General features: G+C 54.1%; 50 protein-coding genes, 2 tRNA genes and 1 pseudogene. 24 read left to right on the top strand and 29 right to left on the bottom strand.

Annotated elements, in window-relative coordinates; all coding sequences use genetic code 11:
- Nucleotides 1-110: 110 nt before the first annotated feature.
- From DWV16_RS08100 to DWV16_RS08075, 6 genes are read right to left on the bottom strand one after another with little or no spacing between them, the layout of a single operon-like run.
- Nucleotides 111-305: a hypothetical protein gene (locus tag DWV16_RS08100; protein ID WP_118478633.1), complete on the bottom strand. Its 195-nt coding sequence runs from the start codon at nt 303-305 to the stop codon at nt 111-113.
- A 13-nt stretch (nt 306-318) separates the two neighbouring features.
- Nucleotides 319-2100 (bottom strand): bifunctional DNA primase/helicase, encoded by a 1782-nt coding sequence (locus tag DWV16_RS08095; RefSeq protein WP_118478631.1) that lies wholly within the window; start codon nt 2098-2100, stop codon nt 319-321.
- Between the two features lie 12 nt (nt 2101-2112).
- Nucleotides 2113-2862 (bottom strand): DUF4373 domain-containing protein, encoded by a 750-nt coding sequence (locus DWV16_RS08090; protein ID WP_118478629.1) that lies wholly within the window; start codon nt 2860-2862, stop codon nt 2113-2115.
- A 5-nt stretch (nt 2863-2867) separates the two neighbouring features.
- A complete protein-coding gene (locus DWV16_RS08085; protein ID WP_118478627.1) occupies nt 2868-3155 on the bottom strand; it encodes a hypothetical protein in 288 nt (95 codons plus the stop codon).
- Nucleotides 3152-3385 (bottom strand): helix-turn-helix domain-containing protein, encoded by a 234-nt coding sequence (locus tag DWV16_RS08080; RefSeq protein ID WP_118478625.1) that lies wholly within the window; start codon nt 3383-3385, stop codon nt 3152-3154. The genes DWV16_RS08085 and DWV16_RS08080 overlap by 4 nt, the downstream gene beginning before the upstream one ends.
- The gene (locus DWV16_RS08075; protein WP_118478623.1) at nt 3378-3563 is read right to left on the bottom strand and encodes a hypothetical protein; all 186 of its coding nucleotides are present in this window, start codon (nt 3561-3563) and stop codon (nt 3378-3380) included. Before DWV16_RS08075 ends, DWV16_RS08080 begins: the two co-directional genes overlap by 8 nt.
- A gap of 130 nt (nt 3564-3693) precedes the next feature.
- On the opposite strand from DWV16_RS08075, the gene DWV16_RS08070 reads away from it, so the two are divergent.
- Both DWV16_RS08070 and xerC read left to right on the top strand, forming a co-directional pair.
- Nucleotides 3694-4302 (top strand): helix-turn-helix domain-containing protein, encoded by a 609-nt coding sequence (locus tag DWV16_RS08070; protein ID WP_118478621.1) that lies wholly within the window; start codon nt 3694-3696, stop codon nt 4300-4302.
- On the top strand, nt 4280-5470 hold the full coding sequence (gene xerC / locus DWV16_RS08065) for a tyrosine recombinase XerC (RefSeq protein WP_118478619.1): 1191 nt from the start codon (nt 4280-4282) through the stop codon (nt 5468-5470). Before DWV16_RS08070 ends, xerC begins: the two co-directional genes overlap by 23 nt.
- Nucleotides 5471-5557: 87 nt before the next feature.
- Here xerC and DWV16_RS08060 read toward each other — a convergent pair.
- The 15 genes from DWV16_RS08060 to rpmH form a co-directional block, all read right to left on the bottom strand.
- Nucleotides 5558-5632, bottom strand: a tRNA-Glu gene (locus DWV16_RS08060).
- Nucleotides 5633-5670: 38 nt separating this feature from the next.
- Nucleotides 5671-5747, bottom strand: a tRNA-Met gene (locus DWV16_RS08055).
- Between the two features lie 105 nt (nt 5748-5852).
- Nucleotides 5853-6584: an acyl-[acyl-carrier-protein] thioesterase gene (locus tag DWV16_RS08050; RefSeq protein ID WP_118478618.1), complete on the bottom strand. Its 732-nt coding sequence runs from the start codon at nt 6582-6584 to the stop codon at nt 5853-5855.
- Nucleotides 6585-6702: 118 nt separating this feature from the next.
- Complete coding sequence (serS, locus tag DWV16_RS08045; protein ID WP_118478616.1) at nt 6703-7986, bottom strand: serine--tRNA ligase; 1284 nt, start codon at nt 7984-7986, stop codon at nt 6703-6705.
- Between the two features lie 27 nt (nt 7987-8013).
- Entirely contained in the window at nt 8014-8880 is an 867-nt protein-coding gene (locus DWV16_RS08040) for a ParB/RepB/Spo0J family partition protein (protein ID WP_066455725.1), read from the bottom strand.
- 1 nt (nt 8881) lies between these two features.
- The gene (locus DWV16_RS08035; RefSeq protein WP_066455727.1) at nt 8882-9658 is read right to left on the bottom strand and encodes a ParA family protein; all 777 of its coding nucleotides are present in this window, start codon (nt 9656-9658) and stop codon (nt 8882-8884) included.
- A 307-nt stretch (nt 9659-9965) separates the two neighbouring features.
- On the bottom strand, nt 9966-10799 hold the full coding sequence (locus DWV16_RS08030) for a ParB/RepB/Spo0J family partition protein (RefSeq protein ID WP_066455729.1): 834 nt from the start codon (nt 10797-10799) through the stop codon (nt 9966-9968).
- 102 nt (nt 10800-10901) lie between these two features.
- Nucleotides 10902-11615: a 16S rRNA (guanine(527)-N(7))-methyltransferase RsmG gene (gene rsmG / locus DWV16_RS08025; protein WP_118478614.1), complete on the bottom strand. Its 714-nt coding sequence runs from the start codon at nt 11613-11615 to the stop codon at nt 10902-10904.
- Nucleotides 11612-13507, bottom strand: coding sequence for a tRNA uridine-5-carboxymethylaminomethyl(34) synthesis enzyme MnmG (gene mnmG / locus DWV16_RS08020; RefSeq protein ID WP_066455742.1), 1896 nt, complete (start codon nt 13505-13507; stop codon nt 11612-11614). The genes rsmG and mnmG overlap by 4 nt, the downstream gene beginning before the upstream one ends.
- Before the next feature lie 138 nt (nt 13508-13645).
- The gene (gene mnmE / locus DWV16_RS08015; RefSeq protein WP_066455745.1) at nt 13646-15016 is read right to left on the bottom strand and encodes a tRNA uridine-5-carboxymethylaminomethyl(34) synthesis GTPase MnmE; all 1371 of its coding nucleotides are present in this window, start codon (nt 15014-15016) and stop codon (nt 13646-13648) included.
- A 76-nt stretch (nt 15017-15092) separates the two neighbouring features.
- Nucleotides 15093-16301: an RNA-binding cell elongation regulator Jag/EloR gene (gene jag, locus DWV16_RS08010; protein WP_066455748.1), complete on the bottom strand. Its 1209-nt coding sequence runs from the start codon at nt 16299-16301 to the stop codon at nt 15093-15095.
- Between the two features lie 10 nt (nt 16302-16311).
- Nucleotides 16312-17412, bottom strand: coding sequence for a membrane protein insertase YidC (gene yidC / locus DWV16_RS08005; protein ID WP_118478612.1), 1101 nt, complete (start codon nt 17410-17412; stop codon nt 16312-16314).
- The gene (gene yidD / locus DWV16_RS08000) at nt 17413-17670 is read right to left on the bottom strand and encodes a membrane protein insertion efficiency factor YidD (RefSeq protein WP_118478610.1); all 258 of its coding nucleotides are present in this window, start codon (nt 17668-17670) and stop codon (nt 17413-17415) included. It abuts the gene before it with no gap.
- On the bottom strand, nt 17667-18002 hold the full coding sequence (gene rnpA / locus DWV16_RS07995) for a ribonuclease P protein component (RefSeq protein ID WP_066455757.1): 336 nt from the start codon (nt 18000-18002) through the stop codon (nt 17667-17669). The genes yidD and rnpA overlap by 4 nt, the downstream gene beginning before the upstream one ends.
- A gap of 67 nt (nt 18003-18069) precedes the next feature.
- Nucleotides 18070-18204, bottom strand: coding sequence for a 50S ribosomal protein L34 (gene rpmH / locus DWV16_RS07990; RefSeq protein ID WP_066455760.1), 135 nt, complete (start codon nt 18202-18204; stop codon nt 18070-18072).
- Nucleotides 18205-18546: 342 nt separating this feature from the next.
- Between rpmH and dnaA the strand changes: the two genes are divergently transcribed.
- The 10 genes from dnaA to DWV16_RS07940 all read left to right on the top strand — a co-directional run bounded on the left by dnaA (nt 18547) and on the right by DWV16_RS07940 (nt 30999).
- Nucleotides 18547-19869: a chromosomal replication initiator protein DnaA gene (gene dnaA, locus DWV16_RS07985; protein WP_118478608.1), complete on the top strand. Its 1323-nt coding sequence runs from the start codon at nt 18547-18549 to the stop codon at nt 19867-19869.
- Nucleotides 19870-20230: 361 nt separating this feature from the next.
- Entirely contained in the window at nt 20231-21334 is a 1104-nt protein-coding gene (gene dnaN, locus DWV16_RS07980) for a DNA polymerase III subunit beta (RefSeq protein WP_066455766.1), read from the top strand.
- A gap of 51 nt (nt 21335-21385) precedes the next feature.
- The gene (locus DWV16_RS07975; protein ID WP_066460258.1) at nt 21386-21604 is read left to right on the top strand and encodes an RNA-binding S4 domain-containing protein; all 219 of its coding nucleotides are present in this window, start codon (nt 21386-21388) and stop codon (nt 21602-21604) included.
- Complete coding sequence (gene recF, locus DWV16_RS07970; RefSeq protein WP_066455769.1) at nt 21601-22710, top strand: DNA replication/repair protein RecF; 1110 nt, start codon at nt 21601-21603, stop codon at nt 22708-22710. The genes DWV16_RS07975 and recF overlap by 4 nt, the downstream gene beginning before the upstream one ends.
- Before the next feature lie 14 nt (nt 22711-22724).
- On the top strand, nt 22725-23003 hold the full coding sequence (gene remB, locus DWV16_RS07965) for an extracellular matrix regulator RemB (protein WP_066455772.1): 279 nt from the start codon (nt 22725-22727) through the stop codon (nt 23001-23003).
- Between the two features lie 82 nt (nt 23004-23085).
- Nucleotides 23086-25017: a DNA topoisomerase (ATP-hydrolyzing) subunit B gene (gene gyrB / locus DWV16_RS07960; protein WP_202614986.1), complete on the top strand. Its 1932-nt coding sequence runs from the start codon at nt 23086-23088 to the stop codon at nt 25015-25017.
- A gap of 24 nt (nt 25018-25041) precedes the next feature.
- On the top strand, nt 25042-25743 hold the full coding sequence (locus DWV16_RS07955) for a YcxB family protein (RefSeq protein ID WP_118478606.1): 702 nt from the start codon (nt 25042-25044) through the stop codon (nt 25741-25743).
- Nucleotides 25740-26291 carry a YcxB family protein gene (locus tag DWV16_RS07950; RefSeq protein ID WP_118478604.1) on the top strand — a complete coding sequence of 184 codons (552 nt, stop codon included), beginning with the start codon at nt 25740-25742 and terminating at the stop codon, nt 26289-26291. Before DWV16_RS07955 ends, DWV16_RS07950 begins: the two co-directional genes overlap by 4 nt.
- Before the next feature lie 126 nt (nt 26292-26417).
- Nucleotides 26418-28964 (top strand): DNA gyrase subunit A, encoded by a 2547-nt coding sequence (gene gyrA, locus DWV16_RS07945; RefSeq protein WP_079988128.1) that lies wholly within the window; start codon nt 26418-26420, stop codon nt 28962-28964.
- A gap of 256 nt (nt 28965-29220) precedes the next feature.
- A complete protein-coding gene (locus DWV16_RS07940; RefSeq protein WP_066455784.1) occupies nt 29221-30999 on the top strand; it encodes a Na/Pi cotransporter family protein in 1779 nt (592 codons plus the stop codon).
- Nucleotides 31000-31050: 51 nt separating this feature from the next.
- Here DWV16_RS07940 and DWV16_RS07935 read toward each other — a convergent pair whose 3' ends face one another.
- The 3 genes from DWV16_RS07935 to DWV16_RS07925 all read right to left on the bottom strand — a co-directional run bounded on the left by DWV16_RS07935 (nt 31051) and on the right by DWV16_RS07925 (nt 33337).
- Nucleotides 31051-32034, bottom strand: a complete 984-nt coding sequence (locus tag DWV16_RS07935) for a polysaccharide deacetylase family protein (RefSeq protein WP_066455787.1) — start codon at nt 32032-32034, stop codon at nt 31051-31053.
- 127 nt (nt 32035-32161) lie between these two features.
- Complete coding sequence (locus DWV16_RS07930) at nt 32162-32749, bottom strand: class I SAM-dependent methyltransferase (protein WP_118478602.1); 588 nt, start codon at nt 32747-32749, stop codon at nt 32162-32164.
- Between the two features lie 42 nt (nt 32750-32791).
- Nucleotides 32792-33337 carry an NUDIX domain-containing protein gene (locus tag DWV16_RS07925; RefSeq protein WP_066455791.1) on the bottom strand — a complete coding sequence of 182 codons (546 nt, stop codon included), beginning with the start codon at nt 33335-33337 and terminating at the stop codon, nt 32792-32794.
- Between the two features lie 153 nt (nt 33338-33490).
- Between DWV16_RS07925 and DWV16_RS07920 the strand changes: the two genes are divergently transcribed.
- Nucleotides 33491-34393: a M14 family metallocarboxypeptidase gene (locus DWV16_RS07920; protein WP_066455799.1), complete on the top strand. Its 903-nt coding sequence runs from the start codon at nt 33491-33493 to the stop codon at nt 34391-34393.
- 71 nt (nt 34394-34464) lie between these two features.
- On the opposite strand, the gene DWV16_RS07915 is transcribed toward DWV16_RS07920, so the two are convergent.
- The 3 genes from DWV16_RS07915 to DWV16_RS07905 all read right to left on the bottom strand — a co-directional run bounded on the left by DWV16_RS07915 (nt 34465) and on the right by DWV16_RS07905 (nt 36776).
- Nucleotides 34465-34983 (bottom strand): GNAT family N-acetyltransferase, encoded by a 519-nt coding sequence (locus DWV16_RS07915; protein WP_118478600.1) that lies wholly within the window; start codon nt 34981-34983, stop codon nt 34465-34467.
- Nucleotides 34984-35064: 81 nt separating this feature from the next.
- Complete coding sequence (locus DWV16_RS07910) at nt 35065-36063, bottom strand: GGGtGRT protein (RefSeq protein WP_066455804.1); 999 nt, start codon at nt 36061-36063, stop codon at nt 35065-35067.
- Between the two features lie 20 nt (nt 36064-36083).
- Entirely contained in the window at nt 36084-36776 is a 693-nt protein-coding gene (locus DWV16_RS07905) for an iron-sulfur cluster assembly scaffold protein (protein ID WP_066455813.1), read from the bottom strand.
- Nucleotides 36777-37159: 383 nt separating this feature from the next.
- Between DWV16_RS07905 and secA the strand changes: the two genes are divergently transcribed.
- Nucleotides 37160-39898, top strand: coding sequence for a preprotein translocase subunit SecA (gene secA / locus DWV16_RS07900; protein ID WP_118478598.1), 2739 nt, complete (start codon nt 37160-37162; stop codon nt 39896-39898).
- A 395-nt stretch (nt 39899-40293) separates the two neighbouring features.
- Here the strand turns inward: secA and DWV16_RS07895 are convergent, their stop codons facing one another.
- On the bottom strand, nt 40294-40479 hold the full coding sequence (locus tag DWV16_RS07895) for a hypothetical protein (protein WP_066455823.1): 186 nt from the start codon (nt 40477-40479) through the stop codon (nt 40294-40296).
- Nucleotides 40480-40601: 122 nt separating this feature from the next.
- Between DWV16_RS07895 and DWV16_RS19790 the strand changes: the two genes are divergently transcribed.
- Together DWV16_RS19790 and typA are read left to right on the top strand one after the other, a co-directional pair.
- Nucleotides 40602-40772: a YlcI/YnfO family protein gene (locus tag DWV16_RS19790; protein ID WP_195376887.1), complete on the top strand. Its 171-nt coding sequence runs from the start codon at nt 40602-40604 to the stop codon at nt 40770-40772.
- A gap of 146 nt (nt 40773-40918) precedes the next feature.
- The gene (typA, locus tag DWV16_RS07890; protein ID WP_079988129.1) at nt 40919-42748 is read left to right on the top strand and encodes a translational GTPase TypA; all 1830 of its coding nucleotides are present in this window, start codon (nt 40919-40921) and stop codon (nt 42746-42748) included.
- A 362-nt stretch (nt 42749-43110) separates the two neighbouring features.
- On the opposite strand, the gene DWV16_RS07885 is transcribed toward typA, so the two are convergent.
- Nucleotides 43111-44181, bottom strand: a complete 1071-nt coding sequence (locus DWV16_RS07885) for a hypothetical protein (RefSeq protein ID WP_118478596.1) — start codon at nt 44179-44181, stop codon at nt 43111-43113.
- Between the two features lie 92 nt (nt 44182-44273).
- Between DWV16_RS07885 and DWV16_RS18850 the strand changes: the two genes are divergently transcribed.
- From DWV16_RS18850 to DWV16_RS19560, 8 genes and pseudogenes are all read left to right on the top strand, one after another.
- Entirely contained in the window at nt 44274-44510 is a 237-nt protein-coding gene (locus DWV16_RS18850) for a hypothetical protein (protein ID WP_147349444.1), read from the top strand.
- A 67-nt stretch (nt 44511-44577) separates the two neighbouring features.
- The gene (locus DWV16_RS07880) at nt 44578-44892 is read left to right on the top strand and encodes a hypothetical protein (protein WP_066455827.1); all 315 of its coding nucleotides are present in this window, start codon (nt 44578-44580) and stop codon (nt 44890-44892) included.
- Nucleotides 44893-44896: 4 nt separating this feature from the next.
- Nucleotides 44897-45940 carry a V-type ATPase subunit gene (locus DWV16_RS07875; protein WP_066455829.1) on the top strand — a complete coding sequence of 348 codons (1044 nt, stop codon included), beginning with the start codon at nt 44897-44899 and terminating at the stop codon, nt 45938-45940.
- 117 nt (nt 45941-46057) lie between these two features.
- Entirely contained in the window at nt 46058-48037 is a 1980-nt protein-coding gene (locus DWV16_RS07870) for a V-type ATP synthase subunit I (RefSeq protein ID WP_118478594.1), read from the top strand.
- 30 nt (nt 48038-48067) lie between these two features.
- The gene (locus DWV16_RS07865; protein WP_066455833.1) at nt 48068-48502 is read left to right on the top strand and encodes an ATP synthase subunit C; all 435 of its coding nucleotides are present in this window, start codon (nt 48068-48070) and stop codon (nt 48500-48502) included.
- An 83-nt stretch (nt 48503-48585) separates the two neighbouring features.
- Entirely contained in the window at nt 48586-48894 is a 309-nt protein-coding gene (locus DWV16_RS07860) for a V-type ATP synthase subunit F (RefSeq protein WP_066455836.1), read from the top strand.
- A gap of 49 nt (nt 48895-48943) precedes the next feature.
- Nucleotides 48944-49549, top strand: coding sequence for a V-type ATP synthase subunit E (locus tag DWV16_RS07855; protein WP_066455838.1), 606 nt, complete (start codon nt 48944-48946; stop codon nt 49547-49549).
- Between the two features lie 17 nt (nt 49550-49566).
- A pseudogene (locus DWV16_RS19560) lies at nt 49567-49774 on the top strand (V-type ATP synthase subunit A); the annotation flags it as partial.

The raw sequence follows: 49774 nt of genomic DNA, 5'->3' as shown, positions 1-49774 counted from the left end.
CGTACCAGCTTCAAAAAACGCCTGTTTTGTTCCTGTTCTCCCGCTGTTACCAGGCGCGGTTAATCCCCCCGATGGAGGCTTACGGTGTTGCCCGCTATCCCTGTACTTTTCTAGCCGCCCCCGGGTTCATCGATCACCGCCTGTATGATATCCCCAGCCTCAAAGGTCGCCCTGCTGATCCCCACAATCGCGCACTGTTCGCCATCCCACCATGCGCAGCGCTCACCCATGCAGAAAGGCTTATCATTTCTCCGGATCGTCCCAATCGCAAGCAGCGGACAAATAAAATTTACTTGACGTTCCATATTAATCCTCCTGTCAAAACGGCGGTGCTTCCCGCTCGGTCTCATAAATCTGCTCATTCATCCATGCATATAAAGTTTCGGCTTCTCCCAGCTCTACAAAACGCTTGGAATATGGGTTGTAGTCCAGACGGACATTTTCCAGCTCACCGTAAGCCCGGTTCTTGAGGCACATAACCACAGTGCCGCATTGCAGCTTTTGCTGTTCTTCCTCTGTACAGCGGTGGACGTTGAACACGTTGCACGCTATGTTCGTGATCGTCCCCAGCCCCGACACGCTGTCACTGTCTTTTATTACACCATCTGTCTTTCGCGGATGCACCACCAAATGAATATGTACGCCCAGCTTATCTGCCAGCTTTCGGAGCCTGACCGTAAAGTCAGCCTGCATTTGCATGATATCCCGGTCTTTGGCCGTGCTGTTTACCGTCATGAGATTGTCCACCAGGAATACCTTGCAGTCATAGCGTTTATATGCCAACTCGAAGACTTTAAGTATTTCTGTTGTCTCGTCGGTCTTGATGATTTTATTGTCGTATACCCATATTTTTCCATTGTACCACTGCTGAATTTTTTTCAAATATTCTCCCGGTACATAGCTAATTGTCCTGTCGGCCACCAAATCTTTACGGGTTTGGATGTACTGGCTCCCTGCGGCTTGCAGATTGATTCCATATTTTAACCGGTCTGTGGGGATTTCCCCGGAGTAGATACAAACGTTTATACCGGAGTTGACTGAATTTAATAACAACTGCGTCAGAAGGGTGCTCTTTCCTTCGCCACGCTTTCCCGTCCAGACAGACAAGTCGCCGTAGAACATGCCTCCCGTCATCCGGTCTAACGCCTTGATTCCGGTTAACGCGCGGGGCATATCCGCCATATCTACATTCTGCACATCAGCCAGATTTAAAAGGCCCTGCACCGCCACAGGCTTCATCGTCTCCATGATTGTCTTTATCGCGGCCGCGCCCATCTTCACAAGGATTTCGTTTGCATCCTTGCAGCCACAGTAAAGTGAAAATTCTGGTTGAAGCACTTTTATATCAAGTTTCCGGGAAAGCTCTGAAAGCATTTTCCTGCCCGCTTCGTCGTTGTCGGCAAATACCGCGACCACCTCAAACCGCCGCAGCCATTCTTCGCAGGTCTCCAGCCAGGTAAAATCTTCGCACCCGCTCGGAACCGACACGCAGTTTAACCCCGATGCCTGATAGCCGCACATTGCGTCAAATTCTCCCTCGAAAATATAAAGCGTCGGATCATTCGAATCGCACAGGTGCATGCCAAATAAAATCGGCTCCGTGTCCTTCTCCCGCCACATCTTCCGTTCGCCCTTCTCAATCTTTTGAGGCTTACGGTACTTGATGAAGGTGGGCGCTTTATTCTCCGCATCCTCTGCGTTCCGGTAAAACGGGAACAGAATGGCGCCATCGCTTGACGATATATCAAACGCCCTTACGGTTGTATCTGTGAGGCCCCGCAGATGGAGATACTCCGCCACTTGGTCAGTAGGCGGCGCAGCTTTCACCGTTGGCCGCCTGTATGTCCTCCTGACCGGTGGAGTGCTGAACTCCTTCCGATCCGCTTCAACCCCGAACGCCTTGCATAATTGCGCGAAGTGGCCGTGCGCGTCGCAGGAACCACGCCGACAGTTATAAACATGCTCACGGTAATTAAGCGCAAAGGTTTCTTTGTCGCGGTGGTCGCCGCCGTGACAGATCGGGCAATATTGCGGAATGATCTCATCCCCCTTGGTCTTATAGGGCCGTAAAAACGACCGCGCAAAATCGAATTCATTCATGCCGCTGCCCTCCTAGTTCGCAAACCTCATGCCGCAGATCCCTTTCCCGGCTTCCGGCTCGGTGTAATTTTCATCCAGATAATCCACATAACCGGAATTGAAAAATGTGCTCCCGTTTTGTGCCTGCCGCCATTCCTCCGCTTCCAACGCCGCCTTATACCGTTGAATGCACCGTTCCATCTGTTCATAGCCGATCTCATATAGCCGCCGCTTCTGCGCTTCCTTTACCTGCCCTTTTCCGCGCTTATTGGGGTAGAGCTGCCACACCTTTTCGAAGAATGCACAATATATATCTTCTTTTCTTTTATTTGCTTTGCTTTGTGGCGTTTCTGCCATAGTTTCTTGGGCGGTTTCTGCGGCAGAAATATTTTTATACCGCTCATTCTCACGGGCCCGCTTTTCAAGCACCTTTGCGGCCCTCTTTTGAATCCCGGCACTTGTCAATTTCCCGCTCTCTGCATAGATTTTCGCATCAAATGCACCATGTCGAAGTAGTGATTGCAGTATGCATGCATAGTCATTTTCGGATATCTGCAACTTTCTGCATATTACCTGCCGCATTTCTTCCCCTGTTTCTGTCGCAGAAACATCAATGCTCAAATCTTCCGATCGGTAGCAGTATTCCAGGTGGATAAAATAGAAGGCATAAGCCGCCGCGCCATAGCGCATGATCGCCGGTTCTAATTTCGGGTCGGTTGTCGCATCCACATCATGTGGGAAATAATCTAACCCTGATTTTTTTGGTCTGGCCGTAACGTTCACCTCGCCTACATATTGTAGTCGGCCAGCATCTTCTCCGCCGCCCGGATCGCCTTCTTAATCTTCTTGGCCCGGCTTCGCATGGAGCGGACAAACTGCCGAAGTTCCTGCTCGTTGGCGGGCTGATAGTACCCGCCGCCGTTCTCCGTGGTACTGCAAATGACCGCGCCCCGGCACCTGAGGTTATGTAATTCATGTTGCAGCTCCCGAACGCTTTTACAGCCCGCTAGGTTTGCTAAGCGCTTCGCCGGGACAGCGTGTTTCGCGCCGACTGGGATCAAATCCATTAAATTCATACTGCCCTCCTGTCAAGCGGCCTGATCTTTCCGTACTGCTCGCCCATATCATCCCCAACATGCGCCGTGTTGAGGTATTCAATCAGCCTGTCCAGATTGACCAGATACTTTTTCCCTGCGTTCACCGCCACTACCCGGCCCGACAGAACGAGCTGCCGGACATGGTGTTCTGCAAGGCCGGTTGCTTTGGCGGCTTCCTTGATCGTAACCATGCGCGGGATTTCAGCCATTCGCCGCACCGCCTTTCAGCTCCGCGATAATCTGCCGGATGTGCTCCTTTTCCTCCGTGCTGAGCTCCTTGCGGAGCTTTCGGGAAAAGTTGGTATCCATAATTCCTAATTTGTCTGCAATCTGCCAAAGTTTCACGCCTGCGCCCGCTGCTTCAAGTTTGATATCTTGATTCGCCATAAAAACATTCCTCCTTGAAAACGCTCGATTAGTTTGCTATAATGTAATTGTAATCCATAATCCGAGCTTAGTCAAGTATTGTAGCCAAACTTCTTCAATGATTAATTATTAGAGCATTTTGGAGGTGCTTATGAAAACAGATGCAACCGCTAAACTCCCCGTCTTTGCGCGTAGATTTCGAGAACTGCGAGGGGAGCGTTCACAGGCTAAATTTTCCGAAGATTTAGGAATTTCCCGTCCAACGATAGGTTTCTATGAAAACGGTGATCGCGTTCCCGATGCTTTGACTTTAAAAATTATTTCAGAAAAGTGCAATGTTCCCAGCGACTGGTTAATAGGCCTCACCGAAAACCAAATGTCCGATAATATTGAGATTGGGAGGACTACAGGACTAACCGATGCGGCCATTGAAAAGCTACGCTTCTATGCCTACGACGAACAGCAACTAACCATCCATTTAGTAAACCGTTTTATTGAAGAATCAATTCCCATGTACCTTGCAATGGACTTAGAGCAGTATTCCAGAGCATTGAACGCAAGGTCTAACTACGTAAGCGAATCAGATGAAATTCTGGATCATCTTATGAGCGCAGAGGTGGACGAGGGCGGCAGAATCAGTCTGCCACCACTCGAAACCGCCCGCTACCTGCTTCAAGGAATGCAAAACCAGCTCGCAGATTTTATTAAAAAATTTGCAAATGATATGGAGGCTTCAAATGGCGAACATCCGAAAGATTGAAGGCAAGACCGGCATTTCCTATCAGATCACCGTGTCGACTGGATACCTGTCAAAAGGTAAACAGAAGCGGTATTATAAAACATGGTCGCCCGCTGCCGGCATGACCGACCGTCAGATCGAGAAGGAATTGCAGAGGCAAGCCGTTCTCTTTGAGGAAGAATGCCGCACTGGGGCCGTAGCCGACAGTAACATCAAGTTTAAAGCCTTTGCGGAACAGTGGTTCAAAGAGTACGCGGAGGCCAAATTAAAAGTACGCACTGTAGACGGCTACCACAAGCAGGAACAGCGCGTTTATGCCGCCCTTGGTCACTTGAAAATTGGCGACATCACCACCCGGATGATACAAAAGTTCATTTTGAACCTTGGTGAGGATGGAATCAACGAGCGCACAGGCGGCGCACTCTCCCCTAAGACGATCAAGAACATCCTGTCCTTTGTGTCCAGTGTTTTTAATTATGCAGTATCACAAGGCATGATCCACTCCAACCCCTGCCGGGGTGTGACCTTGCCAACGATCCCACAGAAAGAACGGCCCTGTTACTCTTTGGAGGAAGCGCAGCAGTTCTTGGAGCACCTGGAGAAAGAACCGATCCAGTGGCGGGTATTTTTCACCCTGGCTATCTATGGCGGGTTTCGTCGCGGGGAACTTCTCGGCCTGGAATGGAAAGACATTGATTTCGACACGGGCGTTGTCACGATTCAGAGAACCAGTCTTTACACAAAAGAAAAAGGCGTGTTCACCGACACGCCCAAAACAAAAGGTTCTATGCGCAGTTTGAAACTGCCTGATGATGTCATTGCCCTGCTCCGTCAGTACAAGGCCGTACAAGCCGCCGAACAACTCCGGCTAGGCTCTCAATGGGTCAACAGTGACCGGCTTTTTACTGGGTGGAACGGAAAACCCATGAACCCCAATAGCCCGCAAGGGTGGCTGCATGAATTCCTTGACCGCGTGGGCATTCGCCAGATCAATATTCATAGTTTTCGACATCTGAACGCCACATTGTTGATAAATGGCGGCACGGATATCCGCACGGTCTCGGCGGCGCTCGGCCACTCGCAAACCTCCACCACTTTAAACATCTATGCCCACACCTTTGCAGCGGCGCAGGCAGCGGCAACGGACGCGGTTTCAAGCGCCCTAAAATTCAAAAAAGAAAAGGCATAAGCGTAAAATAAGCGTAAAATCGCATTTCGGATAAAACAAGAAACCCCATAGACCGGCTTTCTAAGCCTATCTACGGGGTTTTCCTTTTGGTGACCTGTACGGGATTCGAACCCGTGAACCCGCCGTGAAAGGGCGGTGTCTTAACCACTTGACGAACAGGCCATATTATCTGGGCCTCATCAAAATTGGTGAGGCCCAATTGGTAGCGGTAACTGGATTCGAACCGGTGACACTTCGGGTATGAACCGAATGCTCTAGCCAACTGAGCTATACCGCCATGCCGCTGCCCGCACATTCTGTACAAGCAGGCGAGTTATATTATACCTGATGGACCTATATTTGTCAATAGTTTTTCTCCATCCTGAAATAAAAAATCTCGCTCTCAGCGGAATCGGATTTCAGCCTCAAAGCAGCGGTTTCCAGCAACCAAACCACCCACATAAAAACTGAGTCCGCTCCAGGATGGGGTGACCTCCAGCTCAATGATCTGGTTGAGAACCGCCTCCTTGTGATAGATGATCCCAAAGCTTTCCGGCTCTTTATAAAGCATGGTTTCCTGCGGGACCAGGTCACAGACGATGTCCGCATAGATGGCATTATTGACATGACGGTTATAATCGATGTCGCTGTATTTCACCTGCCGCATATGCAGAATGCCGCTCTGTTCCGGTTTTTTGATCTTGTAGGAGGTGATCGATTCCTCGTCGTTGGGGAACATGTCAAATCCGTAAATTTCAAAGGCATTCGGCCGCAGGATTCTGTGGGTGGTCGGGTCAACCAGCACCCAAGAGATGCTCACCTCGACCAACTTCTCCCCTTCAAGCGTCTCAAAGATGGTATCACGCACAAATTGTACGCCTTTGGGCTGTTTAGGGATGGTGGTCAGCAGCAGCCGCTCACCAAAAGTTGGGCGGCGGGCAATGGTGATCAGCATCTTTGAAACGACAAAAGCCATGCCATCTTTATACATTCTGTTGTAATTTATTCCTTTTTTACAAATATGGTCGCTTCCCATCTGCTGCGCATGCCGCATGATGTTGGAGACGCTCATCTTTTTGTTGACATCGCATTCCGGTTCGAGCACGGTAATTTCCTTCGCAAATGTTTCTGCCATCGGCCCCGATTCCTCCTTCGTTAGCTTCTCTGTTTTTCAACTGTTTATACGGAAACGGTTGAAAAACAGCTGTCTCCTTTTGCCTGTCCGGCAAAAGGAGACTCCACTGTTTTTCGCTTTATTCAGTGATCGCAGTTTTGCCGCCCATATACATCTGCAGCGGCTGTGGAATTCTGACCGAGCCATCCGCCTGCAGATTATTCTCCAGGAAGGCGATCAGCATCCGCGGCGGAGCCACAACGGTATTGTTGAGGGTGTGGGCAAAATAATTCCCCTTCTCCTTGCTCCGGATACGGATGCCCAGGCGGCGCGCCTGCGCGTCACCGAGGTTCGAGCAGCTGCCGACCTCAAAGTATTTCTTCTGGCGCGGGCTCCAGGCCTCCACGTCGAGCGATTTGACCTTCAGATCCGCCAGGTCGCCCGAGCAGCATTCGAGCGTGCGCACAGGGATATCCAACGAACGGAAGAAGTCAACCGTGTTGTTCCAGAGCTTCTCGTACCACATTGGGCTCTCCTCCGGTTTACAGACGACGATCATCTCCTGCTTTTCGAACTGATGGATGCGGTAAACGCCGCGCTCCTCAATGCCGTGCGCGCCGACTTCTTTGCGGAAGCACGGCGAATAGCTGGTGAGTGTCTGTGGGAGCTTATCCTCATCGAGGATGGTGTCGATGAATTTGCCGATCATCGAATGCTCACTGGTACCGATCAGGTAAAGATCCTCGCCCTCGATCTTGTACATCATGTTTTCCATCTCGGCAAAGCTCATAACGCCGGTGACAACGTTCGAGCGAATCATGAACGGCGGAATATAATAGGTGAAGCCCCGGTCGATCATGAAATCGCGGGCATACGAGAGGATCGCGGAATGCAGGCGGGCGATGTCGCCGCAGAGGTAATAGAAGCCGTTTCCGCTTGTCTTACGGGCGGAATCAAGGTCGATGCCGTGCAGCCGCTCCATGATATCCACATGATACGGCACCTCGAAATCCGGAACAACCGGTTCGCCAAATTTCTCCAGTTCAACGTTCTCGCTGTCGTCTTTCCCAATCGGGACCGTGGGATCGATGATATTCGGAATCACCAGCATGCGTTTGCGGATCTCAGCAGCAAGCTCATCCTCCTTCACTTCCAGCGCGGCCAGCTCATTCGCCATCGCAGTGACCTGCGCCTTGGCGGCTTCGGCCTCTTCCTTCTGCCCTTTCGCCATCAGGCCGCCAATCTGTTTGCTGATCGTGTTGCGCTGGCTGCGCAGATAATCGCAGCGGGTCTTGGCATCCCGGAACTGCTGATCCATTTCGATGACTTCATCCACCAGCGGGAGCTTTTCGTCCTGAAATTTCTTGCGGATGTTCTCCTTTACGACTTCCGGATTCGTCCGCAAAAATTTGATGTCTAACATTCCAGTTTCCTCCAATAATCTTCTGTATTATTCCTGTGTCTTTTCAAGCGAGGCGGCAAGCCGTTTGAGGTCGTCCTCGTCATAAAATTCGATGATCAGCCGGCCTTTGCCATTTTCCCCTTCCACCTTCACCTTGCGGGAAAGGGTCTGGGACAGCGCGAGCTGCATCTCGGTAAAAAAGCTCTGATCCCAGGCGGTCTGCGGTTTCGCAGCCTTTTGGCCCTTCTTTTCCGCTTTCGCCTTTTTGGCGATCGCTTCGACCTGCCGGACCGAGAGCCCTTTTCGGATGATTTCGAACGCCGTTTGGCGGATGCTTTCCGCATCCTCAAGCGAAAGGAGCGACCGCGCGTGTCCCGATGAAATCTGCCCAGAGGAAACCATCGTCTGCACCTCCGGCGGCAGATTTAAAAGCCGCATCGCGTTGGTGACGACCGGCCGGGATTTTCCCACGCGGCCGGATACCTGCTCCTGGGTGAGCCCGAATTTATCCATCAGCTCGCGGTAACCGTTCGCCTCCTCAATTGGGTTGAGATCCTCGCGCTGCAGGTTTTCGATGAGCGCGAGTTCCATCGTCTGCGCATCGGTCAGCTCCTTAATGACGACAGGGACCTCGGAAAGCCCCGCCATCCGGGAAGCGCGCCAACGGCGTTCGCCCGCCACAAGCTGGTAGCTCCCGTCCGGCATGGGACGCACCACCAAAGGCTGGAGCACGCCGTACTCGCGGATCGAATCAGCCAGGTCAGCCAGCGCCGCCGCGTCAAATTGCTTGCGGGGCTGGTCGCGGTTGGGTTCGATTTCGCTGACCGGCAGGGTCGAAACGGCCCCTGTATCGGTATTATTGTCAACAAACAGCGCCTCTAACCCTTTGCCGAGGCCGCCTTTTGCTTTTGCCAAATCATTTCCCCCTTATCTTGTTCTTTTGCAGGAATTCATCCGCCAGCTGGTCGTATGCCGCGCAGCCCTTGGACGCCCGGTCGTAATACATGACCGGCTGGCCGAAGCTCGGCGCCTCCGAAAGCCGTACATTGCGGGGCACAACCGTGCGGTAGATCTTCTGCGGGAAGTATTTTTTGAGCTCCGCCACCACCTGTACGGTCAGATTAAGCCTGGCGTCGTACATGGTGAGCAGCACGCCTTCAATATCAATATTGGGGTTGTAGAGGCGTTTGACCTGCCGCAGGGTACTCATCAACTGGGAGAGCCCTTCCAGCGCGTAATATTCACATTGGATCGGGATGAGCAGCGTGTCGCTCGCGGTAAAGGCATTGAGCGTGATGATCCCCAGCGACGGCGGGCAGTCAATCAGGATGAAATCATAATCCGCTTTGATCTTTAAAAGCGCGTTTTTAAGGCGCATCGCGCGGTTTTGCAGTTCGACCAGTTCGATCTCCGCGCCCGCGAGCGCAATGTTCGACGGGAGGATGTCCACATTTTCAAACGGCGTATGCACCAGGACCTCTTCCACACCAGCCGCGGAAACCAGCAGGTCGTAGGTGGAATTCTGCAAATCCCGCTTATTGATGCCAAGTCCGGAGGTTGAATTCCCCTGCGGGTCAACGTCCACCAGCAAGACTTTGTGGCCTTTGGCGCCGAGCGCCGCCGTAAGGTTGACCGCCGTGGTCGTTTTTCCGACGCCGCCTTTCTGGTTTGCAATCGCTATGATTTTTCCCATTTTAACCTCCAGCCGCTGAAAATGAATCCCTTTTGGGGTCTGTTATTGATTATAGCATATCCCTTCGAATTTGTTAAGCGATATTCAAGTAAAATTGATGTTTCACATGAAACATTGAATTCCTGGTGGCGCATTAAGAAGCAAAAAGACCGGCTGAAAACCCTTTTTTGAAAGACTTATTCCAGAGACGCAGCAAAGCCGCCCTTTCGGGCGGCTTTGCTGCAGGGAAACGTGTATTTATTTTTTACCAATCCGGCGCCGCGATGTGCTGTATCCACCGCCGCGGCCAGAGGTTGGCGACTGGGGATTATGCGCTGTGTGTCCGATATGCGCTTTTCTTGGGAATGCGCATGGTGTAATTGATGTAATTCTCATCCTCCTCCTTGCAGGTGTCAATCTCAATGCCCGCAAGCTTCATGGTTGTCACTGCCTTTGAAATGGTATTCATAAAGATCCGCAGATCCTTTACGACAAAAAGCCTGGTGGATTTGGGGTGCTGTTCCTGTGGCTCGTCCGGTTCAAGCAGCGAATCGATATACCGTTCGCTCTCCCCCACGTTCAGCCGCTGGCTGATGATATGCATCATCGCAAGTTCCACACTCTGCTCGTCCGGCAATTTTAAAAGTGCACGCGCATGCCGTTCTGTCAGGCCTGAATCAAGCATCTTGCGCCGCAGCTCCTCACTGAAGGTGAGCAGGCGCAGTTTGTTCGCCACTGTGGACTGGGCTTTTCCAAGCCGTTCCGCCACCTGCTGCTGGGTCATACCGCCATGCTGCATCAGCTGTTGGATGCCGGCCGCTTCTTCAAAGTAGTTCAGATCCTTGCGCTGCAAATTTTCGATCAGCGCGAATACCGCGGATTTTTCGTCGTCGAAACTTTCAACGATTGCCGGAATTTTTTCCTTCCCAATCATTTTGCAGGCCATCAGCCTGCGTTCTCCCGCAATCAGTTCAAATCCTCCCATAGGGTTCTGCCGGACGGTCACCGGTTGGAGCAGGCCGTTCTGACGGATGCTGTCGGCGAGCTCCCGCATTGCTTTCGGGTCGAACTGCCGCCGCGGCTGATAGGGGTTGGATGCGATCTCATCCACGTCGAGAAGCACGACACGGTTTACAACTTTCTGTTTCGCAAAGATCCCCATGCTTTTCACGTCCTTCCTGTTCTGTAGACATCCTATCATGAAATATGCCTAATTTCCAGCACTTTTGGTCGCGCAAAATAACAAAATCCGCCAATCTGTGACTCAGATTAGCGGATTTTTGGCCATTTTTGCGTGAGGCCGTGGATATTTTGTCGACGTCTGCGATATTTTTCTCACCAATACGATGGTTCTGTGACTTCCATCAGGCAATTTGAAGCGCCTTACCTCCTCCAGCCGCCCCCCCATTGCCTGGATTGCCTTACCGGATTCGCTGATTTCCTGTTCGATCTCCCCACTTTTAAGGGCCGCAAAGAGCCCGCCCAACTTTACAAACGGGATGCAGTACTCCGAAAGCTCCCGCAGATGCGCCACCGCGCGCGCGGTGGCTACATCGTAGCGCTCACGGTGCTCCTGCCCTTTTCCCGCGTCCTCCGCGCGGGAATGCAGGCATTCATTCCGCTGTCCCAATCGCCGGGAAAGTTCCTCCAGAAAAATCACCCGCTTGTTGAGGCTGTCGAGCAGGGTCACCCGCAGATCAGGCCGCGCAATCTTTAGCGGCACCGATGGGAAACCCGCTCCAGTCCCCACATCGATCAGCCTGGCATTTTGTGGGACCTGGACCTCATGCAGCAGACAAAGGCTGTCCACAAAATGCTTCACCACAATCTCTTCCGGTTTCACAATTGCTGTAAGGTTGATCTTCTCATTCCATTCTACCAGCGTTTGCGCATAAAGGTCAAACTGGTCAAGCTGATTTTCACCAAGCTGCACGCCAATCCCCGCCGCATATTCCAGCAGCATTTTCCGATCGATCATGGATTCTCCCCTTCCCTGCCCGGCCGGTTTTGTCCCAGCCAGATGAGCAGCACTGAAATGTCGGCCGGGCTCACACCGCTGATCCGCGATGCCTGCCCGATATTCGCCGGTCGCATCTTTGTCAGTTTCTCGACCGCTTCCAGCCGAAGGCCGCCGATTGCGGCATAATCGAGCTTCGGCGGCAGCAGCCGGCTTTCGAGCTTTCGCATCTGAGCAATCTGCGCCATCTGCTTTTTGATATATCCCTCGTATTTGATTACGATTTCGGCCTGTTCGCGCACTTCTGCCGGCAGATTTGGCCTCTGCGGGTCGAATGGCGCGAGCTCTGCATAGCTAAGCTGCGGCCGCCGGATCAGATCGGCCAGCTTTGACCCGGTCGTAAGCGGTGCTGTTTCACGTGAAACAAGCAGTCCATTGAGCTCCTCCGACGGTGGAACGACCGTTTTTTCAAGGCGTGCAAGCTCGGTTTTAATCATCCGCTGTTTATTCAAAAACCGCTGGTAACGAGTCTCACTGATAAGCCCGATTTCATAGCCAAGCGGGGTGAGACGCGCGTCGGCATTGTCCTGCCGCAGCAGCAGCCGGTATTCTGACCGGGAGGTCATCATCCGATAGGGATCATTGCAGCCCTTGATCACCAGATCATCGATCAGCGTGCCAATGTAGGAGCTCGCCCGGTCAAGGACAACCGGTTCTTTCCCCTGCACCTGACGCGCCGCGTTTACCCCTGCTATGAGTCCCTGCGCGGCAGCTTCCTCATAACCGCTCGTCCCATTGAACTGCCCCGCCCCAAAAAGGCCCTTCACTGATTTGAATTCGAGTGACGCCGTGAGACAGGTCGGGTCGACGCAGTCATATTCAATGGCATAGGCGTTGCGCATGACCCGCAGATTTTCAAAGCCCTCAATTGTACGGTAGAACTTGATCTGCACCTCCTCCGGCAACGAGGAGGACATCCCCTGCAGATACATTTCATTGGTATCCAGTCCCATGGGTTCGATAAAAAGCTGATGCCGGGGCTTGTCTGAAAAACGCACTACTTTATCCTCGATGCTTGGGCAGTAGCGCGGGCCGACCCCTTCGATCTTGCCGCCGTAAAGCGGGGACCGGCCGAGGTTTTCGCGGATTACCTGATGGGTTTTTTCATTGGTATAGGTCATATAACAGACCGACTGGTTTTTGAGGCCGGCCGGATCGGTTTCAAAGGAAAAGGGCGTGATCGGTTCATCGCCCGGCTGCACTTCCATCTTGGAAAAATCGATCGACCGGCGGTCGACGCGGGCAGGTGTCCCGGTCTTAAAGCGGCGCAGCGGGATTCCAAGCAACCGCAGCGAATCGGACAGGCCGCGCGCCGGATGCATTCCATCCGGACCGCTTTCCGCTGTATATTCACCGACATAAATCTTTCCATGCAGGTAGGTGCCGGTCGCAAGAATCACCGTTTTTGCACCATAAATCGCGCCCAGTTCTGTCACTACACCACTGACACGGCCATTTTCTGTCCGGATCTCCACGATTTCAGCCTGTTTGAGATCGAGGAGATCCTGATTCTCCAAGATCTGCTTCATATAGCGGTGATAGCTTTTCCGGTCGGCCTGCACCCGCAGACTGTGAACAGCGGGTCCCTTTCCGCGGTTCAGCATCCGGCTCTGGATAAAGGTCGCGTCCGCCGCCTTCCCCATCTCGCCGCCAAGCGCATCGATCTCCCGCACAAGGTGCCCCTTCGCTGTCCCGCCGATCGAAGGGTTGCAGGGCAGATTTCCAATCGCGTCAAGCGAGATGGTGAAAAGGATCGTCGATGCGCCAAGCCGCGCCGCCGCGAGCGCCGCTTCGATCCCCGCATGCCCCGCGCCGATCACCGCCACATCATAATTTTCCGCTTGATAAGTCATTGTATCACCTCATCGCCCTCTTTTTCTTGAAAAAGAACCAAGGCGCTGCCCTGGAAATCCGCAAGCCTTTGAACAGGCTTGACCGAAACTTTTATCCTTCTAAATCTTTTGCATTCAAAAAGCATTATACTCTTCCCACTATTTACCGACACAGAATTTTGAAAAGACCTGGTCGACGACTTCCTGCGAGGCGCGCTTACCGGTCAGCGTGAGCAACGCGTCAATCGAATTCTCAATGCAGACGCAAACCGCATCATAGGAAACCCCGCTCTCCAGCGCGCAAATTGCTTCCGCTAGCTCCTCAACAGCCGCGAGCGCACCGGCGCGCTGACGTTCATTTGCCAATATCGCTGCGGAAGGATCAAATTTGCCAAGCGCAAAGAGTTCCGTAATCCGTTCTTCCAACTGCTGTGCCCCATCAGCCTGCCTCGCGGAAATTTGCAGCACATGGGCAAAGCCATCCTGAATCACGCCAAGATCCAGCCGCTGTTCGAGATCGTTTTTATTCACCAGCGCAATTGCAGGGATGCCTTTGCAGGCGGCGATCACCCGCCGGTCATCATCGCTGAGCGCCTCGGAACCATCAAAAACCGCCAATACAAGCTGCGCCCTTTGCAGACGGTCAACCGCAAGTTCAACACCCGCCTGTTCGATTGGATCATCCGAGGCGCGAATTCCAGCTGTATCGGAAAGATGCAGCACAATTTCTCCCAGCCGCACCGAATCACTCACAACGTCGCGGGTGGTCCCCGCCTGTTCGGAGACAATGCTCCGCTGATAGCCGGCCAGTAGGTTCATCAGGGTGGACTTCCCGACATTCGGACGCCCGACAATCGCCACTTCGATTCCTTCCCGGATGACCTTTCCCGCATCATAGGTTGCCAGCAGTTTGCGCAGATCCCGCTCACATTCCCGCAGGGTTTCTGCAAGATCCGCAGCGTCAACCTCGACAATCTCCTCCTCAGGATAGTCGATCCACGCGGCCAGATGTCCCGCCTGTGCGACCAGCTTTCCGGTGATTTTCTCAATTCTCTGATAAAGCGCGCCGTCCCGCGCGGTCAGCGCAGCGCGTGCCGCCTGCCTGCCCTGCGCCGCGATCAGATCCCCAACCGCTTCGGCCCGGGTCAAATCGAGCTTGCCGTTTAGAAATGCCCGCCGGGTGAACTCCCCGGCTTCGGCCGGACGCGCCCCGCATTCATAAGCGGCGCGCAAAATCCGGTTCACCAGATAAACACCGCCGTGCGAGGCAATTTCGACCACATCCTCGCCGGTAAAGCTGTGCGGCGCGTGAAAGACCGTGACAATTACCTCATCGATTTCACCAAGCCGGTCACATGCACGCCCGTAGGCGCAGGTATAACCCGGCATCTGCGAAACCGGAATTTTCTTTGCTGTACGCACCATACGGTCCGCCACCGCAAAGGCGCCGTCCCCAGAAATCCGGACCACCCCGATTCCTCCCACACCAAGCGGTGTGGAAATTGCAGCAATTACGGCATTCCCGTCCATGATATCCTCCCAACGCAATTCTGATGGAATAGAAAGAAAGGAGGTTTCACGTGAAACCTCCTCCCATTTATTTTCTTTACAGCTCGATTTTCCCGTAAAGCGGAAGATCGTCGCCTTCCTTGCGGGCGGTTTCCCGAACCGGGGCCTGCGGAGCGGCGGGTTTTTCCGCCTGATCCGGCTTCACAAAGACAGGCGCCTCCCGTTCGATTTCCTTCGCGTATTCGCGATCGACATCGGTTGGAGTCGGTTTTACCGTTTCGCCGAAAGAATTCTCCTTGCGGTCACGGCGAGGGCCGCCGTTGTAACGTCCGCCAGGACGGTTTCCACCATCACGTGAACGATTGTCGCGATTATCCCTTCCGCCGCGGCTGCCATCACGGCGTTCGCCGTCACGGCGCGGCGGGCGGTTTCCGCCCCGCCCCTGATTTTTACCACCGCGCGGAGCCTGCGTTTTCACATTGTCCGGAGTGATCACAACCCTGCGGTTCGGCTCTTCACCGATCGAGGTGGAGGATACCCCGTCTATCTTTGAAACAGTCGCATGAATGATACGACGTTCATAAGGATTCATCGGCTCGAGCGTCGTGGCGCGGCCGCGGCGGATCGCGGAATTGGAGAGCTTCTTCGCAAGCTGTTCCAGAGTGCGCTCCCGTTTTTCACGGTAGTTTCCCGAATCGATGGTCACGCGGATGTAGTCACCTTCCTGCCGGTTAGCCACCAAGCCGGAAAGATACTGCAACGCGTCGAGGGTTTCACCCCTGCGGCCAATGATTACGCCCAGGCCTTCACCTGACAGGCGCAAGATTATTCCATTTTCTGTAAATCCAACCGCAATTTTCGCGTCCACACCCATCTCACTGAGCACAGACTTGACATAATCGGCGGCAGTCCTCGCCTTACCGTCCACTTCATCCGCATCCACGAACTTCACTTCCGGCGCCGGCTGCGCAGGTTTCTCGGCCGGTTTTTCAGCAGCCTGTTTGGGCTGTTCCTTTTTCGGCTCCTGCTTGGGACGTTCCCTGCGTTCAGTTTTGGGCTGCACAGGTCTCTCAGCCGGCTGCGCGGATTTGCGCTCCGGTTTTTCCTGAACGACCGGTTTTACCGGCTCTTCCGGCTCCTCCACATAGACACGGACCTTTGCCGGGGTGTTTTTAAGACCCAAAAATCCACGTTTCGGCAGTGTGATAATTTCAAATTCTATCAGATCGCGGTCGACGTCAAGCGCTTTACAGGCAAGGTCGATCGCTTCTTCGACATTTCTGGCTTCCTGAATGATTTCTTTCATGATGCGCCTCCTACTTCAAATCCTCGTCTGTGACGTCTGTGACGTCTGTGTAAGAATCGCCGTATTTTTCCGCCATCCGCCTGCGCGCTTCCGCAAGCTTGATACGATTGATCTCCTTCTGGGAAAGCGCTTTTTCAATGTCTTCCGGATTTTCACCACGCGCCTTGGCTTCCTCTCGGGCCTGTTTTTTGGCCTCAATCTTTGCCTGCCGCGCCTCTTCCCGCTTGATTTCCATTTCCTCACGGGCCTGCTCCGCCAACTTGACAGGGTTCATGAATTTATTGAGCAGGAAGGTCTGTATCGCCATCAGGACGTTCGAGATGATCCAGTAGATGCCCACGCCAGCAGGCAGGATAAACGCAAACCACACCGACATAAGGGGCATCATCAGCATCATGCCCTTGCTCATTCCAGCCGCAGAGCTGTTGCCCGCCGAAGCGGCAGCGGTCTGCTTCATGGTAAAGATGGTCATCAGGACCGATGTCAGCCCTGACAGGATCGGAATAATCCACAGGATATTGAACTGGCCGACCGACGGGGTCTGGGTCAGGTCAATGCCCAGGAAATTGAGGTTCAGGGTGTTGACCGCCTCAACAAAACCCGGGATGCCGGAAAAGGCGTCCGGGTTCTGCTGAACCGCGCCAATGATCTTCAGCTGGGAGGAATAGTCCTTGGTAAAGGTGTCCGCCGCGACATTGAGCAGCGGCGCGGCAATCGTCGCCGCCTGATTGACAATTTCGCTGCCGAAACGCAGGATATGGGTCATCGGGCGGTAGATGACATCGATGAGACCGAAGAGAACCGGAAACTGGATCACCATGGGGAGACAGCCCGACATCGGGTTATAGTTCTCCTCCTGATAGAGCTTCATCATCTCTTCGTTCATTTTTTCGCGGTTATTGGCATATTTCTTTTGGATCTCCTGCATTTTGGGCTGGAAGATCTGCATTTTCACCATCGACTTTTGCTGTTTGATCGAAAACGGGATCAGGATCGCGCGCATGATGATGGTGAATACGATCAGCGCGACGCCATAGATCGGAATGACTTTATAACAAAGCCACATGATCCAGCCGAGCGGATAACCAAAAATGGTATTAATGATCTGCATCTATTTTTGTTTCCTCTCATTTTTGATTTTTCGAAGTGTGAACTTGTCCGGCACGGGATCGATCCCGCCCGGATTGAAAGGATGGCAGCGCAGGATGCGCCGCAGCGCGAGCCAGCCGCCGCGCAGGACGCCGAATCGGGAAACCGCGGTGTAGGCATAGACCGAACAGGTCGGATAGAACCTGCAGGTCGGTTGGCCTTTGAGCGGGGAAAAGATCCGCTGATAAAGGCGGATCAACCCCAAAACAAATTTCTTCATGTCGTAGGGAACAGCTTTTTCAGGGCAAAACGCATGGCCCTGATCACATCATTTGTTGAGGCGTAGACGGTTTTGGCGCGCGCGACAAAAACAAAATCCCACCCAACGGGAAATTCTGTTTCCAGAAGGCGGTAAGCCTCCTTAACGATACGCCGCGCGCGGTTGCGCTGTACCGCGTTGCCGACCTTTTTGCTTGCGGTCAGGCCAATCCGGTTGATGCCTTTGTGGTTTTTGAGTGTGTAGACCACAACTACAGGAGTGGTAAAGGCACGGCCCCGATAATAGGCTCTCCGGAACTCCTTGTTCAGTTTCAGCGCAGTGGTATGAAGCATCGGCGCCTTCCCTCCTAAACCTAAAAATAAAGACCACAACGAAAGCTGTGGTCGCATATTTTTAGGCTTAGTGAGTCAGACGCGCTCTACCTTTCGCTCTTCTGCGAGCGAGTACCTTGCGGCCGTTTTTGGTGGCCATTCTTTTGCGGAAGCCATGCTCTTTCTTTCTCTGGAGCTTTTTCGGCTGATAGGTTCTTAACATCCTTAACCCTCCTCTCGTCGCGTTCGGTAAACATCCCGAAAGGGATGAAAATAACACTGTCTTGAAAAAGGACAGAGTAATCCCTTGCAGAGTAGCATTATACCGCAGTTTGGGGCACTTTGTCAAGTATTCCGGGGGACATCCTCAAAAATTCGCGGCAGGCCGCGCGGGACCCTACTATATAAATATATATCCTTTGTCATCTGTTGAATACTTGAAAAAATGCGTATTTCGTGATAAAATAAATCAGTTATATTGTTTGTGGAAAATGGGTGAAAAACTCCTCTTTCCACAGAATTCCTCTCAAAATTCCACTTCTTATTCACCAAAGGAGCTGCTCACATGGAATCGTTCGCCGAACTTTTTGACCTCGTCCTCGAAAATTGCCGGGGTAAAATGTCCGAAGTTGCTTTCAGCCTCTGGCTGAAAGATATTGTCCCGCTCAAGATGGATGAATCCACCGCCTACCTCAGGGTCAACTCTGAATTTAAAATGAACATCATACGGGAAAAATATACCGCGATGCTCAAATCCGCCTTCGAGGGGGTGCTCGGCTTTCCGGTCGAGGTGGATATCACCTGTGAAACCCCGGCGGAATCCCCTCCCGCGCCCGCTGCCCCCTCCCCGCTTGATCCGCCGTCCAAAACCGGCGAATACGACTACACCTTCGACACCTTCATTGTGGGTTCCTCCAACAAATTCGCACACGCCGCTTCACTCGCGGTAGCGGCAAATCCCGCAAACGCCTACAACCCCCTCTTCATTTACGGGGCCTCCGGGCTTGGCAAAACCCATCTGCTTTACGCCATCTGCGCTGAGATCAAAAAAAACCGCCCCGGCTACAACATCATCTATGTCAAGGGCGATGAATTTGCAAACGAGCTGATCACCTCGATTCAGGACCATACGACTCCCGCCTTCCGCGAAAAATACCGTCAGTCAGACGTTCTGCTGGTCGACGACATCCAGTTCATCGGAGGGAAGGAAAGCACCCAGGAAGAATTCTTCCACACCTTTAATACCCTTTATGAATCCGGCAAGCAGATCGTGCTCGCGTCCGACCGTCCTCCCAAAGAGATTAAAACCCTTGAAGACAGGCTTCGCACCCGTTTTGAATGGGGCCTTCTCGCGGATATCCAGGCGCCGGACTTTGAAACCCGCATTGCAATCATCCGCCGCAAGGCCCAGCTCCTGGACATCCAGGTTCCGGACGATGTGGCCGAATATATCGCCAACCGGCTAAAGACCAACATCCGCCAGCTCGAAGGCGCGGTCAAAAAATTAAAAGCCTATAAGCTTTTGCAGGGGAACAACCCCTCGATCATCATTGCGCAGAATGCCATCCGCGACATTCTCAATGACAACCAGCCGGTGCCTGTCACAGTTGAACGGATCATCGCTGAGGTTGGGCGCACCTACGGCATCACCCCGCAGGATATCCGCTCAAACAAACGCAGCGCGCAGATTTCCTCGGCACGTCAGATCTCCATCTATATCGTGCGTGAAATCACCCAGATGTCAATGTCGACCATCGGAGAGGAATTCGGCGGACGCGACCACAGCACAATTGTTTACGCCATTCAGCAGGTAGAAAAGAATATGCAAAACGACCTGCGGTATAAAGAAACCATCGAGGATATCATCAAAAATATTCGGGACAGCTGATCCCATTTTCCAACAGTTCCACATTCCACCGATTGTTTATCCGGTGGAACCCAAAATTAGAAATTAACAATTTCCACAAAGTTTTCCACATTTTTTCTACTTTCCGCTTTTCTTTTCCACTTAACCGTGTAAAAATCAAAATTTCTTCACGGTTCCAACATTCTATGGACAAGCAACTTTGCCCATAGAAATCCAGCAAAACCGCTTAAAAAGCTATTTTCGTGACTTATCCACTTTTCCGGAGCCCCTACTACTACGGCTATTTTCTTTTATACTCACTCAATCAAAAGAACCTGTTTCCCCGCCTGTGGAAACAAAAATCCGCAAGCGATCCATTTTCCGAAAGATCAGGAGGTTACTTATGAATATTATCGTCAATAAGCAGATGCTAGTTGAAGCCGTCGGTAATGTCTCCCGCGCGGTTTCTTCCAAAAATACGCTTGCCGCGCTCGAAGGAGTTCTCATGAAAGCAAAAGAAGGCAGGCTCTATCTCACCGGCTACGATCTGGAACTCGCGATCAGCACTTCCATAGAAGCGCGCGTGCAGCAGGAAGGTGAAATTGTCCTTTCGGCAAAACTCTTCCTGGATATGATCCGCCGGATGCCAAGCGAAGAAATCAGCATCACAACCGACGAAAAATACCTGACTGTCATCAAAGGCTCCATGACCGAATATACCATCCTGGGGATTCCAGCCGCGGAATACCCGGAACTGCCTTCCGTTTCCCAGACCACGAATATCGCGCTGAATCAATCGACGCTGAAAAATATGATCAATCAGACCCTGTTCGCGGTGGCGGTCAGCGATGCCAAGCCGGTGCACACCGGATCGCTTTTCGATGTAAAAGGCGGCGAGCTGAACGTTGTCTCGGTCGACGGCTACCGGCTGGCCCTGCGGCGGGAAAAGGTTTCCTTTGAACAGGATATGATGTTCATTGTCCCGGGTAAATCGCTGTCGGAGGTGTCAAAACTTCTTAAGGATGAGGACAGCCCGATTGAAATCAGTGTTTCAAAGCGCCATATCATCTTCCAGGTTGGAGAATACCAGATCATCTCCCGTTTGCTGGAGGGAGAGTTCCTCGATTATAAGGCCGCGATTCCGTCAGGCGCCGCAACCACGGTAAAGATTGGCGCGCGCGACCTTATCAACGCGATCGACCGCGCATCACTGCTTATTTCAGACAATATTAAAAGCCCGCTTCGTTTAAACTTCAGCGATGGGCTGATTAAAATTTCCTGTTCGACTGCCATCGGAAAGGCGTATGACGAGATCACTTGCAATCAGACGGGCGACGGTGTGGAAATCGGCTTCAACAGCCGGTATATGCTTGACGCGCTCAAAGCGAGCGAATGTGACGAGATTCAGATGGTTATCAACGGGCCGCTTTCCCCTATTAAAATCGTCCCGCTTGAGGGCGACGCATTCACCTTCCTGGTTCTTCCGGTCCGCCTGAAAGCGGAATAAGGAAGGTCATTGAAAAAGGATGACGAAACTTTTGATTTTTTGGAGAAGTTTATGAAGCAGCAGAAAGTCAGCATCCATACTGAATTTATCAAGCTGGATTCCCTTCTCAAATTTGCAGGCGCGGCAGAGACCGGGGGCCAGGCCAAGGAAATGGTCGCTGCCGGCGCTGTGCGTGTCAATGGGGAACCCTGTGTCATGCGCGGAAAGAAAATCCGCGCTGGGGATCGTGTCGCCACCGATGAGATCGAAATTGAGGTTGTGTCGGATTGAGGATAGACCGCATCAAAATCAACGATTTTAGAAATATCGCCGCAATGGAGCTAAAACTCTGTGAAAATGCCAATATTATCTATGGCGATAACGGCCAGGGAAAAACAAATTTTGTCGAAGCCATCTGGCTGTTCACCGGCGCAAAAAGCTTTCGCGGCGCAAAGGACAGCCAGCTTGTGCGGTTTGACTGCCCGCAGGCGGGCCTGGAATTGGATTTCTTTGGGGAAGGCCGGGAACAAAAGGCCATGATGACCATCGATTCCAAGCGCGCCGCGTCACTCAATGAAATTCCGCTGCGTTCCGCAACCGAGCTCGCCGGACATTTCTGCGCGGTAGTCTTTTCCCCTACCCATCTTTCGCTGATCAAGAATGGTCCGCAGGAGAAACGCAAATTTATTGACACTTCAATCTGTCAGATCAAACCGAAATACATCCATATCCTGAATCAGTACACCCGTGTGGTCGATCAGCGCAACCGGCTTTTAAAAGATATTTCCTATGAAGCGAGCCTTTTCGATACGCTCGATATTTGGGATATGCGGCTCTGCTCATTTGCAGCGGTTCTCATCAAGACACGGGCGAGTTTTCTTGAGCGGCTGAAACCGTATGCCCGCGAGATTTACGCGGGCATTTCCCGGGAAAAGGAAGAGCTTGATTTTTCCTATGTATCGACGCTCGGGGGCGATCCGCACGCGGAGATCCCGGAAATTGAAAAGGAGCTGCTTGGGCGGCTGCAGGCAAACCGGGGAGAGGACATCAAAGCAAGGATTACCAACCTTGGCCCGCACCGGGACGACATCGAAATTATGCTGGATGGAAAATCCGCGCGGGCTTATGGTTCGCAGGGGCAGCAGCGCAGCTGCGTGCTGTCGCTCAAGATGGCCGAATGCGAGCTCATCCGTGAGACAATCGGGGAATACCCGGTGGTGCTGCTCGATGATGTGATGAGCGAATTGGACGTTTCCCGGCGGGATTATCTGCTCAATAACCTGCGGGACCGCCAGCTTATCATGACCTGCTGTGACAAAGCGTATTTTAAAACGCTTGGCAGGGGAGCAGGCATCAAAATCCAGGACGGCAGAGCCGTCAGTATGCGAAAATATTGAGAGGAGGACGGGACATGTACCTGCATCTGGGACAGGACACGGTGATACGCACCGATGATATTGTTGGAATTTTCGATCTGGAAAATACCACGATTTCCCGCAACACCAAAGATTTCCTGAGCCGGGCGGAAAAATCGGGCCAGGTGGTGAACGTATCGTACGAGCTTCCAAAATCCTTTGTGATCTGCGCGCAGGGCCGCAGAGATCCAACGGTTTATATCACGCAGATCTCTTCCACAACGCTGAAAAAACGGGCCGGCTTTATTGACGGGATCGCCAATATCGAACGCTGACCGTGAAAGCCGCCCAAGAATGGGCGGAAATAGAACCGATTTAGTCAATGGCCTTTGGTGAAGGCCGAAAGGAGTAGATATTGTGGCGAACACACCGCAGAATGAAAACTACGATTCCACACAAATACAGGTGTTGGAAGGGCTGGAGGCAGTCCGCAAGCGGCCGGGCATGTATATTGGCTCGACCGGGACCCGGGGCCTGCATCATCTGGTGTATGAAATCGTGGATAACTCGATCGACGAGGCGCTCGCAGGATACTGCGACAAGATCACGGTGGAGCTTTTGCCGGGCGAGATCGTACGCGTGTGCGACGACGGCCGCGGCATCCCGGTTGGAATCCAGCAGCAGACCGGCCTGCCGGCGGTAACGGTTGTCTTTACCATCCTGCACGCGGGCGGCAAATTCGGCGGCAGCGGCTATAAGGTTTCCGGCGGCCTGCATGGCGTCGGCGCTTCGGTTGTAAACGCTCTTTCGGAATGGCTCGAGGTGGAGGTCTGCGACGGCAAACATCGATATTACCAGCGGTTTGAACGCGGAAAGGAATGCGCGCCGCTCGAAATCGTCGGGGAAACCGACCGGCGCGGCACGCAGGTTGCGTTCAAGGCCGATTCGGATATCTTTGAAGAGACAGTCTACGATTATGAAGTCCTGCTGACCCGCCTGCGCGAACAGGCATTTTTGAACGCTGGTGTCTATATCGTGCTAAAGGATCTGCGTCAGCCGGAACCGGTTGAGACTGACCTGCAGTATGAAGGCGGCATCCGTTCGTTTGTCGAGCATATCCACCAGCGCAAAGGTGTGGAAACGCTGCATGACGACGTGATCTACCTTGCGGCGCGCGATGGGGACAACACCGCTGAAGTCGCTATGCAGTGGAATGACAGCTACAACGAGTTACTTCTTTCGTTTGCGAACAATATCCACACGACTGACGGAGGCACCCACGAGGTGGGGTTCAAAAACGCCCTGACCCGCGCGATGAACGATTACGCGCGGCGGTATAACATCCTCAAGGATAACGATAAAAACCTGAGCGGTGAAGATGTGCGTGAAGGTCTGACGGCAGTCATTTCGGTTAAGCTGACCGACGCGCAGTTTGAAGGCCAGACCAAGGCGAAGCTTGGCAACACGTCGATGCGTGCGCTGGTCGATGGGCTTGTCTACGAGAAACTCACCACCTATTTTGAGGAAAACCCGGCGGTGGCGCGGTCGATTATGGATAAATCCCTCAACGCCTCCCGCGCCCGCGAAGCGGCGCGCAAAGCGCGCGAGGTTGCGCGGCGAAAATCCGCGCTTGAGACCGCGTCGCTTCCCGGCAAGCTTGCCGATTGTTCGCAGCATGGCGCGGACGGCACCGAAATCTACATCGTCGAGGGAGATTCGGCGGGCGGTTCGGCCAAAATGGGACGCGACCGGCGGTTCCAGGCGATCCTGCCGCTCTGGGGCAAGATGCTCAACGTCGAAAAAGCGCGGCTCGACCGGGTTTACGGAAACGACAAGCTGATGCCGGTCGTCACGGCGCTCGGCACCGGCATCGGGGACGAATTCGATCTTTCAAAGCTGCGGTACGGCAAGGTTATCATCATGGCCGATGCGGATGTCGACGGCAGTCATATCCGCACCCTGCTGCTCACCTTCTTTTTCCGCTATATGCGTCCGCTTATCGAGGAGGGGCACATCTGCATCGCGCAGCCGCCGCTCTTCAAGGTCAGCCGGGGCAAACAGGTCCGATATGCGTTTTCGGATGAGGAACGCGATCAGTATATCCGCGAACTCTGCCCGGACGGAAACGGAAAATGTGATGTACAGCGTTATAAGGGCCTTGGTGAAATGGACCCGGAACAGCTTTGGGAAACAACCATGAACCCGGAAAACCGCACCATGCTGCGCGTCTCGATGGAGGATGCGGTCAAGGCGGATGAGATCTTCACCATCCTGATGGGCGACAAGGTTGCGCCGCGCAAGGAATTCATCGAACAGAACGCAAAATATGTGACCAATCTGGATATTTAACCTTCCAGCGAAAGGAGATTCTTCATGCAGGAAAACGAAATGCAGCAGGAATTCGACCAAGCGGAAGCGCCCGGTAGTGAAGCACAGGCGCCGGATGAAGCTGTGCCGGCTGGGAATGCCACTGCTGAAACACAGCCGGCGGTCCGCCAGGATGAGCAGGAACAGCTCAAGAAGCTGTTCACACTGAAATATAAAATCCCGCTGGAGGAGTATCACGAATTTCATGTCATCATGAGCGCCGACCATGTGAGAAAGAACAGCGGACGCAATAACAAGATCGGCATTGTTGAAGTGGTGGTCGGCTTGGGATTGCTGGCGGCGATGCTTGCAATGGGTAAGGAGATCGGCGCTTTCTACTATGTTTTGGTGGTTGGAATGATCCTGATGGGGCTTTACAGCGTCAGTTACTACCGTTTTTTCTACCCGCGGATACTGCGCCGGGTGGTCGAAAAACAGCACGCCGGCACCCCTTATCTGCAAAGTGAAATCACAGTGGATTTTTATCCCAACAAATGCACGGAATATATTCAGGATAAGCAGGCCGATACCTTCTGGCATTCGATCCTGGAGGTTCGGGAGAACAGGAACCTCTATTTGATCATGCTGGGGGAGAAACGCTGCCTGCTGATCCCGAAATCGCAGCTCTCTGAAAAAGAGATCGCCAAGCTCGATAAACTGCTCGGCCAGGTCTGTGCGAATTATGAAAAGAAGAGGATCCTGATATGAACGAAACACCGGCCGCCGGTGCGCGGCAGACCACAGTTACCTTCGAGGCGCGCGTGGAGGACTTTTTGCAGGCGGCGGCGGTTTTTGACCTCAAAAACCGGGTCAATTCCCGCCGTTCGCTGGAACTGCTGGGCGTCATGGTGCTGCTTTTGATGTTTGTCCCGGCGCTGCTGAAACAGCCTGACAGCCTGGCAAATTGGGTGATGACGATCGCGGGAGTCATTCTGGGACTGTTGGTATGGAAATACCCGGCTTACGCAAACCGGCAGTTTGCCCGGCGGCGGGCGATGGACTGCCCGGAATATACGATGACTGTCACAGCGGATGGGATCGATGTGCTGGAAGGCCCGGCAAGCTATCATATCGCTTACAGCGATCATCCCGCTGTGTGGGAATACCGCAATGTATTCGCAATTTGCCATGAGAAGAACCGTCTGCTTGCCATCCCGAAGGATCAGCTTGGCGAGGAGGTCTGCGGGCAGCTGCGCGGCCTATTTTCGCAGGGGCTTGGCGACCGGTATGAAAATGTGTACAGCAAAGAAAAATAGGCCGGAAATTACGCGCGCTGCTGCGCGCGGCGCGGGATGCGATTCCCGCCCCGGCACCGGCGGATCTCCTTCTTGGGGAGAGACGCCTGGAACGATTGAGACCGCAGGCAAAGGAGAGAGAACCGAATGAGCAAGGATCACAGCAAGAAGGGGCAGCAGGACAAAGACGCCGCCTTCGATCCCGAAATAATCGAAACCCGAATCCATTCAATCGACATTGAAAGCGAGATGAAGAAATCCTTCCTCGACTATTCGATGTCGGTCATTGTCAGCCGCGCGCTGCCGGATGTGCGCGACGGCTTAAAGCCGGTGCACCGGCGTATCCTCTATACCCTGCATGAAAACGGGCTTACCCCGGATAAGGCTTACCGCAAGTGCGCGGATACGGTCGGCACCGTGCTTGGCCGGTATCATCCGCACGGCGATGCGTCGGTTTATGATGCGATGGTGCGCCTGGCGCAGGATTTTTCAATGCGTTACCCGCTGGTGGACGGGCATGGGAACTTCGGATCGGTCGACGGCGATCCGCCGGCCGCCTACCGTTATACCGAGAGCCGCATGAGCAAGATTTCACTTTCACTGCTCACCGATATCGACAAGGAAACGGTCGATTTCATGCCGAACTACGACGACCGCCTGCAGGAGCCGGTCGTGCTGCCGAGCCGGTTCCCGAACCTGCTGGTGAACGGGTCGACCGGCATCGCGGTCGGCATGGCGACCAATATCCCGCCGCACAATCTCGGCGAGGTCATTGACGCGGCGCAGCTGCTGATCGATAACCCGGACGCCACGCTCGAGGATCTGATGCAGCATATCAAAGGTCCGGACTTCCCAACCGGCGGCATCATCATGGGCCGCAGCGGTATCCGCGCGGCTTATGCGACTGGCCGCGGCAAGGTCATTCTGCGCGCGCGCAGCGAAATTGAAGAAATGGCAAACGGCCGCGAACGGATTGTCGTCACCGAAATCCCCTATATGGTCAACAAGGCGCGGCTGATCGAATCGATCGCTGACCTTGTCAAGGATAAACGCATCGACCAGATTTCCGACCTGCGCGACGAATCCGACCGCGACGGCATGCGCATTGTGATCGAGCTCAAGCGTGACGCAAACGCGCAGGTGGTCCTGAACCAGCTCTACTCCTACAGCCAGATGCAGGACACCTGCGGCGTCATCATGCTGGCGCTTTCGGGCGGCGTGCCGAAGGTGATGGGCCTCAAGGAGATGCTTGGCCATTATGTCGACTTCCAGGGCGAGATCATCACCCGGCGCACGAAATACGATCTGCGCAAGGCAAAAGAACGCGAACACATCCTGGAAGGACTCAAGCTTGTCTGCGACAACACCGACGAAGTGATCTCGATCATCCGGCATTCCAAGGACGTGCCGGATTCCAAAAAGAACCTGATCGACCGGTTCGGCATCACCGATATCCAGGCCTCCGCGATTGTGGCAATGCGTATTGGACAGCTGTCCGGCATGGAACGCATCAAAATTGAGGAAGAGTTGGCCGCAATCCTGGAAAAAGTGGCTGAATACGAATCGATCCTGGCGGATTATGGGAAGGTCATGCAGATTGTCAAAGACGAACTGACCGTCATGAAGGAAAAATATGCCGATGAACGCCGTACGGAAATCAAAGCGGTGAGCGGCGAAGTGGATATTGAGGATCTGATCCCGGTGGAGGACTGCGTCATCACGCTGACTCATTTCGGCTATATCAAGCGCCAGGTGATGGATGTTTATAAGACCCAGCGGCGCGGCGGACGCGGTGTTTCGGGCATGACGCGCCGGGAAGAGGATTTTGTGGAAGAGCTGTTTGTTTGCTCGACGCATGATTATATCATGTTCTTTACCTCGAAAGGCCGCTGCTTCAGGCTGAAGGGGTATGAGATCGGGGAATGCAGCCGGACATCGCGCGGCACAAACATTGTGAATCTTTTGCAGATGGACCCGGATGAAAAGGTCACCTCGATGATCAAGGTGAGCGAATTCAGCGACGACATGTATTTGACGATGGTGACCCGCAAAGGTCTCATCAAGCGGACGGAACTGTCCGCATACCGGAATGTGCGCCGGATGGGTCTGATTGCGATTGGGCTCAACGAAGATGACGAGCTCGCCTGGACGCGGCTGACCGACGGCAACAGCGAGCTGATTGTAGCGACGAAAAACGGCATGGCGATCCGTTTTAACGAACAGGATGCGCGGCCGCTGTCACGGACGGCGCGCGGCGTGAAAGCGATCACACTGGATGAAGGCGACGAAGTGGTCGGCATGAGCCGGGTACGGGAAGGCGCGACGCTGCTGACGGTTTCGGAAAGCGGCCTTGGGCGGCGCTCAGAGATTGAGCAGTACCGTTTACAGACGCGCGGCGGCAAGGGAATCCGCAATTACTATGTGGATAAGAACGGGCCGGTTGCGGGGGTCAAATCGGTGAGTGAAGAAGACGACATCATCCTGATCACGGACGACGGGGTAATCATCCGGATACCGGCGAGCGATATTACGGTTCAGTCGCGGTACGGCGGCGGCGTACGGGTGATGCGCGTTTCGGAGGAAGGGCGCGTTGTGACGCTGGCGCGCGCGCCAAAAGAAGAGGAAGAAGCTGACGTTGAAGAGGGCGACAGCGAGGACGGGCCGGAAGAGAACGGCGCGTCAACCGAAGAATAAAAAAACAGGCGGGCTGCAAACGCAGCCCGCCTGTTTTTTCAGAAAAAGTTTCGCGAATGAAAGTTTGTTTAAAGCTTTTAGATTAGACAGCTTTTGTGCATTTCAAACGGTTTTTGACGGTTTTCCTGCACAAACTTCTCATCCTTTGCCCCTCCCCTTTCGGTTGGAAAGGGTGTACAAACACTTTTTTCTTCGATATAATATTCATGTATGTAAAAGGAAAGAAAAAAGAATGTAAAGAAGTGAGGAGTTTTCTGTGGACCTTTTCGGTTTTATTAAGCTGCTCGGCGGCTTGGCAATGTTCCTCTATGGCATGTCCCTGCTCGGAACCGGTCTCGAACGTGTTTCCGGCGGCCGCCTCGAAAAAACCCTCGAAAGTCTGACCAGTACCGTTGTCAAAGGCGTCTTGCTCGGTGCTGTCGTCACCGCCGCCATCCAGTCCTCTTCCGCAACCACTGTCATCGTCGTCGGCCTTGTCAATGCCCGCGTCCTGAAACTGCGTAACGCCATCGGCGTGATTATGGGCGCAAATATTGGTACCACCATCACAGCGCATATCCTGCGGCTTTCAGATTTGCAGTCGGATAATTTCTTTCTCCTGCTCCTCAAACCCGCAACCCTTGCCCCGCTTGCCTCCATCATCGGCGTGGTGCTCTTTATGGCGGCAAAACGCAGCAAGATCAAAGATATTGGACAAACCATGATTGGGTTCGGAATCCTCTTTACCGGTATGTTCGCCATGGAAGCCGCGGTTATGCCTCTGAGCGAACAGCCCGCTTTCCGCAACCTCTTCGCAACCTTTGCCAACCCGATTATCGGTGTGCTCGTCGGTACTTTTGTCACCGCCGCCATCCAGTCCTCCGCGGCGTCCATCGGTATTTTGCAGGCGCTGTCCTCCACCGGGTTCGTCACCTATTCCATGGCCTTTCCCATTATCATGGGCCAGAATATCGGTACCTGCATCACCCCCATTCTCGCTTCGATCGGCGCTTCCAAAAATGCAAAACGGACTGCGGCTGTGCATGTCTGTTTCAATATCCTGGGTACCCTCATTTTTATCGCGTTCTGTTATACCTATCAGTCGCTGGTCGGTTTCTCCTTCTGGGAGCTGCCGATCGATAAAGGCGGAATCGCAAACTTCCATACCATCTTCAACGTCTGCACCACCCTCCTGTTTATCCCGCTGGCAGGCGTGCTGGAGAAGCTCGCATGTACCATTGTCCGCGATAAAAAAGGCGACGGCGAGATCGATATTACCGCCATCACGTTGGATGAACGTCTCATGGTCTCCCCTGGCCTTGCTGTGAACCATGCCCGTGAAGCGGTCGCACAGATGGGGATGCTTGCCCGGAATAATTATCACACGGCGGTTGGATTGCTGCTGGGTACCTTCGACCTGAAAACAGTCGAACGGCTCAATGAAACCGAAGATGTAGTCGATAAAATGGAGGACCGGGTTGAGACCTACCTGCTCAAACTTTCGGAAAAGAAATTGACCGATAACGAGAGCAGGAGCATTTCGGAATTGCTGCACACCTGCGGGGAATTTGAACGCATTGCGGATCATTCGCAGAATATTTGCGAGTGCGCGCAGCGGATGTATGATTCCGGCAGCAAGTTCTCCAAGCGTGCCACCGAGGAGATGGGCATCATCTGCGATGCGGTCGGTGAAATTGTGGATCTCGCGCTCGATTCTTTCCAGCGGGTCAACCTGACCGCTGCCGGAAGTGTGGAACCATTGGAGGAGATCATTGACGAGATGGAGGAAACGCTCAAGGACAAGCATATTGAACGCTTGCGCAAAGGCAAATGTACCGTCGATGCAGCCTTCCCGTTTGTGGAGGCGCTCTCAAATCTCGAGCGCATCGCCGACCATTGCTCGAATGTCGGTGTTTCGGTTCTGACCTATGACGGCGCGCATGGAGCGATCGACCGCCATGAATATGTCCAGAAGACGCGCAAGGAACATGCGGAGCAGTTCCAGGATAAATATATCGTCTACAGCACGAAGTATTTCAACAAAATTAAAAAGTGAAATGCCACCTAAAAGCGCCTCCCCGATACCGGGGAGGCGCTTTTATTTCTTCTATTCGTCTGGTTCGATTACCGGCAGGTCCCATTTACAGATCTTCATACCCCGCGATTCCGCCTCGTCGATCAGCTCGCCCAGGATTGCCGCGTTGTCCTTGCTGACCGCATGCAACAGGTAAATACCGCCGTCGTGCAGCATTTTGGTGGTCTTTTGCAGCGCCGCTTCGGAACCCATCTGCTTATCCGGGTCCCAGTCCGCATAGGCGAAGCTCCAAAGCACAGTTGTGTAACCAAGGTCCTGCACCATGGCCAGGGTCTGTTCACTGAAAAGTCCCTGCGGCGGGCGGTAGAGGTACATGTCGTAACCGAATTGTTCCGCGACCAGATCATGCAGCTCCTTGATGTCCTGGTAACAGGTTTCCACATCCGCCTGTTCAACCGGGACCTTGTGGTGGTTGGTGTGGTTGCCGACCACATGCCCCTCATCGATCATCCGCTGGACGAGCTCCGGATTCGAGCGGACAAAATCGCCGGTGACAAAAAAGACCGCGCTCACGCCTTTTTCTTTAAGTACATCCAGGATGGCGGGGGTGTAACCGTTCTCATAACCCTCGTCAAAGGTTAAGTAGAATTTGTTGCTGCCTGCTGGTGCGATGAAATAAGCGTTATACTTTCCGTATTTTTCTTGAAGTTGTTCACATGCGGTAGTGCGATTGGTTTCGGGATCCACCTGGACGCCCGGGCCCCAGGTAACTGCGGCCGGGTCCAGAGCACCGATTTTATCAAAATCGGTGCTCATGGTCGGAGTCACAAGGCTTTCCGCGCCGGAAATGATCTCGTCGACGCCGCTCTCAAGATCGGACGCAAGGCCCGATTCCGCATGGGAAGAGGACGGCAGCGAAGATGCGATCGAGGAGGACGGAGCCGCCGAAGAAGACGGAGCGACACTCGACGAAGGCGATTCATTTTTGCGCGAGGTACACGCAGCCATGGAAACGATCAAAGCAAGCGCTAAAGCGGTAGAAACAAACGCTTTCATTGGATACTTCCTTTCAAAATAAACTGAAAAAGTGCCAGGGATGATGAAATAACAACGCTATTTCGGATTTATTGTGTGCAGCAAAACCCGAAATAACAAGCCACCCGGCAGGAATGATTTTCCAGTTTTAAAGCATGCATGACACGCCGGAAACCGCATAAAGCGCCGGAGTGTCCACCGCAAGGTCCACATCGAAACAGGGCGCCAGCGTGTGCGCAAGCATCTGCGCGGCTGGAAGCGGCATCGAAAGCCCGGGAGCGCTGCCCTGGTGCAGGGCGTTGATCTCGGATCTGCCCTGCGAATGACAGATCATCACCCGGCCGCCCGGCAAAAGAAGATGATGAAGCTGTCGGATCAGGCTCCCGCGGTTTTCAAAGTGCGGGAAAGCGCTGTAAACCACGGCAAGGTCAAATTCGCCGTCGGAAAGCTCCATCACATCCTGACAGCGGTATTCCACGCGTGCATCATCGCATTTTTGCTTTGCAAGTGCGATCATCCGAGGGGAAAAATCCACGCCGACCACCTGTTTCGGCTGCCGTTCGAGCAGATAGGGCGTCAGCACGCCTGTGCCGCATCCCACATCGAGTACCCGTGCCCCTGGGGCAATCCCGCATAGGGTGACCAGTGTACGCAGCTTGTCCGGATTGTGGGAGCAGATTTCGTCCCATGTTTCAGCGCGTTCATCAAAATATGCAATCTGTGCAGATTTATCCATTTTGGAAGCGTCCTTTCGCAAGAAGAATACGGAATCGCCGGATCAGATCCGGCCGGCGTTTTGCAGCGCCGCGAATTTCAGGATGCCAAGTTGGGTTTTGGCATCGGGAATTTCCCCATCCAATACCATGGCAACCGCTTTTTCCACAGGAATTTTCTGAACGGTTAAAAACTCGTTCTCATCAAGGCGCTGCTGTGATGCATGGAGATTTTTTGCGTAGAAAAGATGGATGATTTCGGTGTCATAGGCACAGGTCGGGTAAAGCTTGCCGAGCGGCTCGAAAGTTTGTGCCGTGCAGCCGCACTCCTCCTCCAGCTCGCGCCGTCCGGCCGCGGCTGGGTCCTCGCCCTTTTCGAGCTTGCCCGCAGGCAGCTCCAACAATACATCTGCAAACGGATAACGGTACTGTGACACAAAGAAGATCGTTCCATCCTCATCCAAAGCGATCACCGCGACCCCGCCGTTGTGTTCCACCACTTCGCGGGTGGAAGTCTTCCCGTTTTCCAATTCCACCGTGTCCCGCCGCAGATTCAGGATGCGGCCTTCATAAATCCGGGTAGAGTCGATCGTCTTTTCAAAATGTGTCATAAAGAACCCCTCTCTTTTCCTGTTCTGGTGCCGGAGGCACACCCTGTCCCGCATCCGGCAAATGGCGCGTGTTTTTCAGCGCTGCTGCGCCGGGAAGGCCCCTGCATAATACGAGCCGTGCGCCACATAGATTGCTATTGTGAGGTGAAGCGAATGTTCGACGGATTTTATAAAGCACCGCCCAGTTATGACCGCATCCATCGGGCGGTCTGTGAACTGGGAGAAACCTATCCCTTCCTGCGCGCCTTCCCAATTGGGAAATCGGTGCTCGGCCGGAGCATTTACGCGCTTGGGTTTGGGGAGCTTTACCGGGGCAGCCTGTTCGTGGGCGGCGTGCATGGAATGGAATGGCTGACCACGCTGCTGCTCTTCCGGTTTGCAGAGGATCTGCTGCGCGCGATGACAACCGGAGAGCCGCTCGCGGAGATCGACGTTGCGCGCGCATTGGAAAACCGTTCGATTGTGATTATCCCCTGCCTCAATCCGGACGGGGTGGAAATTTCCGTGAACGGCGCGGGAAGCGCCAAACATCTGTGCGAATTCGTGGAAAAGGTAAGCGGCGGCGACACATCCCGCTGGCAGGCAAACGCGCGCGGGATTGATCTTAACCACAACTTTGACGCGGGATTTGCCAAGGTCAAGGAGATGGAACACGCGGCGGGAATCTGCTGTCCGGCGCCGACCCGGTATGGCGGCACCATACCGCATAGCGAACCGGAAAGCCTGGCGCTGGTGAACTTTTGCCGGGCGATGAATGTGCGCCAGGCATATGCATATCATTCACAGGGCGAAGAAATCTATTACCGTTACGGCGAATGCACCCCAGCCCGCTCCCAGCTGATGGCACAGGTGCTGTCCGCCGCATCGGGTTACCGGCTTGCCGCGCCGGAAGCGATGGCGTCGCACGGAGGATTCAAGGATTGGTTTATTGAAAAACTGCACCGCCCCGCGTTCACTGTGGAAATTGGCCGCGGCTGCAATCCGCTTCCGGTGGAGGAGCTCGAGCCGATTTACGCCCGGCTTCTGGAAATGCTGCTCATCTCGATCCTCCTATAAATCCTATAGAATATTATATTCTTTTCCATCCAAAATGAAAAGAAGTTATTCGTGAATTTCACTGGAAAAATTTACGTTATATCCCGCAGCCGCCGAATGAAGCGGTCGTCGGTCAAAAGCTTCCCTTCGATTTCCACCGTGTAAAGATCGCCATTTCCAGAGAAACCCGCAGCCGCATAAAATCGCCTTGCACGTTCGTTTTCGCGCAGCACCCAGAGATAGGCGGCCTCAAAACCTGCTGTTTCCAGGGCGGAAAGCACTGCCCCAAACAGGGCTTTCCCATAACCCCTGCCAATATATTCGGGCAGCAGGTAGAGCGACTGGATCTCCGCCCACTGCGGACCGGGACATTTTTCATCTCTGGAGGGGCCGAATGCGGCGCAGCCGACCGGGATTTGCCCGTCGCAGATGAGCAGCGCCTCATAGAGTCCCTCGGAAACCCAGCCGGTGAAAGCCTCCACCCAGTAGCCGTCCGGCAGCCGGTCCAGGTACGGCTGCGGCACCATACCGCGATAGGCCGCCTTCCAGCTGCGCGCATAGATGCGGCTGATGTCCGGAATATCAGTTTGGGATGCCTTTCGGATGATCACAATGGAATATCCCTCCCTCTTTTTAGGAAGCAAACGCCCCCGGCCGCGGCCGGGGGCGTTTTTCCGTCGGAACGGCTTATTTTATCTGAGCGCTTCTTCGACAGCCACCGCGCAGGCGACCGTCGCGCCGACCATGGGGTTGTTGCCCATGCCGATGAGGCCCATCATTTCGACGTGCGCCGGGACCGAAGAGGAACCCGCGAACTGCGCGTCGCCGTGCATGCGGCCCATCGAGTCGGTCAGTCCGTAGGAAGCCGGGCCGGCCGCCATGTTGTCCGGGTGCAGGGTGCGGCCGGTGCCGCCGCCCGAAGCGACCGAGAAGTACTTGACGTCGTTCTCGTAGGACCATTTCTTATAAGTGCCCGCGACCAGGTGCTGGAAACGGGTGGGGTTGGTGGAGTTGCCGGTGATCGAAACATCGACCTTCTCATGCTTCATGACCGCGACGCCTTCAAGCACGTCATTGGCGCCATAGCATTTGACCTTCGCGCGCTCGCCGTCCGAATAGGCGGTCTCGCCCAGAACCTTCAGCTCGCCGGTGGCAAAATCGTAATCGGTTTTGACATAGGTGAAGCCGTTGATGCGGGAGATGATATAGGCCGCATCCTTGCCCAGGCCGTTGAGGATGACGCGCAGCGGTTCCTTGCGGGCCTTGTTCGCGTTGCGGGCGATGCCGATGGCGCCTTCCGCGGCCGCGAAGGACTCATGTCCGGCGAGGAAGCAGAAGCATTTGGTCTCGTCGCGCAGGAGCATTGCGCCCAAATTGCCGTGGCCGAGGCCAACAGCGCGGGTTTCCGCGACCGAACCGGGCACGCAGAACGCCTGCAGGCCGATGCCGAGGGCTTCGGCCGCGTCCGCGGCTTTTTTACAGTCTTTCTTCAGGGCGATCGCAACGCCAAGGGTATAGGCCCAGACCGCGTTCTCAAACGCGATCGGCTGGACGCCTTTGACGATCTTTTCCACGTCAATGCCTTTTGCAAGGCAGTTTTCACGGGCTTCTTCAAGAGAAGACATGCCATACTCTTTGAGGCAGGCCTCAATTTTGGGCATTCTTCTTTCCTGTCCTTCAAACTTTACCATGTTGTTACCTCCCTCTCCTCTTATTCTTCACGCGGGTCGATGTATTTGGGGGCGTCGGCATAGCGGCCGTAGGTGCCGATGTTCTTTTCAAACGCCTCTTTCGGGTCCACGCCGTGGCGGATGTCCTCCAGCATCTTGCCGACCTTTACGAATTTGTAGCCGATGGCTTCGTTGTTCGCGTCGAGCGCGACCGAAAGAATGTATCCTTCGGCCAGTTCGAGGTAACGCACGCCTTTGGCGTTGGTGGAGAAGATGGTGCCCACCTGCGAACGCAGGCCTTTGCCCAGGTCCTCAAGCCCCGCGCCGATCGGAAGTCCGCCCTCGGAGAACGCGGTCTGGCTGCGGCCGTAAACAATCTGCAGGAACAATTCGCGCATCGCGACATTGATCGCGTCGCACACCAGGTCGGTGTTGAGCGCCTCGAGGATGGTCTTGCCGGGGAGGATTTCGCCGGCCATCGCGGCAGAATGGGTCATGCCGGAGCAGCCAAGCGTTTCGACAAGCGCCTCCTGGATGATGCCTTCTTTGACGTTCAGGGTGAGCTTACAGGCGCCCTGCTGCGGCGCGCACCAGCCGACGCCGTGGGTCAGGCCGGAAATATCCTTGATTTCATAGGCTTTTACCCATTTTCCCTCTTCAGGAATGGGAGCCGGACCATGGTTGGGACCTTTGGTGAGAACACACATTCTCTCCACTTCATGGGAATAGTTCATATCGGTACTCCTTTCGGTTTGTTAGACAGGGTTGTCTATTCTTTATTATATTATCTGGGAAAGCCTGAATCAAGGGGCTTGTCCCGCTTTTGTTAAAGTTTGGACAACAAATTCCAGCTATTTTTCCCCTCTTTTTTGTGTATAATATTATCCTGTGCCAATTCTTCTCGAATTATTTTTGATTTGTTCATGGTTTCGGTGTTTTTTGGAAGCGGCATTGCGCATTATAATATTATCTGTGTAAAAATAGCTGGAAAAGCTTCTTTCATTTGACATTGCCAATAATCCAGAGTAAAATGTACAAGTTAAAGTATCTGCATTTTCAGGCGGATATTCTTGAGGAACGACTGACAGTGCCCCAAAAAGATAGATGAGGTGACAAAATGGGACTGATCCAAAAAATCTTCGGTACCTATTCCGACCGGGAGATCAAACGCATCCTCCCCATGCAGAAAAAGGTGCTCGATCTCGAAGAAAAATACCGCGCCATGACCGATGAGGAACTCAAGGCCACCACCCCGGCGCTCAAGGAACGCATTGCGGGCGGAGAAGACCTCAATTCCGTCCTTCCGGACGCGTTCGCCTGCTGCCGTGAGGCCGCTGACCGCGTGCTTGGGATGCGCCACTTCCCGGTGCAGATCCTCGGCGGAATTGTACTGCATCAGGGCCGGATCGCTGAGATGCGCACCGGTGAAGGAAAGACCCTTGTGGCGACCCTGCCGGCTTACCTCAACGCGCTCACCGGAAAAGGCGTGCATATTGTCACGGTCAACGATTATCTGGCCAAGCGTGACAGCGAATGGATGGGCAAGGTCTACCGCTTCCTCGGCCTCTCGGTCGGGCTGATCGTGCACGGGCTCGACAACGCCGAGCGCCGCGCCGCCTACGCCTGCGACATCACCTACGGAACCAACAACGAGTTTGGATTCGATTACCTGCGCGACAACATGGTCATCTATAAGACCGACAAGGTGCAGCGGGAACATTATTTCGCCATCGTCGACGAGGTGGACTCGATCCTCATCGATGAAGCGCGCACGCCGCTCATCATCTCGGGACAGGGCGATAAATCCACCGACCTCTACCAGAAGGCCGACCAGTTCGCCAAACGCCTGAAGGTGGTTCGTGTCACCGAACAGGACAACAAGGAGGAGCACGACGACGTCGATGGCGACTACATCGTCGACGAGAAGGCGCGCACCGCCACCCTGACCGCGGCCGGCGTCAAGAAGGCCGAGGAATTCTTCGGCATTGAAAACCTCACCGACGGCGATAACATGGAGATCCAGCACCACATCAACCAGGCGATCCGCGCACACGGCATCATGCAGCGCGACGTCGACTATGTGGTCAAGGACGGCGAAGTCATCATCGTCGACGAGTTCACCGGGCGCCTCATGCTTGGGCGGCGCTACAACGAGGGCCTGCACCAGGCGATCGAAGCGAAGGAAGGCGTGAAGGTTGAGCGCGAAAGCAAGACGCTCGCCACCATCACCTTCCAGAATTTCTTCCGCATGTATGATAAACTCGCCGGTATGACCGGTACCGCGCTCACCGAAGCGGATGAGTTCATGCAGATCTATAAGCTCGACGTCGTCGAGATCCCGACCAACAAGCCCATCGCCCGTGTGGATAATCCGGATGTGGTCTATAAGACCGAACAGGCAAAATTCAATGCGGTCATCGAAAATATCATCGACTGCCACAAGAAGGGCCAACCGGTTCTGGTGGGCACCATCTCCATCGAAAAGTCGGAACTATTATCCTCCATGTTGAAACGACATGGAATTAAACATGAAGTATTGAATGCGAAGTACCATGAGAAGGAAGCGGAGATCGTCGCGCAGGCCGGTAAATACGGCGCGGTGACCATTGCGACCAACATGGCTGGACGCGGAACCGATATCATGCTCGGGGGCAACGCCGAATATATGGCCAAAGCCGATCTGCGCGCCGCCGGTTACGACGACGAGATCATCAGCGAGGCCACCGGATTTGCCGACACCGACAATGCGGAGATCCTCGAAGCGCGCAAAATGTTCCGGGAAAAGATGGATCAGTACCGCGCTGAGATTTCCACCGAAGCTGAAAAGGTCAAGGAGGCCGGCGGCCTCATGATCATCGGCACCGAACGGCATGAGTCCCGCCGCATCGACAACCAGCTGCGCGGACGTGCCGGCCGTCAGGGCGACCCCGGTGAAACCCGGTTCTTCATGTCGCTGGAGGACGACCTCATGCGGCTCTTCGGCGGCGAGCGCATCCAGAATATGATGAACATGATCGGCGCCGAGGACGATCTGCCGATTGAAGCCAAAATCCTCTCGAACTCGATCGAGTCCGCGCAGATGAAGGTGGAGACACGCAACTTCTCGATCCGCAAAAACGTCCTGCAGTTCGACGACGTCATGAACCGTCAGCGCGAGATCATCTATTCCCAGCGCAATAAGGTGCTCGAAGGCGAGGATATCAGCGATATCGTTAAGAAGATGGTTTCCGAAACCATCGATGAAACGGTTGACCGTTATCTGGTCGATAAGGAAGTCCACGACAACTGGAACCTCGAAGGCCTGCGTGATTATTTCCTGGGATGGCTCACCGTGCCGGAGGATATGCGTTACAACACCGAGCAGCTTTCCGAAGTCACTGATGAAGATATCAAGAAGATGCTCAAGGAACGCGCGGAAAAGATCTATGCCGCCCGTGAGCAGAAGTTCACCTCCCCGATCATGCGTGAGGTCGAACGGGTCGTACTGCTCCGCAACGTCGACACCAAGTGGATGCAGCACATCGACGACATGGAGGAGCTCAAACGGGGCATGTATCTGCGGTCTTACGCGCAGAAGGACCCGGTTGTTGAGTACCGCATCGAAGGTTTCGATATGTTCGACGCGATGATCGAATCGATCCGCGAGGACACGGTCAAGCTGATGTTCACCATTCAGCTTCGCACCAACGAGGAGCCCAAGCGCGAACAGGTTGCGAAACCGACCGAGGAAGCGCACGGCACCAGCGATGGCAGCTTGGAGAACAAACCCCGCCATGTGAAAAAGGTGGGCCGCAACGATCCCTGCCCCTGCGGCAGCGGCAAAAAGTATAAAAAGTGCTGTGGGCGGGATGCTTAACCGATGATACTTTCTTTCCCGCATAAGAAAGTATCCAAAGAATGCGCGCCGCGATTTGCGCCCTTCGCGCGCCCGGAATTGCTCCGCAGGGTGACTTTCTTGCTTGTCCAAGAAAGTCACCAAAGAAGGACACGCGGGGAGACCCCGCGACCCCCATGCGGGCCGTTTGGTTGCCTGCGGCAAAGACAGCCCGCAATCTGCTTAGACAAAACGATGTCTCCCGCGTGATAAAAAGCACGCGGGACGGGCGGCCGCAACCGTTGCGACCGCGCGCTGTGCGCAAAGCGGACAAACGGATCGAAAGAACGCTGCGCGTTCAAAAATCGCTGCCGAAGGGCGGCGATCCTGCACAAATGTAAAAGAAACGGCCCCGCTTTCGCGGGGCCGTTTTTCGTTTACTGCGCGATAAAGCATTCTTCCGCATCTGCCTGCGCCTTTTTCAGGTTTTCGACTTCAACGCCAAGGACGCGCAGCGCTTCTGAAGGGATATCGGGCATGTCCAGAAGCGCGTTGAGAACGTTGATTGAATCGGTGACACGGCTAAAAAGCAGGAAATAGGGTTCATGGTTTTCTGATTTCATAATATCACCTCTGCAATGAAGTATAGCAAATAAACCATAATTTTGCAATACAAACGCAATGCATACAAACAATAAAATTTGGCACATTATTTTGCTATACAATTGTATTGCGTGGTGTAAATATGAGAAAGTTTAAAATTCCCTCTGTGCCGCCCACCACAAACAAATGCATCCGTTTTCCAAATGATATTTTGGAGGAAGTGGAAAATGCGATTCAAGGGACGAATTGCACGTTCTCCGCGTTTGTGATTGAAGCGGTTCGGGTTGCATTGGAAAATTTAAAAGAAGAATAGAGAAAGAAACGGATTTGGCGAACTTGCATTAGGCAAGTTCGCCAAAATTATTTCATTTTTCTTGACAACATGCGCATTTGGCGGTATGATACCAAAGTACAAATGTCGAATAAATGCGCCAAAAATGGCAGATTGGAAGATCCTCTATGAATATCAAACGCGACGACCTCAGAAACATTGCGATCATTGCCCACGTCGACCATGGCAAGACCACTCTGGTTGACGGTATGCTCCGGCAGAGCGGCACCTTCCGGGAAAACCAGGCCGTACAGGAACGCGTCATGGACTCGAACGATATTGAGCGGGAACGCGGTATCACCATCCTGGCCAAAAACGCTTCCGCCGAATATAACGGTGTGAAGATCAATATCGTCGACACCCCCGGACATGCTGATTTCGGCGGCGAGGTCGAACGCGTGCTTAAAATGGTCAATGGCGTGCTGCTGCTGGTGGACGCGGCGGAAGGCCCCATGCCCCAGACCCGCTTTGTGCTGAGTAAAGCGCTTGATCTGGATCTTGCGGTCATCGTCGTGATCAATAAGATCGACCGGCCGGATGCGCGCGTCTATGAAGTGGTTGACGAAGTGCTCGAACTGCTGATGGATTTGGGCGCTTCGGACGCGCAGCTCGACAGTCCGATGGTTTTCTGTTCCGGCCGCGACGGCACCGCTTCCATCTCCCCGGAGGTGGCCGGCACCGATCTGCGCCCGCTGATGGACACGATCGTCGACTACATCCAGCCGCCCGAGGGCGATCCCGAAGCGCCCACCGCGGTTCTGGTTTCCTCGATAGACTATAATGAGTATGTTGGCCGGATCGCGGTCGGACGTATTGAACAGGGCACCCTGAAGGTGAACCAGCAGGTCAATGTCTGTGATTACCATGACAAGGAGCTCAACCGGTCTGGAAAAATTACCGCGATTTATCAGTTTACCGGCGTGGGCCGCACGCCGGCCGATTCCGCGACGGTTGGGGATATTGTGATGTTTTCCGGCATCGAGGACATCAACATTGGCAACACCGTCTGCGCGTCGGGAACCCTTCAGCCGATCCCGTTCGTCAAGATTTCCGAGCCAACCGTCGAGATGACTTTCTCGGTCAACACCAGCCCCTTCGCGGGACGGGAGGGTAAATTTGTCACCACCCGTCAGATCCGCGACCGGCTGCAGCGTGAACTTCTGCGCGACGTTTCCCTGCGCGTTTCGGATGGCGACACCGCTGACAGTTTTGTGGTCTGCGGGCGCGGCGAGATGCATCTTTCGATCCTGATTGAAAACATGCGCCGGGAGGGCTACGAATTCCAGGTCAGCACCCCAAAAGTGCTGATGCGCACCATCGACGGCCAGCTCTGCGAGCCGTTCGATGAGCTGACCATTGACGTTCCAGCGGAATCCTCCGGCGCGGTTATGGAGAAGATGGGCGTGCGCAAAGGCGAGCTTCAGTCGATGGAGCCGGTCGGTTCCCGCATGAAGATGGTGTTCCTTATCCCGGAACGCGGGCTGTTCGGCTACAAGAGCGAATTTTTGACTGACACCAAGGGCGAGGGCATCATGAACACCCTCTTCCACGGTTACGCGCCGTTTAAGGGGGAGATCCCGCGCCGCAGCAACGGTTCGCTGATCGCGTTTGAAACCGGCGAGGCGGTCACCTATGGGCTTTACAACGCACAGGAACGCGGCACGCTCTTTTTGGGCGCGGGAGAAAAGGTCTATGCCGGACAGGTGGTCGGGATGTCCCCGAAGAGCGAGGATATTGCCGTCAACGTCTGCAAAACCAAGCATTTGACCAATACCCGCGCCTCCGGTTCGGACGATGCGCTGCGGCTGATTCCGCCGCGCCGCTTCTCGCTGGAGGAATCGCTCGAGTTCCTTGGCGATGACGAGCTGCTTGAGGTCACGCCAAAATCGATCCGTATCCGCAAGCGGATTCTCGACCATGCCCTGCGCATGCGCGAGCAGATGTCGAAAAAGGGATAACGATCCATAAAAAAGGCCCGCCGATGGCGGGCTTTTTCTATGGACGCCGCTTTTCGCGGCGAAGGATGCTGTGGGGGGAACCTTCTTGAAAGAAGGTTCCCCCCACCCCCCTTTCAAAAACTTTTCATGCGGCTGCGCCGCGGGCAGGCAAAGCGCGGCGCACAAAAAACGGAACCGCAGCGCGGTTCCGTTTTCAGCTTTAGAAGCAGAAGCCCCGGAAGGATAGGGCACATGGGGAAGGGTGGCTCACCCGTCCCCATGAGATGCGATGACGAGTATCGCGGCTCTGCCGTGCTCCGGCCGCGGGCCGGGCAGCGAGGAATGAGGCTGTTTTGGCCGGGAGCCCAAAACAGCTCGCATCCTTAGTAGTCCCAATAGCTGTCGGGCATTTCCTTGTCTTCACGGGTGGTGTATTTCGCACCACTAAGCGCATCTTCCAGCGCGTCGACGTACTCATCGTAGTCGTCGTCGGTGTAGCTCTTGCAGCTGACGCCGAGCTTGGATTTTAACTGGCTCTGCTTGTAGCTGCCCTTCTTGATGGTGCCTTTTGCGCCCTTGAAGTCCTCTGTGAACTTATAGATGGTGTGGCTGTCCTCCCATTTGTTACGCTTCTTCTCGTAGGAGATCTCCAGCCGCTCCTCTTTTTTGTCCTGCGCGTCGGAGGAAAGCTGGCGGATGATGTACGAGCCGTCATAGAGGTAGCAGTTATCGAACTGCGCCATGGCTGGGCGGTTATAGTTATAGACGTTGAGCTTCATATAGGACGGATAGACGTCGGTCTGGGAGAGGGTGCAGTTGCCGAGCTTCTTTTCGTCGAAGTAATAGGTGATGACGCCTTTGTTGGCCTTGATGAGCAGTGTGTGCCAGCCGTCTTCGAGGATAAGATCCTCTTTTTCATCGTCGCCGTTGAGATAGGTATAGGCGGTACCCCAGCCCGTTTTGGTTTTTGGGTTATAATACTGGAGGACCGGGGATTTGGAATTGGATTTGAGCAGGGCGATGGCTGGCTGGTGCTTGAGCGCCTTGCCTTTGCTGTCCACCAGCTCCAGGCTGAACTGCGCTTTTTTGGTAAAGCTGTCACTGGTGGTCCAGTTGTTGTCGATGTTGATTTTGACGGTCGCGGTCCAGGTGTTTGAAGAAGTTTTTTCGACCTTCATTTTGCGGCCCTGGAGGGCGTAAAACTTATCTTTCTGGTCATCGGGCCGGTACTGGTAGTATCCGCTCTTGCCGACCGAAAGATAGAGGGTCCCGTCATAGATGTCGAATTCCTCCGGCTCGTAGCGGTCGGTGACCCATTCATTTTTGCTCTTGCCGTATTTGTCCTTACCGGTGGTGAAACTGTCGCCCGAGATAATTGCAGCTGCCGACGCGGGGACGGACAGTACAAAAACAAGGGCAAGCGTCAGGCTGATCAGGCCTAAACTTTTTTTCATTGCGTGTAACCTCCCTCTGAATTTGTCCGTATGCGGACGATATCTATACGTATTTTAAGTATAGCGGTGTCGAACGGAAAAATCAACCGGGAATGGTAGAAAATTATACAAAAAGTAATTGGAAAGGTATTCCTGGACAGTGTGGATTTACAGAAAATATTTCGGGAATTTTACAAAATACAGGGATAATATGTGCACGTCCTGTTATTAGAGCAGATAAAATTTGGGCAGGAGTTCTAAAAAGCTGCGAGCGTTTTCTCATTTTTGGTTACGAAACACAGGAAAAAATAGAATTCGCGGTTTCGTCTAATTTTAACCTTGCAAATTGAATGCAAGGGGAATAAACTAGATAGATGATAAAACGGGTTGATTGCACCCGCGCAAGAAAGGGATGGTATGGTGGAAAGGTTTATACGGCTCCTGGTCGAGTACGATCAGAAAGGACAGCAGATTGTGCGGGAGGCCCAGGATCAACGCCGGGAAATCCTAGACCATATGAGCGATTACAAACAGGAAATGTCACAGCAGTACCGGGCTCGCTGTGACCACCGCATCGACTATTACAAGGCACAGGCCGAAGCGGAAAAAAATGAGAAGCTCCTTGAAATTCGCAGGAGCTACGCGGAGCAGGAACAGCGGTTGCAGGAACAGTTCCAGCGGAAAAGCGGCGAATGGGTGGAGCAGATCGTTTCGCATTGTATAGGCGGGTGATCCAATGCCGCAATATGCAAACGCGATCATGACAAAATGCCGCGCCATTTACGGGAACATGCTTTCCCCGGCGCAGTATGATGAACTGCTGCGCAAGCAGTCGGTGCAGGAGATCGCCGCCTTTTTAAAGGAAAAGACCTCCTATGCCCCGGCGCTCGCGGGCGTGCAGGAATCGACTGTCCACCGCGGGCAGCTGGAAAGCCTGCTGCACAAGGACGCCTTTTACCATTATGTCCGGCTGATCCGGTATGCGCCGAAAAACGAGGGCATCTATAACTATGTTGTAATGGACATCGAGATCGAGCTGATTCTCGCCTGCCTGCGCGACATCATTTCCGCGCGGCCGGACGACGAATATATCGCCAGCCTGCCGACCTTTATTCAGCCGTATATCAGCTTCCATGTCCTCGATCTGGTCGGTGTGAAGAATGTCGGCCAGGTGATGAAGATCATTGAAAACACCGAATTTGGGCCGGTCTTCCGAAAGTGCATGGAAGCGCATCCCCAGGTGGAAAACCAGGTGGATTACACCGCTTATGAGCTGGCGCTGCGCACCTATTACTTTGAAACGCTGCTCGGACAGGTATGCAGATCCGCGCGCGGGACCGCGCGCAAGGAACTCACCGAGCTGGTCACGATCCGGGCGGAACTGATGAATATCAACATGATGTACCGCCTGAAAGCGTATTTTCATGCGTCGCCCGACCAGGTGCGCGCGATGCTGCTTCCGTTTACCTGCCGCCTCAGCCGCAGGACGCTCGACGAACTGATTGCGGCGCGGGATGCGCAGGAGTTTCTGCAGCGGCTCTCGCGGACCATCTACGGGAAGGTGATCACCCCCGATACCACCTATATCGAAGGCGCGACCGGCAACATCCGGTACCGGCTGGATCTCAAACGGCTGCGCTTCTCGACAGACCCGCAGGTGGTCTTTACCGCGCTGATGCTTCTGCGCACAATGGAAGTGGAAAATATCATACGCATTATTGAAGGCGTGCGGTACCATCTGCCTCCGGAAAAAATTGAAAAACTGCTCTATTCCGCATGAGGGCGGTTTTCAGATACTTGGGTATTACAGGCCCCGCCGGAAGCCGGCAACAGGCGCGCAGGGCTTTTTGGGATTCCGTGGGGTGTAAATGGTTGCCGGAGAAAGGATGGGAGTAATATGGCGATAGCCAAATTGTCGCTGGTCAACATCATTGGCGATATGAGCCGCCTGGATGATGTGATCATCCGATGTTTGGACAGGGGCGATTTTCATCCCGAAAAGTCGATGCAGTCGGTTGAGGGAATCCATGGATTTGTGCCGCTTTCCGATGAAAACCCGTATCTCGACCCGCTTGGGAGGCTCACCAACCTGGGGGTCGCAGCGGGGCTCAACCCGAAGCTGATGCCGCAGGACAAAACGCGGCCCGGAGAGTCGCTGAAACGCTCAAACCAGTACTACATCGATTTTTACAACGAGTTTAAAGAGCGGTTTGACCTGCTCAATGAGCGGCGCAACTTCCTCAAAAGCGAGATTGAACAGGACAACAGCGTGCTGGTGCACTTAAAGCACATCAACGAGCTGGACGTCGACCTCGACGACCTGTTTTCCTGCAAATATATCCGGCCGCGGTTCGGCCGCATCCCGCTGGACAGCTATCAGAAGCTGTCTCTTTACGCGGATAAGCCGTTCATCTTCATCCCATTCGACGTGGAGCAGGATTACCGGTGGGGACTTTACCTCACGCTGATCGAGAACGCTCCGGTGGTGGACGACATCTTCTCCTCGCTTTACTTTGAGCGGCTGCGGGTGCCCGATTTCGTGCACGGTACCCCAGAGGAGGCGTTTGAGCAGCTGGAGCATACCCTCAAGGAGAACCGGCTGGAGCTCGGGCGGGTGGAACGCAAAATTGCCGAACTGGTGGAAGAAAAGAAGGATGCCTTTTACGAGGTCTATACCCGCCTCAAATTCCTTTCCGATTCGTTTGAGATGCGAAAATATGTTTCGGTTCTGAAACGGCAGTTCCTGGATGTATTCTATATCACCGGCTTTATTGAGGAGGACCGCGCACAGGCGTTCGCAAAGAGCTTGCAGGATCTCAGCGGCGTTTCGGTGGAGCTCAAGCCGCACGATTCGGATAAGCGCGTCACCGCGCCGACCAAGCTCAAAAACGGCTGGTTTGCAAAACCGTTTGAGATGTTCGTCGAGATGTACGGCCTGCCGTCCTATGACGACTTTGATCCGACGCCGTTCGTGGCCTTCACCTACAGTCTGCTTTTCGGCATCATGTTCGGCGATTTGGGGCAGGGGCTCCTGCTCGTGATTGCCGGCGCGCTGCTGTGGAAGTTTAAAAAGATGAACATCGGCAGGGTGATCAACCGGGTCGGTATCTTTTCGTGTATCTTCGGGACCCTGTACGGTTCAGTGTTCGGTTTTGAGCACCTGCTTGACCCGGTGTTCCGAATGATGGGGCTGCCCGGCAAGCCGATCGAAGTCATGGCGCCCGATATGACCAATATCATCCTGCTCGGCGCGGTCGGGCTGGGCGTGGCGCTCATTATCATTTCGATCCTGCTGGACGTCTATATCGGATTTCGGCGGCACGACTTTGAACGCGCATTCTTTTCCGCGAACGGCGTGGCGGGGCTTGTCTTCTACGGCTCCATCCTGGTCGGCGCGGTGGCAATTTTTCTCACCGGCAAAAACCTGTTCAGCATGAGCTATGTCCTGGGGCTGATCGTGCTGCCGCTTGTGGTCATCCTGTTCAAGGAGCCGATCGGCAAGCTTGCGCACGGCGTCCCGTTTTCCGAAGCAAAACCCCACGACGGCCTGGGCGCCTATTTGACCGAAGGCGTTTTCGAGCTGTTCGAGGTGGTGCTGAGCTTCTTTTCCAACACGATGTCCTTTTTGCGTGTCGGCGGCTTTGTATTGAGCCATGCCGGCATGATGGCGGTGGTGTTCGCGCTGTCCGAAATGGTCGGCTCGACCGGCAGCCCGTTTGTGGTGGTGATCGGCAACCTGTTTGTCATCGGCATGGAAGGGCTCATCGTGGGAATCCAGGTACTGCGCCTGGAATTTTATGAAATGTTCAGCCGTTATTTCGACGGCGACGGCAAACCTTTTACACCGATTACCGTTTCCCCCACAGAAGAAACCTGATAAATATGAATTCATTGGAGGTTAAGAAAGATGATGTTATTTTTGATTCCAACCGCCGCAGTGCTCCTCGCGGCGATCCTGCTTGTCCCTGTCCTGAAATCCGGTTCCACCCCGAAATCCAGGCGTCGCGTCATCGCCAACGCGGGCGTGTTCCTCACGGCTGCGGTGCTGCTTGTGACCCTGTCGGTCGGGGTTTCGGCCGCGGCTGATCCGGCGACCGCGACCGTTGCCGCTGCCGCCGCGGCGGACAATAACGCGGGGTTGGGCTATCTGGCCGCCGCGCTTGCAACCGGGCTTAGCTGCCTGGGCGCCGGCATCGCAATCGGCTCCACCGCCCCCGCCGCGATCGGCGCGTTCTCCGAGGACCCGAAAGCCTTCGGTAAGACGCTGATCTTCGTGGTTCTGGGCGAAGGCGTCGCGCTTTACGGCCTGCTGATTTCAATTCTGCTGATCAACAAGCTTTGATGCCGGGTTTGACAGCGCCTGCGCAAAGTTTGTGACAATATGAGGGAAACGATCGCAACGACACCTGAAAAGGGGTTGATACCATGAAATTTTATACGCTCAGCGACAATGCCGATACGATGGTTGGCATGCGCCTTGCAGGCATCGAAGGCGAGGTTATCCACTCGCATGAAGAAGTCCTGCAGTCACTCCGGCGGGTGATGGCGGACCCGGAAATCGGCGTCGTGCTGATGACCGAAAAGCTCATCAATGCCTGCCCGCAGGCCATCTACCGATACAAGCTGACCCAAAAACGCCCGCTCATCGTGGAGGTCCCGGACCGGCACGGTTCGGGGGACGTCTCGAAGATGATCGAAGGATATGTCAGCGAGGCCATCGGCGTGAAGTTATAGCAAGGCCGGCTCATTCGGCAGACTTTGCATGAGAATGAGGTGAAATGATATGACACAGCAACAGACGATTGAAACCAAGCTGGAGTCGTTTGAACAGGCGATCCTGGCAAAAGCGAACGCCGAGCGCGAACAGATTTTAGCTGATACCGAACAGCTCAAACACAATGAGCTCGAAAAGGAGGAAAACCGCCTCCTCGAGGAGCTTTACCATAAAATCCAAAAACAGATTTCCGCAATCCAGACAGCAAATATCAAGGAAATTTCCCGGGAAACCCTCGCGCTCAAAAAGCAGCTTTATCAGCGGCGCGAACAGTACCTCGGCGAGGTGCTCGAAGCGGCCCGCAAAAGGCTTGCGGACTTCGCGGCAAGCGGCTCCTACGACGCGTTTTTTGAAAAACGGGTCAAAATGCTTGCCCAGGACTTTTTCTATCCGGGAAGCGAGATCCGGGTCCGTACGGCGGACCTGCGGTTTTCCAATCTGATCAAGGAGATTTACGGCGATTGCACCATCACGGCGGACGACGAGAATATCACGCTCGGCGGTCCGATCCTGTATAACCTTGCGCGTGGGATCGAGGCGGATTTGAGCCTCGACGCGGCGCTTGCCGAACAGAAGGATTGGTTCTACAGCCATTCCAACTTTAATTTTGCGTGACGACGGAGGGATAAAGATTGAATGAAAATGTAGTTTACTCAATCAACGGCCCGGTTGTCACCGTAAAAAACGCTGTTGATTTTCAAATGATGGAGATGGTCTACGTCGGGCACAAACGCCTGATCGGAGAGGTCATCAACATCTCTTCCGAGGTGACCACTATCCAAGTCTATGAGGTCACCACCGGGCTAAAGCCCGGCGAACCGGTGCAGGGCACCGGCGGGC

The organism is Anaerotruncus sp. AF02-27 (genome assembly GCF_003465835.1).
Classification (GTDB): domain Bacteria; phylum Bacillota; class Clostridia; order Oscillospirales; family Ruminococcaceae; genus Anaerotruncus; species Anaerotruncus rubiinfantis.
The sequence above is the reverse complement of the archived record's forward strand: the minus strand, read 5'-3'. Positions and strand labels throughout refer to the sequence as shown.

Coding starts and splice junctions, on each gene's coding strand:
- DWV16_RS08100 (WP_118478633.1), bottom strand. CDS start 305: ATGGAACGTCAAGTAAATTTTATTTGTCCGCTGCTTGCGATTGGGACG.
- DWV16_RS08095 (WP_118478631.1), bottom strand. CDS start 2,100: ATGAATGAATTCGATTTTGCGCGGTCGTTTTTACGGCCCTATAAGACC.
- DWV16_RS08085 (WP_118478627.1), bottom strand. CDS start 3,155: ATGAATTTAATGGATTTGATCCCAGTCGGCGCGAAACACGCTGTCCCG.
- DWV16_RS08080 (WP_118478625.1), bottom strand. CDS start 3,385: ATGGCTGAAATCCCGCGCATGGTTACGATCAAGGAAGCCGCCAAAGCA.
- DWV16_RS08075 (WP_118478623.1), bottom strand. CDS start 3,563: ATGGCGAATCAAGATATCAAACTTGAAGCAGCGGGCGCAGGCGTGAAA.
- DWV16_RS08070 (WP_118478621.1), top strand. CDS start 3,694: ATGAAAACAGATGCAACCGCTAAACTCCCCGTCTTTGCGCGTAGATTT.
- xerC (WP_118478619.1), top strand. CDS start 4,280: ATGGCGAACATCCGAAAGATTGAAGGCAAGACCGGCATTTCCTATCAG.
- DWV16_RS08050 (WP_118478618.1), bottom strand. CDS start 6,584: ATGGCAGAAACATTTGCGAAGGAAATTACCGTGCTCGAACCGGAATGC.
- serS (WP_118478616.1), bottom strand. CDS start 7,986: ATGTTAGACATCAAATTTTTGCGGACGAATCCGGAAGTCGTAAAGGAG.
- DWV16_RS08035 (WP_066455727.1), bottom strand. CDS start 9,658: ATGGGAAAAATCATAGCGATTGCAAACCAGAAAGGCGGCGTCGGAAAA.
- DWV16_RS08030 (WP_066455729.1), bottom strand. CDS start 10,799: ATGGGGATCTTTGCGAAACAGAAAGTTGTAAACCGTGTCGTGCTTCTC.
- rsmG (WP_118478614.1), bottom strand. CDS start 11,615: ATGATCGATCGGAAAATGCTGCTGGAATATGCGGCGGGGATTGGCGTG.
- mnmG (WP_066455742.1), bottom strand. CDS start 13,507: ATGACTTATCAAGCGGAAAATTATGATGTGGCGGTGATCGGCGCGGGG.
- mnmE (WP_066455745.1), bottom strand. CDS start 15,016: ATGGACGGGAATGCCGTAATTGCTGCAATTTCCACACCGCTTGGTGTG.
- jag (WP_066455748.1), bottom strand. CDS start 16,301: ATGAAAGAAATCATTCAGGAAGCCAGAAATGTCGAAGAAGCGATCGAC.
- yidC (WP_118478612.1), bottom strand. CDS start 17,412: ATGCAGATCATTAATACCATTTTTGGTTATCCGCTCGGCTGGATCATG.
- yidD (WP_118478610.1), bottom strand. CDS start 17,670: ATGAAGAAATTTGTTTTGGGGTTGATCCGCCTTTATCAGCGGATCTTT.
- rnpA (WP_066455757.1), bottom strand. CDS start 18,002: ATGCTTCATACCACTGCGCTGAAACTGAACAAGGAGTTCCGGAGAGCC.
- rpmH (WP_066455760.1), bottom strand. CDS start 18,204: ATGTTAAGAACCTATCAGCCGAAAAAGCTCCAGAGAAAGAAAGAGCAT.
- dnaA (WP_118478608.1), top strand. CDS start 18,547: ATGGAATCGTTCGCCGAACTTTTTGACCTCGTCCTCGAAAATTGCCGG.
- dnaN (WP_066455766.1), top strand. CDS start 20,231: ATGAATATTATCGTCAATAAGCAGATGCTAGTTGAAGCCGTCGGTAAT.
- DWV16_RS07975 (WP_066460258.1), top strand. CDS start 21,386: ATGAAGCAGCAGAAAGTCAGCATCCATACTGAATTTATCAAGCTGGAT.
- remB (WP_066455772.1), top strand. CDS start 22,725: ATGTACCTGCATCTGGGACAGGACACGGTGATACGCACCGATGATATT.
- DWV16_RS07955 (WP_118478606.1), top strand. CDS start 25,042: ATGCAGGAAAACGAAATGCAGCAGGAATTCGACCAAGCGGAAGCGCCC.
- DWV16_RS07950 (WP_118478604.1), top strand. CDS start 25,740: ATGAACGAAACACCGGCCGCCGGTGCGCGGCAGACCACAGTTACCTTC.
- gyrA (WP_079988128.1), top strand. CDS start 26,418: ATGAGCAAGGATCACAGCAAGAAGGGGCAGCAGGACAAAGACGCCGCC.
- DWV16_RS07935 (WP_066455787.1), bottom strand. CDS start 32,034: ATGAAAGCGTTTGTTTCTACCGCTTTAGCGCTTGCTTTGATCGTTTCC.
- DWV16_RS07930 (WP_118478602.1), bottom strand. CDS start 32,749: ATGGATAAATCTGCACAGATTGCATATTTTGATGAACGCGCTGAAACA.
- DWV16_RS07925 (WP_066455791.1), bottom strand. CDS start 33,337: ATGACACATTTTGAAAAGACGATCGACTCTACCCGGATTTATGAAGGC.
- DWV16_RS07920 (WP_066455799.1), top strand. CDS start 33,491: ATGTTCGACGGATTTTATAAAGCACCGCCCAGTTATGACCGCATCCAT.
- DWV16_RS07910 (WP_066455804.1), bottom strand. CDS start 36,063: ATGGTAAAGTTTGAAGGACAGGAAAGAAGAATGCCCAAAATTGAGGCC.
- DWV16_RS07905 (WP_066455813.1), bottom strand. CDS start 36,776: ATGAACTATTCCCATGAAGTGGAGAGAATGTGTGTTCTCACCAAAGGT.
- secA (WP_118478598.1), top strand. CDS start 37,160: ATGGGACTGATCCAAAAAATCTTCGGTACCTATTCCGACCGGGAGATC.
- DWV16_RS07895 (WP_066455823.1), bottom strand. CDS start 40,479: ATGAAATCAGAAAACCATGAACCCTATTTCCTGCTTTTTAGCCGTGTC.
- DWV16_RS19790 (WP_195376887.1), top strand. CDS start 40,602: ATGAGAAAGTTTAAAATTCCCTCTGTGCCGCCCACCACAAACAAATGC.
- typA (WP_079988129.1), top strand. CDS start 40,919: ATGAATATCAAACGCGACGACCTCAGAAACATTGCGATCATTGCCCAC.
- DWV16_RS07885 (WP_118478596.1), bottom strand. CDS start 44,181: ATGAAAAAAAGTTTAGGCCTGATCAGCCTGACGCTTGCCCTTGTTTTT.
- DWV16_RS18850 (WP_147349444.1), top strand. CDS start 44,274: ATGGTAGAAAATTATACAAAAAGTAATTGGAAAGGTATTCCTGGACAG.
- DWV16_RS07880 (WP_066455827.1), top strand. CDS start 44,578: ATGGTGGAAAGGTTTATACGGCTCCTGGTCGAGTACGATCAGAAAGGA.
- DWV16_RS07875 (WP_066455829.1), top strand. CDS start 44,897: ATGCCGCAATATGCAAACGCGATCATGACAAAATGCCGCGCCATTTAC.
- DWV16_RS07870 (WP_118478594.1), top strand. CDS start 46,058: ATGGCGATAGCCAAATTGTCGCTGGTCAACATCATTGGCGATATGAGC.
- DWV16_RS07865 (WP_066455833.1), top strand. CDS start 48,068: ATGATGTTATTTTTGATTCCAACCGCCGCAGTGCTCCTCGCGGCGATC.
- DWV16_RS07860 (WP_066455836.1), top strand. CDS start 48,586: ATGAAATTTTATACGCTCAGCGACAATGCCGATACGATGGTTGGCATG.
- DWV16_RS07855 (WP_066455838.1), top strand. CDS start 48,944: ATGACACAGCAACAGACGATTGAAACCAAGCTGGAGTCGTTTGAACAG.